Source organism: Olivibacter sitiensis DSM 17696, from assembly GCF_000427965.1.
Lineage (GTDB): Bacteria > Bacteroidota > Bacteroidia > Sphingobacteriales > Sphingobacteriaceae > Olivibacter > Olivibacter sitiensis.
The window spans coordinates 57672-105952 of the sequence record NZ_ATZA01000013.1 but is presented as its reverse complement, the minus strand read 5'-3'; the positions used below and the strand labels follow the sequence as shown (position 1 = coordinate 105952).

38 protein-coding genes and 1 tRNA gene (1 of these 39 only partly in view) are annotated in these 48281 nt (G+C 45.4%); 18 read left to right on the top strand and 21 right to left on the bottom strand.

Translation table 11 applies throughout. The features are described 5' to 3' along the window. Both A37S_RS27730 and A37S_RS0109145 read right to left on the bottom strand, forming a co-directional pair. Nucleotides 1–196: hypothetical protein (locus A37S_RS27730; protein WP_211229751.1), on the bottom strand; the 196-nt coding region annotated here is incomplete at its 3' end. A 170-nt stretch (nt 197–366) separates the two neighbouring features. After that, nucleotides 367–1395, bottom strand: a complete 1029-nt coding sequence (locus tag A37S_RS0109145) for an isoaspartyl peptidase/L-asparaginase family protein (protein ID WP_028296728.1) — start codon at nt 1393–1395, stop codon at nt 367–369. A 251-nt stretch (nt 1396–1646) separates the two neighbouring features. Between A37S_RS0109145 and A37S_RS0109140 the strand changes: the two genes are divergently transcribed. The 8 genes from A37S_RS0109140 to glmS all read left to right on the top strand — a co-directional run bounded on the left by A37S_RS0109140 (nt 1647) and on the right by glmS (nt 13761). Beyond that, nucleotides 1647–2501: an N-acetylglucosamine kinase gene (locus tag A37S_RS0109140; RefSeq protein WP_028296727.1), complete on the top strand. Its 855-nt coding sequence runs from the start codon at nt 1647–1649 to the stop codon at nt 2499–2501. Between the two features lie 118 nt (nt 2502–2619). After that, nucleotides 2620–3741: a polysaccharide pyruvyl transferase family protein gene (locus A37S_RS0109135; RefSeq protein WP_028296726.1), complete on the top strand. Its 1122-nt coding sequence runs from the start codon at nt 2620–2622 to the stop codon at nt 3739–3741. A gap of 7 nt (nt 3742–3748) precedes the next feature. Continuing rightward, a complete protein-coding gene (locus A37S_RS0109130) occupies nt 3749–5161 on the top strand; it encodes an FAD-dependent oxidoreductase (RefSeq protein ID WP_028296725.1) in 1413 nt (470 codons plus the stop codon). A 142-nt stretch (nt 5162–5303) separates the two neighbouring features. Further along, nucleotides 5304–8552, top strand: coding sequence for a SusC/RagA family TonB-linked outer membrane protein (locus A37S_RS0109125; RefSeq protein ID WP_028296724.1), 3249 nt, complete (start codon nt 5304–5306; stop codon nt 8550–8552). A 13-nt stretch (nt 8553–8565) separates the two neighbouring features. Beyond that, nucleotides 8566–10086, top strand: a complete 1521-nt coding sequence (locus tag A37S_RS0109120) for a RagB/SusD family nutrient uptake outer membrane protein (RefSeq protein ID WP_028296723.1) — start codon at nt 8566–8568, stop codon at nt 10084–10086. Nucleotides 10087–10095: 9 nt separating this feature from the next. Continuing rightward, a complete protein-coding gene (locus tag A37S_RS0109115; protein WP_036601967.1) occupies nt 10096–11349 on the top strand; it encodes a YdcF family protein in 1254 nt (417 codons plus the stop codon). A 197-nt stretch (nt 11350–11546) separates the two neighbouring features. Next, nucleotides 11547–11623, top strand: a tRNA-Pro gene (locus A37S_RS0109110). A gap of 296 nt (nt 11624–11919) precedes the next feature. Next, entirely contained in the window at nt 11920–13761 is a 1842-nt protein-coding gene (glmS, locus tag A37S_RS0109100; RefSeq protein WP_028296720.1) for a glutamine--fructose-6-phosphate transaminase (isomerizing), read from the top strand. Nucleotides 13762–13821: 60 nt separating this feature from the next. Here the strand turns inward: glmS and A37S_RS0109095 are convergent, their stop codons facing one another. The 8 genes from A37S_RS0109095 to A37S_RS0109060 form a co-directional block, all read right to left on the bottom strand. Beyond that, nucleotides 13822–15333, bottom strand: coding sequence for an SUMF1/EgtB/PvdO family nonheme iron enzyme (locus A37S_RS0109095; protein ID WP_028296719.1), 1512 nt, complete (start codon nt 15331–15333; stop codon nt 13822–13824). Between the two features lie 126 nt (nt 15334–15459). Further along, on the bottom strand, nt 15460–16011 hold the full coding sequence (locus tag A37S_RS0109090; RefSeq protein WP_028296718.1) for a hypothetical protein: 552 nt from the start codon (nt 16009–16011) through the stop codon (nt 15460–15462). An 18-nt stretch (nt 16012–16029) separates the two neighbouring features. Next, nucleotides 16030–17682: an alpha-glucan family phosphorylase gene (glgP, locus tag A37S_RS0109085; protein ID WP_028296717.1), complete on the bottom strand. Its 1653-nt coding sequence runs from the start codon at nt 17680–17682 to the stop codon at nt 16030–16032. Nucleotides 17683–17753: 71 nt separating this feature from the next. Further along, a complete protein-coding gene (locus tag A37S_RS0109080) occupies nt 17754–19040 on the bottom strand; it encodes a M20/M25/M40 family metallo-hydrolase (protein WP_036601961.1) in 1287 nt (428 codons plus the stop codon). Between the two features lie 105 nt (nt 19041–19145). Beyond that, on the bottom strand, nt 19146–19643 hold the full coding sequence (locus tag A37S_RS0109075) for a nucleoside deaminase (RefSeq protein WP_051292919.1): 498 nt from the start codon (nt 19641–19643) through the stop codon (nt 19146–19148). A gap of 71 nt (nt 19644–19714) precedes the next feature. Next, nucleotides 19715–21124 carry a sugar MFS transporter gene (locus A37S_RS0109070; protein WP_028296714.1) on the bottom strand — a complete coding sequence of 470 codons (1410 nt, stop codon included), beginning with the start codon at nt 21122–21124 and terminating at the stop codon, nt 19715–19717. Nucleotides 21125–21251: 127 nt separating this feature from the next. Further along, nucleotides 21252–23201, bottom strand: a complete 1950-nt coding sequence (locus A37S_RS0109065; protein WP_028296713.1) for a glycoside hydrolase family 97 protein — start codon at nt 23199–23201, stop codon at nt 21252–21254. Between the two features lie 16 nt (nt 23202–23217). Continuing rightward, nucleotides 23218–24393: a glycoside hydrolase family 76 protein gene (locus A37S_RS0109060; RefSeq protein WP_036601958.1), complete on the bottom strand. Its 1176-nt coding sequence runs from the start codon at nt 24391–24393 to the stop codon at nt 23218–23220. A gap of 143 nt (nt 24394–24536) precedes the next feature. Here A37S_RS0109060 and lepB point away from each other — a divergent pair, with 143 nt between their 5' ends. Then, the gene (gene lepB, locus A37S_RS24140; protein WP_084163831.1) at nt 24537–25673 is read left to right on the top strand and encodes a signal peptidase I; all 1137 of its coding nucleotides are present in this window, start codon (nt 24537–24539) and stop codon (nt 25671–25673) included. A 154-nt stretch (nt 25674–25827) separates the two neighbouring features. Here lepB and A37S_RS0109050 read toward each other — a convergent pair whose 3' ends face one another. The 9 genes from A37S_RS0109050 to A37S_RS0109005 all read right to left on the bottom strand — a co-directional run bounded on the left by A37S_RS0109050 (nt 25828) and on the right by A37S_RS0109005 (nt 35282). After that, the gene (locus A37S_RS0109050; RefSeq protein ID WP_028296711.1) at nt 25828–26070 is read right to left on the bottom strand and encodes a hypothetical protein; all 243 of its coding nucleotides are present in this window, start codon (nt 26068–26070) and stop codon (nt 25828–25830) included. Between the two features lie 299 nt (nt 26071–26369). Beyond that, nucleotides 26370–26579: a hypothetical protein gene (locus tag A37S_RS26205; protein ID WP_211229750.1), complete on the bottom strand. Its 210-nt coding sequence runs from the start codon at nt 26577–26579 to the stop codon at nt 26370–26372. Further along, complete coding sequence (locus tag A37S_RS24135; RefSeq protein WP_342663594.1) at nt 26570–28516, bottom strand: ABC transporter permease; 1947 nt, start codon at nt 28514–28516, stop codon at nt 26570–26572. Before A37S_RS24135 ends, A37S_RS26205 begins: the two co-directional genes overlap by 10 nt. A 611-nt stretch (nt 28517–29127) precedes the next feature. Continuing rightward, nucleotides 29128–29571 (bottom strand): hypothetical protein, encoded by a 444-nt coding sequence (locus A37S_RS0109035; protein WP_028296710.1) that lies wholly within the window; start codon nt 29569–29571, stop codon nt 29128–29130. Nucleotides 29572–29603: 32 nt separating this feature from the next. Next, entirely contained in the window at nt 29604–30806 is a 1203-nt protein-coding gene (locus tag A37S_RS0109030) for an ATP-binding protein (protein WP_028296709.1), read from the bottom strand. Between the two features lie 643 nt (nt 30807–31449). Then, nucleotides 31450–31674, bottom strand: a complete 225-nt coding sequence (locus A37S_RS0109020) for a hypothetical protein (RefSeq protein WP_028296707.1) — start codon at nt 31672–31674, stop codon at nt 31450–31452. A 115-nt stretch (nt 31675–31789) separates the two neighbouring features. Continuing rightward, nucleotides 31790–31969: a DUF6496 domain-containing protein gene (locus tag A37S_RS0109015; protein WP_028296706.1), complete on the bottom strand. Its 180-nt coding sequence runs from the start codon at nt 31967–31969 to the stop codon at nt 31790–31792. Nucleotides 31970–32040: 71 nt separating this feature from the next. Beyond that, complete coding sequence (locus A37S_RS0109010; protein WP_028296705.1) at nt 32041–34323, bottom strand: GH92 family glycosyl hydrolase; 2283 nt, start codon at nt 34321–34323, stop codon at nt 32041–32043. 35 nt (nt 34324–34358) lie between these two features. Then, nucleotides 34359–35282, bottom strand: a complete 924-nt coding sequence (locus tag A37S_RS0109005; protein WP_028296704.1) for an endonuclease/exonuclease/phosphatase family protein — start codon at nt 35280–35282, stop codon at nt 34359–34361. 299 nt (nt 35283–35581) lie between these two features. Between A37S_RS0109005 and A37S_RS0109000 the strand changes: the two genes are divergently transcribed. After that, nucleotides 35582–36457, top strand: coding sequence for a hypothetical protein (locus A37S_RS0109000; RefSeq protein WP_028296703.1), 876 nt, complete (start codon nt 35582–35584; stop codon nt 36455–36457). 33 nt (nt 36458–36490) lie between these two features. Here A37S_RS0109000 and A37S_RS0108995 read toward each other — a convergent pair whose 3' ends face one another. Next, a complete protein-coding gene (locus A37S_RS0108995; RefSeq protein ID WP_028296702.1) occupies nt 36491–37261 on the bottom strand; it encodes a porin family protein in 771 nt (256 codons plus the stop codon). A gap of 525 nt (nt 37262–37786) precedes the next feature. On the opposite strand from A37S_RS0108995, the gene A37S_RS0108990 reads away from it, so the two are divergent. The 8 genes from A37S_RS0108990 (at nt 37787) to A37S_RS0108955 (ending at nt 47697) form a co-directional block, all read left to right on the top strand. Next, nucleotides 37787–38629, top strand: coding sequence for an ABC transporter ATP-binding protein (locus A37S_RS0108990; protein ID WP_028296701.1), 843 nt, complete (start codon nt 37787–37789; stop codon nt 38627–38629). Then, nucleotides 38626–39408 carry a hypothetical protein gene (locus tag A37S_RS0108985; RefSeq protein WP_028296700.1) on the top strand — a complete coding sequence of 261 codons (783 nt, stop codon included), beginning with the start codon at nt 38626–38628 and terminating at the stop codon, nt 39406–39408. Before A37S_RS0108990 ends, A37S_RS0108985 begins: the two co-directional genes overlap by 4 nt. 2 nt (nt 39409–39410) lie before the next feature. After that, nucleotides 39411–39788, top strand: a complete 378-nt coding sequence (locus A37S_RS0108980; RefSeq protein WP_028296699.1) for a GntR family transcriptional regulator — start codon at nt 39411–39413, stop codon at nt 39786–39788. 2 nt (nt 39789–39790) lie between these two features. Then, complete coding sequence (locus A37S_RS0108975) at nt 39791–40555, top strand: hypothetical protein (RefSeq protein WP_028296698.1); 765 nt, start codon at nt 39791–39793, stop codon at nt 40553–40555. Between the two features lie 505 nt (nt 40556–41060). Next, complete coding sequence (locus A37S_RS0108970; protein WP_084163829.1) at nt 41061–42641, top strand: TlpA family protein disulfide reductase; 1581 nt, start codon at nt 41061–41063, stop codon at nt 42639–42641. Nucleotides 42642–42663: 22 nt separating this feature from the next. Beyond that, nucleotides 42664–43224, top strand: a complete 561-nt coding sequence (locus A37S_RS0108965; RefSeq protein WP_028296696.1) for a hypothetical protein — start codon at nt 42664–42666, stop codon at nt 43222–43224. Between the two features lie 16 nt (nt 43225–43240). Then, nucleotides 43241–45913: a carboxypeptidase-like regulatory domain-containing protein gene (locus tag A37S_RS0108960; RefSeq protein ID WP_036601949.1), complete on the top strand. Its 2673-nt coding sequence runs from the start codon at nt 43241–43243 to the stop codon at nt 45911–45913. 29 nt (nt 45914–45942) lie between these two features. Beyond that, a complete protein-coding gene (locus A37S_RS0108955; RefSeq protein WP_028296694.1) occupies nt 45943–47697 on the top strand; it encodes a TlpA family protein disulfide reductase in 1755 nt (584 codons plus the stop codon). 75 nt (nt 47698–47772) lie between these two features. Here the strand turns inward: A37S_RS0108955 and A37S_RS0108950 are convergent, their stop codons facing one another. Then, nucleotides 47773–48281: the 3' end of a GH92 family glycosyl hydrolase gene (locus tag A37S_RS0108950; protein WP_157278530.1), read on the bottom strand. Its footprint extends 1780 nt past the window's final position; only the last 509 of its 2289 coding nucleotides appear in the window; its start codon lies beyond the right edge, outside the window; its stop codon occupies nt 47773–47775.

Sequence of the window (48281 nt, the reverse complement as noted above, 5' to 3'; positions counted from 1 at the left end):
GACCTGTATCTTTCTTGGGAAATGCTTTGTAATAAATGTTCGACAAACTATCCCAGGGAAGCAGATGAGCTAACTTAACCCAACGGTTTTCTGGGTTAAGATGACGATCAAAAGGAGACTCAAATCCCTCAATAATGAGCTGATTCGGACTGCTATAAATAGGGCTAGGTGCACGCCTTTTTGATGCTTTTTTCATAAATCCTTGCACTTGACAACCTAAAAATAACTATAATTCATTGGTTAACAAAACGAATAGAGTTTTTCAGCAGACCCTATATAAAACGGTGGCTGTCTAAAAAGGTGCAATTCCTCATCTCGACTTCGCTCGAAATGACGAAAGCTGATATTTTTTAGACAGTCCTTTTTTTACTTGTATATGGCTACTTCAACCTCTCCATCTTCCGTAATGGCAGCTCTATACATCCCTGCAGTATTAAAGGGCATTGCTATTTGGCCATTTCTATCCAAAGCGACCAGTCCACCATCGCCCCCAAGCTGCCCAATTTTTTCGATCATCAGCCTAGAAGCCTCCTCTACGCCAAGCCCTTTGTACTCCATCAGGTCCGATACCGATTTGGCGACTACACTGCGAATGAAAAACTCACCCCATCCCGTGCAGGACACACCCACGGTACGATCATCGCAATAGGTTCCTGCACCGATAATGGGCGAATCGCCCACCCGTCCGTATTTCTTATTGGTCATGCCTCCTGTTGAGGTACCTGCAGCCAAATGGCCTTCCTGGTCCAGGGCCACACAACCCACAGTACCAAATTTATCATCCCGGTTCTGAAATGGAACGCGATTGCTTTGCTTCGCGTCGTGATCCAGCACCGCTTTGATAGAGTCCTGCTTTATTGCTCTTTGTAGTGCATCATAGCGCGGCTGCGTATAGAAATAACTGGGATCTACGATTTCCAGCCCTACCTCCTTGGCAAAAAGTTCTGCACCTGCCCCCACCATCATGACATGCTCGGATTTTTCCATCACGGCACGTGCCCCGCTTATGGGATGCTTTATCGTAGTGACACCCGCTACGGCACCGGCCTCCAATGTTTTGCCATACATGATGGAAGCATCAAGTTCGTTGCGACCATCATGGGTAAAGACCGCGCCTTTGCTCGCATTGAACAAGGGGTTGTCCTCCAATACCCAAATCGCCGCCTCAACAGCATCGAGGCTGCTTTTCCCTTCCTTGATCAGTTTATATCCCGCCAACAAAGCCTCCTTCATGGCTCCCGTATAAGCCTCCTCCCTTTCTGGAGTCATGTTTTGTTTCAAGATGGTGCCGGCACCACCGTGCAACACCATCACATATCGTTTTTCTTGTGCAGACAAGCTTAACGCAGTAAGAAAAATTACGGCAAGCATCGCCATCAGTTTCTTTGGATACATTTTCTTCTTTTTTGACAACAATTATACGGATAAAGCCTATACTGCACAAGTAGAACAAAACTATCATCCCATAGTCTGGACCTTTTTTTACGCAGATTGACCGATAAAAAACCCATTTCTCCAGGTTTTGGCATGAATTATTCCAATAATGGCAAAAATATATCACTTTTATCAATTGCACCCTATGCTTTAATACACTATTTTTGAAAAATAAGGAACAATAATTATTCAATTCCCGAAATTGTATATCAATGATTTTAATAGCCGACAGCGGATCGACCAAAACAGACTGGTGCTTTATTGAAGGCAATAACATTGCAGAATATTTTAAAACCGAGGGCTATAACCCATACTATGCTACGCAAGCTTATATCATAGAATCGATTCGCAAAAATATGCCGGAGGCAATAGATGTATCGAGCATCAATGAAGTTCACTTCTATGGTGCTGGATGCCATGCTGATAAGATAGAGCTGATGGAAGAAACCCTCTATAATGTTTTCCACAATTGCGAACGGATCAGGGCGGCCGGCGATCTACTGGCAGCAGCGCGAGGGCTATTGGGCCATCGGGAAGGTTTTGCAGCCATACTCGGTACCGGCACGAACACGGGGATCTATGACGGCAAAGAGATTGTTGAGCATGTGGATTCGTTAGGCTTTATCCTAGGGGATGAAGGAAGTGGGGCGGCGATTGGAAAACAGATATTAAGCGATTATATGCGCAACAGAATGCCAGAAACTACGAAGCAACTGTTTTACGACACTTACCAACTCACGCCTGGGGAAATCCTAAACAAAGTCTATACCGAACCGCTTGCAAACCGATTTTGTGCAAGCTTCACACGTTTCCTAGCGCTGCCAGATGTGGATAAAAGTTATGCTAGGGAGCTAGTAAAGGGTTCTTTTCATAGCTTCTTCAGGAATTTGGTGTCCAGTTACCCAAATTATTCCCAATACACATTCAATTGCGTAGGTTCCATAGGTTATCATTTCGGGGATTTATTGATGGAAGTAATGGCCATATACAACATGGAAGCAGGCAAAATCATACCATCCCTTATCGAAGAACTTGCCAATTATCACCTCATGAAGTCACAGAAATAAAGGCATATATGGCCTAATGGATTCGTGGCCCGGGAAAACAAGTGGCTTGATCCTTTGTTGCAATATGGGGCCTCAATAGTTAAAAGCAATTACAAAAGTCTACAAGTCAACTTACTATATGGCAGACAAAACATACAAAATAGGTATATCAGGCTCCTACGGAGGCATGAATTTGGGAGACGAAGCTATCTTGCAAAGCATCATTGCACAGATAAGAAGCAGCATCAAGGCAGAAATAACCGTTTTCTCACGTGTGGCTAGAGACACCAAAGACAGGCACGATATAGAAAAGGTAGTGGATGTGCGCAACCTCTCCATCAACGAGATTAAGCCAGAAATAGCATCCTTGGACGTATTTATTCTAGGTGGGGGCGGCTTACTCTACGATGCCGACGTAAAATTCTACCTCCGCGAGGTAAAGATAGCCCAGGAGCTAGGTATCCCTACCATGCTCTATGCCATTGGTGCCGGCCCGCTCAACAATGCTGCCTCACAAAGCCTTGTGGCCGACGTGTTGAACCATGTAGATGCCATCACGGTAAGGGACGTCGACTCGCGGCACTTGCTCGAAAGCTTAGGCGTGAAAGCTGAAATCACGGTAACGGCCGACCCTGCTTTTCTAATACGGCCAGAGCCGCTACCGGAAGGAACCCTGATAAGGGAACAACTCACCAGCGACAAGCCCATAGTGGGCATGTCCGTGCGTGAGTTGGGCGTTGCAGCACCAGACCTGGACATGCAAAAATACCATATGCTACTGGCAAATGCTGCCGATTTCATGGTAGACCGTTTCAATGCGGACATTGTTTTTGTCCCCACGGAAAGGAAAAACCAAGATATCCAACTCTCCCATGCCGTCATCTCCCAGATGCTGAAACCGCATCGGGCACATGTGCTAAAAGGTAAATACACACCCGGCCAACTGTTAAATATCATGGGCCATTTCCAATTTGCCGTCGGCATGCGTCTTCACTTCCTCATTTTTGCCGCCTTGCAGAATGTGCCTTTCGTAGCGCTGCCATACGCCTCCAAGGTGAAAGGGCTGCTAGGAGATCTAGGCTTAGACATGCCTCCCATCGAGCTGGTAAACGCAGGTAGACTAATCGCGCACCTCGATCATTCGTGGGATCTGCAAGGCCCTCTTCGCGAACAGATACAGGAAAAACTGCCCTCAATACAACAACGCTCAAAACGTAGTAATACCCTATTGTTAGATTTGCTGAAAAAGCATTCCAACTAAATTGTTTATGCCTATATTAAGGAAACCCACAAACCAAATCGAACTTACGCTAGCCCCTAGGAAGGCTAGTCTGGCAGCAGATACAGACGTATTGATCGTTGGCGGAGGTCCAGCAGGAATAGGCGCTGCCATTGGTGCTGCACAGTCTGGAGCAAAGGTGACCTTGGTGGAACGACTTGGATTCTTGGGAGGCAACGCCACCGCGGCCCTCGTCATGCCGCTGATGTCATTCCACACTCAACAATATAGACCTGCAAAGAGCGGCTATTCCAAGCATTTCCTACCAAATGACCATGGCCCAGGTACAGCCATCATTGCGGGGGCACTGTCACAACTATTATCTAAACTTGTACAAGCAGGGGCTGCCATAGCCCCATCGCTCGAAACGGGCTACGTCGTGCCATTCGATCCCGAGCTCTTCAAGATGATCAGTCTTGACTTATTGGATGAACATGGCGTAGATATCCTATTCCATGCATTTGCAAGCGGTATTTATGACGACGGCAACAAAAAGGGAGCAATATTGGAAACCAAATCGGGGCCTTTGGTCATTACGGCAAAAACCATCATAGACTGCTCGGGCGATGGCGACATCGCTGTCGCGGCGGGAGCACAATACCATGTAGGCCGCGAAACTGACGGACTTGTACAACCCATTTCCCTCATGTTTAGGATGGTAGAGTTTCAACGTACGCATTTTGGCAATTACGTCAAGCAACATCCAGACCAATGGCGAGGCGTGCACGGCCTATGGGACTTGATAGAACAGGCCACCAAGGCTGGCGAACTCGATCTACCACGCGAGGACATCCTTTTCTTTGACACCCCCCATCCGCATGAACTGAGCGTCAACTCTACACGGATCACCCAAGTGCTGGGCATTGACGTTTGGGACCTCTCCTATGCCGAATGGGAAGGGAGGCGTCAGGTAAGGCAAATTGCCGACTTTTTGAAGAAATATGTTCCTGGCTTTGAGAAATCCTACGTCGCTCAAACGGGTGTCACTGTGGGCGTGCGGGAGACGAGACGAATTGTGGGCGACTATACGCTCACGACAGAAGATGTGCTCTCGGCCCAAAAATTTGACGATGGCGTAGCTAAATGCTCCTATCCCATAGACGTGCACAACCCCGAAGGAAAGGGCACCGTCCTGAAGCGATTACCGCCAGGCGAAGCATATGACATCCCGTTACGCTGCCTATTGCCCAAGGATGTGGACGGCATCTTGGTCGCAGGAAGATGCATCTCTGGCAGCCATGAGGCGCATTCCTCCTATCGGGTGATGCCTACGGCCATGGCCATGGGACAGGCAGCTGGCGTATGTGCATCCATAGCCTCTAGGCAGGGCATATTCCCCAGAGCAGTAGACGCGGCAGATGTACAGCAGGAGCTGATTAGGCAGGGCGCCATTGTTTCTTGACCTTCTCTTTGCTCAACGCCTTGCCTCCTCCTGGCGGCCGAGTTCATTGCTCAATTCTTAATTGTTACATAAAGACAGGTTAACACCCCGGTAACATGGTTTAGCTACGTTTGCGACATTGTTTTTACATAAGTCGAAAAAAATGTATCTAAATCTTACCAAATTATTGTGGTTGCTATTACCACTAAGTGTCGGCTTCATGTCGGTGCATGCAAGTCACCCTAAAAAAGAAACAAAGGCAATTGAAGCCCTGCTCCAACAACAGCTTTCGGGACAAGTATTGGATGGCGAAGGAAATGCGATTGCAGGGGCCACTGTCACCAATACAAGTACCCAACAAAGCGTGCAAACAGGTAATGAAGGTCGTTTTTCCTTGGCTGGAAAAACAGGAGACGTCCTGTCCGTGAGATACGTTGGCTATGCAACGATCGAGCATCGTGTCACCGCTTTACAGGGAATTTCGATCCAATTGAATGGCGAAGACCAACAATTGGAAGAAGTATTGGTGTCGATTGGCTATCAGCGTGTCCGAAAATCCGATTTGACGGGAGCTATCTCAAATGTAAAAGCCGATGAGTTGAACTTGACAAGTCCAAAACTGTCGCAAGCCCTTGTAGGGAAAGTAGCTGGTGTTCAAGTCTCTCAGACAAGCGGAGCTCCGTATGATGGCACAAAAATTCGCGTACGGGGAATCGGCTCTGTCAATGCAGGATCCGATCCTTTATATGTTATTGATGGCTATCCTGCAGGCAATAACCTGAACATAAATCCAAATGATATCGAAACGATCGATATCTTGAAAGATGCTGCATCGGCAGCCATCTATGGCTCACGTGCCGCCGGAGGGGTCGTACTCATCACAACAAAACGTGGTAGAGAAGGGCGTAGCAATATCGACTATGAAGTATTGGGGGGCTTTGGTCAGCTATCTAAGAAAGTAGACTTGCTCAACGCAGATGAATTTATTGATCTGCTTATTGACGGTCGGAACAACATGTATAGGGATCTGGTGGTCAGTAGGGGCATAACCTGGACCGACAACATGCGCTTGGATGACAATGCTACTCGCGTGGCTCGCGTAGGAAATGCGGGATCAATCTCGATACCCGAGGAATATTATGACTTTTCCACAGGATTGGCAAGGCCTTCGATGTATAATACCGACTGGCAAGACGCACTTTATAGAAATGCTCCTTTCCAAAGGCACAACCTTTCTGCATATGGAGGAAATGAAAAAACGCGCTATTTTTTAAGTAGCTCATACCAAAATCAAGAAGGTATCATGCTTGGCACGGACCAACAGGTATTCAACTTCAGGAGCAATATAGACACGGAGCTAAGCAAGCGACTTAAGGTAGGTGCCAATGTATCCTTTACCTATAACGACAACAACGAGGTAACTACCGGTCGCTACGACCAGAGTCCGTCTATGGCAGCCTTGATCTACTTGCCTACCCTTCCCGTATATAATGAAGATGGCACCTATGCCAAGTATCTTATGGCAGACCTGTCTGCAAACAATTTTGGAATTCAGAACCCAGAAAATCCCTTGGCATATGTTACCGAGATTAAAAACCAGCGAAAAGGCAAAAGGGGGCTTTATAACGCCTTTGCAGATTTTGCCATTATCGAAGGCTTAAATTTCAAAATAAACGGCGGCCTGTCTACATATGATGAAAAGTACGATTACTATCGTCCTACAAGTATATCCAGCGGCAACAACCCACCGTTTTCAGATGCAGCAAAAACCGCTGCGTACGCCGATGCCAACACAAGGGGCGAAATCGATAAATTGTTGGAAGCAACTTTGAATTATTCAAAATCATTTCAAGAAAAACATCACCTTCAGGCCCTATTGGGCTATTCAGCCCAACGAACGGATATCGACTACATCGCCGTCCGGGCAAATGGTTTCCAAAATGATGCCATTGGAGAGATCACCGACAAAGGCGCGGATCCGTCCAATTTTCAGTTGCGCGATGCTTTCAAGCGGGTAACCACACTCCAGTCTTATTTTAGCCGTGTCAACTATAGCTACGATTCAAAATACTTCCTGTCTGCATCGTTCCGTACAGATGCATCATCTCGCTTTGGTTCTGAAAGCAAATGGGGTACCTTTCCTTCATTGTCGGCCGGATGGACGGTCTCCAATGAAGAATTCTACAACAGCTGGCTCGGAACGGGTTCTACCATGAAACTTAGAGCAAGTTGGGGATTGAGCGGCAACAACAATATCGGTGACTACCGCGCTGTGACAACATTCAACTCTCCTGGTGGGGTAATCATCGGTGACCGTGTAGAAACCGCCTATTGGCCCGGAGATCTGCGCGATGCCAACTTAGGTTGGGAAACCACCTCACAGTACAACGCGGGCTTGGATTTGGGCTTGTGGAACGGCAGGTTGAACATATTATCCAACTTCTACTTGAGTAGGTCATATAACCTCCTCTTCGATCAGCCGATAACGGCCATTTCTGGCGCTACTACCATCCTGACAAACCTTCCTGACAGCAAAGTACAAAACAAAGGCTTTGATGTGCAGGTAGATGCGACACTTGTGAGAAACAATGGTTTTGAATTGGGGTTGAGTGGTAACATAAATGTAAACAGAAATAAAGTGCTGGATTTGGGAGGAGCTTCGACCATCATTACGAATGGAGCGGAGCGATCGTACATGACACATATCACCCAAGAAGGAAGCCCTATCGGTATGTTTTACGGATTTAAGGTCTTGGGAGTGGCTACGGAAGAAAACTATACAACCGTAGCTCCTTCGGCAGCATCGACCAACCCACTTCAACCGGGAGACCTCTATTTTGAAGATGTAGATGGAAATGGCATCGTCAATGACGAGGATAAACGTATCATCGGAAATCCGCACCCCGATTTCACCTATGGGTTTGCGTTGAATGCAAGCTACAAAAGCTTTGACCTTAGGGCCTCTTTCAATGGTTCGCATGGCAATCAGGTATTGGATGGATATGACTACTATCTTTACAATATGGAAGGTTCCGGCAATCAATATGCCGATGTGGCTCAGCGATGGAGATCTTCTGCTGATCCAGGCAATGGTCAAGTATATAGAGCCTCTAGAGGTGGCACACAAAGCAACAGCACTCGCTTATCTTCCTTTTATCTACAAGACGGATCCTTCTTGCGAATGACCAACATCATTCTGGGATATAGCTTGCCGCAAGACATAGCGAGAAAATTGACCCTAGCCGGCGTAAGGATATACGCCAGCGTCGACAATCCCTTTACCATTACAAAATACAAAGGGTATAACCCTGAACCGGATTACAATCAACGCGGCAACCTCACACCGGGTGTAGACTACGGTTTGTATCCGTTGGTAAGAGGTTACAACTTAGGTTTGAAAGTGACATTTTAAAATCATGAAAAAAATGAAAAAAAGATATCTATTGCCTATTGCCCTGCTGGCATTGGCATCATGCAGCGACGACTTTTTAAATCAACAAGATCCTAATGCCGTTTCCGTAGAAGCTTACTTCAAAACGGAAAACGACGTGCTGTTGGCTGTAAATGGCGTATACCAGATCTTGCGCTCGGGCAGTACCGTAGGCGAATCCAGTGCTTTATACAGCGAAGAACGCTCTGACAATGCGGGTCGGGATGACAACCAGTCAAATGCAGGTGAACCGTTTCAATTCAACGATTTTTCCTTGCTGCCAAGTAACTCGTATTTAAGGACTCATTGGGCCACTATGTATGATGGCATAGCACGTTGTAATACTCTCCTAGCCAGAATAGACCAGGTTGCGTTCACGGAGGAAGCATTGAAACAGCGCTATATGGCAGAGGTAAAATTCGTTCGCGCTTTGCTCTACTTCCACTTGGTACGAAAGTTTGGCGATGTGCCTCTGTCTACAGAAGAGATATTGACAAAGGATCAGGCCGATGCCCTGGCCTTTAGGCAAAAAGAAGAGGTGGTGTACCAGCAGATCGTTCAGGACCTGACAGACGCATTGGCTAGCGATCTACCCAACACACAAGCAGAATATGCCGTCGGCAGAACTTCAAAGGCTGCGGTCAATGCCCTCTTGGGACAGGTGTACCTTACAATGGCAACAACCCTGTCCGCCTCTTCGAATGAAAACCTCCAAAAAGCGGAGCAGTATCTGACAGCGGCTTATAACTTGAGAACCTTCGGCAAATTGAATGAAATACCCTATGAAGAAGTCTTTGACGTAGATCATAAGAATTCCTGCAAAGAACTTATCTTTCAGGTGCAATACCTTCAGGGCGATCAAAACTACAGTTCAAGCATAGCCCGCAATAACCAGGCGCGTGGAGAGACCATCAATTCCAGATTTGTATCAACAGGTGTAGGTGGAAATGTGAAGATGGACTTGGTAAAAGATTATGAGAACAATGACTTGCGAAAGGATTTCTCCATTAAATTTGCAACGAGCCCGCAAGTAAACGACTGGTTTATCACCAAATTTCGAGATAACAGTGATGCTGCAGGCACCCAAGGCTGGGGAGGCAATGACTGGATTCTAATTCGATACGCAGATGTGATGTTGCTTTTGGCCGAGGCCAAACTTCATTTGAACAAGAATGCGGAAGCTATACAACTACTGGACGAGATACGTGAACGGGCTAACTTGCCTTCCTACGCCACTTCCATGAATGACGCCACCTATCGGGCCAAATACCCGACGTTGAAAGAGGCCATTTTACACGAGCGCCGCGTGGAATTAGCATTTGAAAACCACCGGTGGTTTGATCTTATCCGCAACTACGATGCCCAAGGACTAGTAAACTACTTCATGGCAAAAGACCAAGCAGATTATGGAAATGCCAAGATATCCAATATTTCGTTAAAAGACAGGTATTATCCTATTCCCTTTGATGAATACAAATTGAATCCGGAAAAAATGTATCAAAATCCTGGCTATTAACAGAAACTGATGATCTTAATAAAGTATTTTAAAATCACAATAACACTGGCAACCCTCGGCATATGCACCTTGCATATGTCTTGGGCCCAGGATTATTCAGCGTACAAAAGTCCTCAGGACTGGATTATTGCCAAAAACTACTACCTGACTTTTCTCTTAGCGCAGAAGGACGCCCCCATGGAGCGAATACTGTCCAATGCGAAAATAGATGCAATCCTACAACAACGAAACCTTCGGTATAAAAACAGCATCAAGTGCGCTGATCTTACCTGCTTTCTAGATGCCTTTAAATGGAAGCAGGAGGAAATAGACCCGCTTACGGAGCTTTTGGCGGATGCAGCAATTCAAGACACGCTTCTGACTGACTTAATCCATCAGCAACTTATCCCTTCGATGGCCTATGGCGCAAAGATAGACGAAACCCCACGGGAATACTTTGCCAAGGCGATCCGTCAGGACATGATGGCTATGAATTATGTCATTGATGTATATGGCGGTGGGGAAAAACCTAACTACCCTAAAATCGATTCGATATCTTTTGATGTGACAAATGGTGCTTATCTCATGCTGCTCCAAGATGTAAGACAAGACGTCACCAAAGATATTCAAAAACCTACAGATGCCTTTTATGCATCATTGTTGACTGCCGTTCGCTTATTGGAAGTGAACGAGCGTTGGGATGCGGCACAGCTGGAGCCTCTGATAGCAATGGAGAACCGGAAGGCGTACGAAAAAATCCAGCAGACTGACTTTGACGCATATCCTTATAGCCTACTGCTCACTTTAGGTGCGGGGCCCACTGTCTACGGCCAACCGATCAGTCCGGGAGGCATGCTGCGCTCACGCATGGCAGCAAGGAGCTACTTCGATGGTCTGGCGCCTTTTATCGTGGTTTCTGGCGGACGGGTACACCCATATAAAACTCCGTATATTGAGGCAGTTGAGATGAAAAAGTACCTGACGGAAGTCTTGGGAGTCCCCGATGATGCCATACTGATAGATCCTCATGCACGCCATACGACAACCAATATGCGCAATACAGCCAGGATCATGCTCAATTATGGTTTCCCAAAAGACAAGTATGCGATTGTAAACAGCAGCGTGCCACATATAGATGCGGTTGAAAAGATGGCCGACCGTTGTATTCGTGAGCTGGGTTACGTTCCTTACGAATTGGGGAAACGTATAAGTGATGTTATCATCGAGTTTAAACCGAAGAAGGAAGCACTTACCATCGATCCAGATGAACCTTTGGATCCGTGATCTCCACACAATTTGACTCAATAACCTTGGATCAAGACGAAATGTATTCGAAGTCGACGGGTTAATGTTTTTTGAAAACACCCTTGCTCCCTCGACAAGTAAGCAACATCCCAAAAATGCCGTGAAAAAGTTTGACACCATGAGTAAAATGTATTTATTTTTGCATAAGGCATATCAGATTTCCACTCACCATTATTCGGGATGTAGCGCAGCCCGGTAGCGCGCGTCGTTCGGGACGACGAGGTCGCAGGTTCGAATCCTGTCATCCCGACCAGCTAAATTGAGGCTCTCCGTCAATGACGGAGGGATTTTTTGTTTTTGTCGTGTGCCAAACTTGTTTGGATAAGCCGCAAAAACAAAAAAGAAATTGGCACTTAGTGCCTAGCTTCAATTTAGCTGAGACCCTCCCCTCAAGGATGGCTGCGGCCAAGCATGCGGGGCTGCGGGGTGTAGCCAATCCTGTCATCCCGACACGCAAAAAACTTGCGAAAGCAAGAGCTTTTGCTGCCGCTTATTGCTAAGACCTTTCGTTTTTACTACCTTTACCCAACCTTAGAAAAATATAAGACCATGTGCGGAATTGTAGGCTATTTAGGCAATCGTGATGCCTTCCCCATTTTGATAAAAGGGCTTAAGAGACTTGAATACAGAGGCTATGACAGTGCAGGCATTGGCCTCATTGCTCCAAGTGGCTCGCTCAATATCTATAAAAAAACAGGCAAGGTAAATCAATTGGAGGCCTATGTGGCAAATCAGAACACAGCTGCCCACATTGGCATAGGACATAGTCGATGGGCCACCCATGGAATTCCTTCTGACAGTAACGCGCATCCGCACACCAGCGAAAGTGGCAGACTTGCTATGGTGCACAACGGCATTATCGAGAATTACGCTGCCTTAAAAAGTGAACTATTGGCCCGAGGCCATCACTTTGCGAGCGAAACGGACAGTGAGGTGTTGATCCACCTTATTGAGGAAATCCAACAAAACGAGGGATGTTCGCTGGCCGAGGCCGTGCGCCTTTCCCTTAGTCAAATCATCGGTGCCTATGCCATCGTGCTTATCAATAAGGCGAACCCGACCGAAATGGTGGCCGCCCGCAAAGGAAGTCCCTTGGTTATCGGTGTTGGCGAAAACGAGTTTTTCATCGGGTCGGATGCTTCTCCCTTGATAGAGTACACCAAAAACGTCATTTACCTGAACGATCTGGAAGTTGCCCATATAACTCAAGGACAACTAAATATCAAGAGCATAGACAATAACGTACGGACTCCAAAAATACAGGAGCTGGAGCTGAAGCTGGAAGCCATTGAAAAAGGAGGGTACGACTATTTTATGTCCAAGGAGATTCACGAACAGCCGAGATCTATCAAGGACTGCATGCGTGGCAGAATATATCCCGAGCAAGGACTTGTTACCCTAGGAGGTCTAAAAGAATACAGCGAAAAGCTGAAGCAAGCCGAGCGCCTTGTCTTCGTAGCCTGCGGCACGTCGTGGCACGCGGCATTGGTAGGCGAATACCTCATCGAAGACTTTGCCAGGACCTCTGTTGAGGTGGAGTACGCTTCCGAATTTAGATACCGAAACCCGATTATAGGCGAAAAAGACATTGTAATAGCAATCTCCCAGTCAGGCGAGACCGCCGACACATTGGCGGCAATGACCCTGGCCAAAGAAAGGGGAGCCACCGTTTTGGGCATCTGCAACGTGGTGGGATCTTCTATACCGAGACTGTCAGATGCGGGCATTTATACTCATGCCGGGCCAGAAATAGGCGTGGCTTCTACCAAGGCATTTACCGCTCAAGTGACCGTGCTCACCTTGTTTGCCCTGTACCTGTCTCAACTTAAAGGGACATTAAAACAAGGCAAGTTGATCGAGCTGCTGACCGAACTGGACCATATTCCGGAATTGGTAGAACGTTGTCTCCAACTGGATGCGGGCACCAGGTTCATAGCCGAAGAAATCAAAAATAGCAGAAACTGTATTTTCTTGGGCCGGGGTACCGGATTTCCCATTGCCTTGGAGGGCGCATTGAAGCTGAAGGAAATCAGCTATATCCACGCCGAGGGCTATCCCGCAGCCGAGATGAAGCACGGCCCCATTGCCTTGATAGATGAGGATATGCCTGTAGTAGTTATTGCCACGAAAAACAGTTCTTATGACAAGGTGATCAGCAACATACAAGAGGTGAAAGCACGCAAGGGAAAAGTGATAGCTATTGTGACGGAAGGCGATGAGGAGGTAAGAAAGTTGGCAGATTTCGTGTTGGAGATACCGAATGCAGACGATACGTTTCTACCGCTCCTTGCCAGCATCCCGTTGCAGCTTCTATCATATCATACCGCCTTGCTGAGAGGTTGCAATGTAGACCAACCTCGCAATTTGGCAAAATCGGTTACGGTGGAATAGGTAGAGGAGGCATAAGGAGGGAAGGTGTAGGGAGGGAAGGCAAATACCTTATACCTTACTTTACTTTAGCTTCGGCTGTCCTTTTTTATTGATTTGGGGGTCTCCTGTCAATGTCATGGCACATCGGAAACCAACGGTGGCGGAGGACTGGTCTTGCTGCATATACCTGCGTGTTGCAGGATTCAGCCAATAGGCCCTATCGTTCCATGAACCACCTTTGTATACACGCGACTTATTGTTCACCAAAGAAGTAATTCCATATAAAGCCTCCTGCTCATCATCGTTATAGCCACGAAGGTCATTGGTATATTGTGTCGTATCTCCTGTACGTTGCCCTTGTAACTCTTCCCACGTTTGTTTCCGCTCGGTAGTCGCGGCCACCTTAATAGGTTTCCCGTGTTTGTCCTGCGCATAAATCCCCCGCTCGGCATCACTCACCTGTTTGTTCTCGTAAACATTGCCCCTAAAGGGATTGAAATCATCAAAATCTTCGAAGGAAAGTTTCCTGTAGACATCTTGTACCCATTCATTCACATTTCCCGCCATATTATAAAGGCCGAAGTCATTGGGTTTGTATTTCCTGACAGGAGCAGTGATGTCTGCTCCGTCATTTAGATATCCGGCCGTACCCATATTGTTGCCTCTTCCCAACTTAAAATTCGCCATCACCATGCCCTGCGTCCTTCTTCTTTCAGAACGTACGCCCATGCCATTCCACGGGTACACCCTGCCACTTTGGACATTCCCTCTCACCGTATTTCCTATCAAACCAAGAGCAGCGTATTCCCACTCCGCTTCCGTGGGCAATCTATAGGGCTGTTTGAGCAAGCCGTCTTCCAAACGGACGGGACGCGTCGCCCCTTCCGCAGCCCCTACTTTCATATCCTTGGGCATCCGCTCGCCGTCTATGCCTTCTCCAATATATTGTCCATTGAGGTAAATATCTGTATTGAAAGGTTGCTTTCCTTCACCAACGCTGCGGCTTTTATAATCGGCCAGAACACCTTTGGACCGCAATATTTCCTCGTTCACCCTATCCGTCCGCCATGCACAGTAGTCCTGTGCTTGCTCCCAGGTGACCCCCACCACTGGATAGTCCTGATACGCAGGGTGCCTCAGGTAGTTATCTACATAGGGTTCATTATAGGAGAGGGGATTACGCCAAACCAGCGTATCTGGAAGCGCACGATAATAAAGCTCCCTATCTCCAGGATAGTTTGTTTGCAGCCAATAAAGATATTCCAGCCAGTCCACGTTTGCGACTTCCGTCTCGTCCATATAAAATGAAGCTACGGTGACCCTACGTTTGGTTACATCATTCTCATAAGCCAAATCTTCATCCAGACTCCCGCCCATCAGAAAAGTGCCTCCCTCTATCATCACCAGTCCAGGTCCAGGACCGCTCTTCACCTTCCGGTTCACCTGAAAACCGCCATTATCCGGATCGTTGTACTTCATTCCGGTTTTGGAAGAGCGCGCTCCCAGCGTTCCCGCCTTTTTGGAACAGCCAGCTAGAACAAACGAAACAATAAAAGACGAGAATAAAATAAATTGAAAATATCTATTACGCATCACCACTATTTTCCACAAAAAACATTTCCTAAAACAGAATGACCGTATAAAAATCAATCCCTTATGCAATGTTTAAGGGGCAAAGTTAATCATTTTTATCTAAGAACAACTTCTGTAAACGGATTGCTATTTTCCTCTTCCTTTCCATTTCTTCCACCAGTCGAGAAGTTCCATATCATCCAGTTTTTCCTTTTCCGAAAGATCGATGTCCTTGTTGATCATATAAAGTTCATTGGCCCTTAAAGTATCCACGTCGGGAAATGGTGATTGATAAGCCTTGGACACGAGCAACGTGCCAGACAAAAGGTCCAAGGACTGTCCTGGCTCTTTCTTAAAGGCATCAATTTTAACTGCAAGCGGCAATTCCAAGACCTCTATCTGCATTAATGAAGTTTGTATATATATCGGCAACTTTTCCTTTTGCAATTCCAACAATACCAACCCGTCGACATGGATCAAAGTGCTATCTTTCTCGTTTTTTCTATCAACCCGACTGACATTGTCCCAATAGTAAACCACATTCAGGCTATCCTCATCATAGGCCTCAACTTTAACCGGATCAAGGGTACGGTTACTCCTATCAGGCACATTCGAGTCAACACCTTTTGGCACCTGATTACAAGCCGATTGCCCTATGAGCAATGCTAAGGAGAAAACAGACAACAGATTCTTCGTCATGAATAGATTTCGATCTTGTTATTTATAAAGCCTCTCATAATATTCCCGGGCCATGCGGTCGCTTCCGAAGGTGTAACGTACGTCGTCCATGCTTTGCTTTACGATAGACAGCCATTTGGCATGATCATCATAATACATCGGCAGAATGGTATTTTCCAGCAAGTCGTAGAGGTGATTGAAGTCATGTTCATCCTGCTCCTCTATACTCGTGTGCTCGTAGTCGGCCGTGGGTATGACAAAGCCGTTCACCTCGTGTTTGATGAATTCCGGTATCCAACCGTCATTGGTAGATAGGTTGAGTGCGCCGTTCATGGCAGCGGTCATCCCGCTCGTTCCCGATGCTTCTCTAGGTACGCGCGGATTGTTGAGCCAAATGTCGGCGCATTGCTTCAATTGGCGGCTCAAAGCCAGTTCATAGCCTGTGAGCACGCTGATGTTTGGGTACACTTTGGACATATGTACTAGGTAATTGAATAAATTGACGGCTCCCATATCCGTGGGATACGGTTTTCCGGCCCAGATAATCTGAATAGGGTATTTCGTGTTTTTCACCAATTGCTCAAAACGTTCCCTATGCCTTAGCAAAAGGTCTGCACGCTTATAGGCCGCAAAGCGTCGTGCCCATACCACCGTGAGCACATCGGGCCTGTAGATCTCCCCAGCCTGATCGGCCACCGTAAGGAAAGCGTGGCGCTTTATTTTTTGCTTGCGCAGTCGCATTCCTTCGTCGTCTCCATGCTCCCGCAGTTCATACAGTTTCTTATCTGCCCAATACGCCCAATTTTGCGCATTGGTAATGCCTTCAATGGGGCAAGTATTCCCATATTTTTCCCACATGAGCCGCGCCACCTTTGCATGCAATTGCGATACCCCATTTGCTTTCTTCGCTAGGCGAAGAGCTGCCAAGGAAAGGTTGAAAGAATCATCATGCATCTGCGTAATCTGTTGTATTTCATTGGCGCTGAAATCATAAAAATAGCTCATCACCTCACACAGTTGCACATTGTGCTTTTCATTGCCGGCTTCCTCCGGCGTATGCGTCGTAAATACTAGATGTTCCCGCAGTGCCTCCGGACTTCCAAACTTGCGCAACAAATAGAATGCGGCGGGTAAGGCATGTGCCTCATTGAGGTGATATACCTCGCAGTTGTAATGCAAGATATCGAGTAGTTTGGCACCACCAATGCCCAATAAAATATATTGTGCCAGTTTCGTCGCCTCGTTGGGGTCATACAGGCGATGGGAAATGGTCTTGGAAACATAATCGTTCTCCTCTGTATCAGTGGTAAGCAGATACAATGGTGCACTTTGAAAAGTATTCGGATGGAGGTAATATACTTTCACCCAAACATCGGCGCCATGAACCTTGACGGTAAACTTGATGCCCGTATCTTCCAGGAAACTGTATATCTTCTCTTGCCAATCGACCCGCAGTGTTTGATCTTCGTTCCTGCCCTGATCGTAATAACCGTATTTCCAAAGGATACCGATACCTACCATATGCTGCCTGAGCGAGTAGGCACTTCTAAGGTGCGAACCGGCCAGAAAGCCAAGGCCACCGCTATAGATTTTCAGCGCCTGATCTATGGCAAATTCCATTGAAAAATAGGCTACGCGCTTGCTGTATTCCTCATTGCAAGGGTAAGGGTGGGTATATTCCGTTGATTCCATCAATGCTTGTTTGTTTGGTAACGAATTAAGTCAATTCTGAGGACATAAACAAATAGGTATTCAAGCAATAATTAGTTATTTGTCAATCTATGAAATAAAATAGCCGTACGTTTCACTATCGCTTCTACGGAGTGAAGATCTACAAACTCTCCTGGTGCATGGGCACCGCCGCCCTGAACCCCCAGACCATCCAATACATCTACATAAGTCGCTATAAAGGAAACGTCTCCGGCTCCCCTTTTTCCCGGATCGAAGGCTTTTACCTCCCCGAGCTTCATGTCAAGGCTCACCTTGTTCAGTACAGCGAGCAGCGCGAGGTTACCTTCGGTAGGTGGCATGGGGGCATATCCGTCCCTAAAGGAAATCTCCGCGTGGGCATGTGGCAAATGATCCGCCACAATGGCTTTCATCTTAGTTCTCGCTCTTTCTAATTGCGCTGTGGTGAGCGATCGGAGATCACCTTGCACTACCGCCCTATTGGCTATCAGGTTGGTCTTGCCCGATACCTCGGCTTTAATGCCCGAAGAGTCCATGAGCACCTGTGTCCCCCCGGCGATGAGCCCGGGGTTGAACGTGAGGTTTTCTTCCTGCAATTCCTCATAGAAGCGGTTCAATATGCGTGAGGCTTCATAGATAGCTCCAGCACCGGAGTTTTCCGAAAAAATCCCTGACGAATGGGCCTGCTTTGCCTGCACTTCCAATGTCCAGCTGCTACTGCCCCTACGTGCCACGGTAGCGTATTCAAAGCCGGTGCCGTTCTCAAAGGCCAGCGCCGCATCGCTACGCTTGGCCAATGCTACGATATCCTTTCTGCTTATAGCTATAGGCCGGCCGGGGCTCTCCTCATCGCCATGTAGTATTACCACGATCTGGCGATCTTTTAGTTCACCAGCCTCGTGCAGCACCTTGAGGGCATAGAGCAGCACCATATTGCCCCCTTTCATGTCGCTGGTTCCAGGTCCAATGGCAATGGAATCTTTCCTTTCCCATTTTTGAAAGGGGCTATCTTCTTCAAAAACGGTATCCATGTGGCCTATCAGCAGGAGCCTTTTCCCTTTGTTGCCTTTAAGCTCTGCTATCAAATGGCCACCGCGATTCATCTCTGTCGGCATATCGATCCAAGACGTGGCAAAGCCCAAATCTTCCAAAAATTTACTGTATAACTGACCCACGCGCCTTACACCTTCGGGATTTTGCGAACCGCTGTTGATGTTGACGGTCTCCTCCAAGAAGCGAATGGATGCTTCGTGGTTAGCCTCCACCCGACGGATTATTTTTTTTTCACTGACCGAAAGATCCTGCGCAAAGCTGTACGAGCAGGCAGATACCAGCAGTATAAGCGTATATTTTTTGATCATAACAAGAGCATTAATGCCCCCAATGTCTTATAAGGTATTTTTGGTTTGCTTGGTCAGTAAAGCAAGCAAATAATTGGCTAAAATGCAAACTTGAACGGCATTTCTCTAGTATAATTTCTTGTTGGCCTGTTTCGCCCAATCATTAAAGACAGCCGCTGCCTCATCACCGAGCAATCGTTCCATGCTCAAACTACGATCCCTTATCGGCCTGTCCAATTCCTCATAGATAAATTGATCGTCAAAACCTATGGCCGCGGCATCCGCTTTTGTATTGCCATAGTACACGGTTTTGATGCGCGACCAATAGACGGCTCCCAAGCACATGGGGCATGGCTCACAGCTGGTATATAGCTCGCAATCCTCCAAGTGAAAGTGTCCCAAAAAGGCCGAAGCTTTCCTAATGGCATCCACCTCCGCATGGCAAGTAGGGTCATTGGTTTCCAACACCCGGTTATAACCTCTGGCGATTATCTCGCCATTTCTCACCACTACTGCCCCAAAAGGCCCACCCGCTCCTTTATTCATCCCTTCATGCGACAAGGCTATGGCCTCACGCATGAAGGAGTTGCGCGTTGTGAGTTCTGTGTTGTGAGCATCTTTCATATTATCAAGAGACTAAAGCTGGAAAACACTACACCATAGTACGGGCGTAAAATTTTACGTCCCAAACCAATTTAATGTCCTCCCCTTACCTGTACATGCTCTATATTGGTAAAGCGCTTGGCGCAATAAAGACCGAAAACAAGTATATACAAATAACATACTACTGGCAGAATCATCGAATATTGAACGCCTATCTGATCTGCCAAAGCACCTTGAATGACAGGAACGATAGCCCCTCCAAGTATGGACATGACCAGTAGGGAAGATCCTTGACTGGTATATTTGCCGAGACCCGCAATAGAAAGGGTATAGATATTGGAAAACATAATGGAATTGAAAATACCGATACCCAATATGGTGTACATCGCAAAAGCGCCAGAATTGAAGATGCTCAGCAATAGCAGCACGACGTTAATTCCTGCAAAGATGGCCAATGTACGGGCAGGTGCGCCCTTTCCGATGAGGAAGCCCAATAGATTGAGCACAATGAACGCAATGAAGAAGCTGACCTGATTGAAACTGAGATCTACCAAGCTAAAGATAAGCAAAAATACCAGTACCGACACTGCTAGCATGTATATCCACTTCTTAGCGGCCGCCAGGGTATGGTTGAGGTAAATAGCTCCCAAGAAACGGCCTATCATCGCTCCGCCCCAATACAGCGACAAGTAGTTTTTACTGATTGATTCCGGCAGTCCCATGATATCTTCATGCTCCAAAAAGCTGATGATAAAGCTACCAATAGCCACTTCGGCACCTACATAGCAAAAGATGCCCAATACACCCAAGCGCAGATGAAGAAACTTCAAGGCACCAAGTCCTTTCTCTTCTTCTTCCGTGGCTTCAAAAGAAGGCAGTTTTACGGCATATATGATCAAGGCGACCAATAGCAATATAACGGCAAATATCAAGTAAGGAATCCGCGTAGCCTGCGGACTGATCACCCCATTGTCTGCAAAAAACTCAAATATAAGATGGCCTCCCAGCACCGGGGCGATGGTAGTCCCCAATGAATTGAATGCCTGGGTCATATTGAGCCTGCTGGAGGCCCCATCCTCTGGCCCTAGCAGGGAAACATAGGCATTGGCCGTAATCTGCAAAATGGTAAACCCAAGCCCTAGCACAAACAATGCGGCCAAGAACAAGCCGTAAACAGAAGTACTCGCCGCCGGCCAAAACAGCACGCATCCCAATGCCGACAATACGATACCGGCCAGCATAGCTTTCTTGTAACCTACTTTATTAATGGGGTCTCCATAATGGTAAGAGATAAGGAAATAGGTCAATGAACCGATAAAATAGGCACCAAAAAAGCAGAACTGCACCAACATGGATTCAAAAAATGTCAGGCTAAATAGCTGCTTTAGGTACGGAATGAGGATATCGTTCATACAAGTGATGAAGCCCCACATGAAAAACAACATGGTGAGGGTCGCCAATGGGACTATATAATTATTCCCTTTTTGTGTAGTAGATGTCATTTTGGTTCGTCAGTTAGCATTAAAAATCATGATAAACACGGCCTCGAAAAGCCTTCGCAAATTTAGTGTAATAATCGGCATATTATAATTATTACTTCCATTGGTCTGCGGTTATTCTAAATATAAATTATTGATCAAGCACAGCGGCCCACCCCCCATTTCGCACCATTTTCACTTGAAATTTGTCGCCATGCTTCACTTGACTATGGTTTCTCCTATAGTCCATAGCCTGTCTGTCCGCATTAATGCCATCTTCAAAAGAGGTCACGGAATAGGTCTTGCCTTGATCCAGAAAGTCGAACGATAGCTCGATAGTTCGTTCTTTTACATTGGTCATTCCGCCGATAAACCATCTATTTCCTTTCCGCTTGGCCACCACAACAACTTCGCCCGCCTCAGCTACCAAAGCTTTGGTTTCGTCCCATGTGGTGGGCACCTGCGTGATGAACTGCGTGCAGTCTTCATTTCGATAATAGAGCGTAGGATTATCGGCCAACATCTGGATACCGCTCTCGAAAATGACGAACAAGGCCAACTGATAAGCCCTGGTACCGATACTGGCCGCATTAGGCCTTTTTGCGGCATAGGCTTCTGGTTGCATACTGATCATTGCTCCCGGCGTGTAATCCATCGGTCCCACGGCGTTCCTCATGAAAGGGAAAAAAATGCTATTGTCCGGGTAGCACCCGCCCATTTGTTCCATGCCCCGCACACCCTCATAGGAGAGCACATTGGGGTATTTATATTCTAAGCCGGCTGGCTTGAAGGAGCCATGGAAATCCACGAACAACTCGTGGGCCGCGGCCTCCCTGGCAACACGCTCGTAATAGTTGACCATCCATTGATCACTGCGATCCATAAAATCGATCTTGACCCCTTTTATGCCCCAATCCTTGAAGGTTTTGAACAGCTCAAAATGATTTTCGACAGCAAGCCATGTCAGCCAAAGGACAATACCGACATTTTTTTCCTTCCCGTACCTAATCAGTTCATGTACATCCACTTTTGGATTTGGGGTAAAGGGATCTAAGGTACTTTTTGCCCAGCCCTCATCCATTAGGATATAGGGAATGCCAAACTTCGCTGCAAAATCGATATAGTATTTGTAAGTATCCAGGTTGTATCCCGAAACGAAATCAACATCGGGGCCATATGGTGCCGCATCGTTCCACCACTCCCAGCTTACCTGTCCAGGCTTAATCCAAGAAGGATCCTTAATTTGGCTCGGAGCGGCCAGTTTCAATGTCATGGTATTTTCAATAAGCACCGCATCATTTTTGGCAATGACAAAATAACGCCAAGGGAAAGCCCTGCTTCCCGCTGTTTTGGCGATGTAATCTGCTTCCTCCAGAATCTTCAAGCTGCGATCGCAGTCCGGTCCAAATGACAATGGCGCTTTTGGAAATAGGGCACATGTACCATTGCCCCCAGTTCCTTGCACAAACATACATGGATAGTCAGTCAAGTCTGCCTCGCTCACCAATATCTTGTGCTTGTTTTTGGTATCGATAAGCACGGGCAAGGTGGAAAATTTGTCATTATCCTTCCACTCACCGCTTAGCAGATGGCTATATGGTTCCTCATAGGCAGTCTTGAAGCCGTTTGGCTGCTGCAGGTGCAATAGGTATTCTTGAGGGAAATTGATGTCCATGTCTTCCGAATAGACTTCAATGCTATCTTTTAGATTGGTTATAAAGCGATAAGCCAACCCATCGTCAAACACCCTGAACTCCACCGCATAATTACCCTTAAAACTCAATAATAGGCGATTATACTCATTTTTCACCGTTGAGAACTTCAGCGGTACAACGGGATGGATGTTTTCCGAAACTTTATCGACCTTTTTCTTGAGCAACTTCGGAGACTTGCCCAGTTGGGCATCCTTCAAGTGGAGGGCAACGGCATTGTTTTCCATCAATACCGCATTGTCCGAGCTCACTGTGTAGTAAATGCCATCGGACAAGGATACGGACAGCTTAATGTTATTATCCGGAGAGGATAATTCTACCTGCTGTGCATGAGCTCCCCAGATTGTGGATAGGAATAGCCCTATACCTATGATATTTAGTTTTCCCATAAATGAAAGTATTAAGTCAATCTGCAATGGCGGCTAGCCTGGCATACATCTCCACCATGGCCGCTTGCGTAATCAGCATTTTTTTCCCTTGCTTGTTTTTGCCGCTCCAATCTTTGCCGAAAAGCCCATTCTCATCACGCATATGCTGCCATGCATGATCCAAATTGGCCGCAAAGGCATCGACATAGGTACTGTCGCTATCCGCATGGTATAGGGCGACAAATCCCCTCATCATCACGGCAATGAACCAAACATCCGAATTTTTCAGCAGCGCAAACTGCTTTCCATTTTCATCGGTAAACGTTTCAAAAAAGTAAGCATAACTAGCTCGCGCTATTTGCTGGGCCTGTTGTAGGTATTCCCTTTCACCGGTCAGCTCATAGAGCAAAACAGCGGCTTCTAACATCTGCCCGCTATTATAGGGGTACTTAGCCTTGTCCACTCGGCCATTGAGGTTTATATTGTCGAAATAAAGATAGTCTGTCGTATCCTGCAAGTTGTCCTGGGTCCAGTGGTAGATGTCTTTACCCAGGGCCAGGTAGCTATTATCATTGGTTGCCTTAAACAATTTGAGGGCAAGCACCGCTGCAGGTGCATTGGAACAAGTGTTCTTGGAATGTTTCTTCTGCTCGCACCAATAGATGCCCCCACCCAATTTAGCGTCATGGCCGCTCATAATAAATTTCCATATGAGCTCGGCCTTGCGTAGGTATTGTTCCTCTTTGGTTTGCATATAGAGGTCCGTAAAATCGATGCCTAGCCAGATATTATCGTCATAGAAACGATCTGACGCCGGCGCAGAGTTGATGTAAGAGGCATAGCCACTGGGGCTACGTTTGTCATCCAAATAGCTTTCCAAGCCTACCAATACCGCAGTGTCCAACAAAGCTTTATAAGCAGCTTGCTCTTGATAGAAATACAGCGCATTGACGGCAGAAAAGGTACTGGAATAAGGCCATAGATAAGCATAGGGATTAGGACGGTCGGCATTCCCATCGGCCAAGTAGGTTGCTTTGTAATCGGCATCAAAAGGATGGGTTTCGCGAAGCAACTTGGTGCCTGGCACGTCAAAATGCGCATACAAGGAATCTAGCGCCACCACTGCTTTTTGGGAAAATGATTGTCCAAAAATAGGGTTAAAGCAAAAAATCAGAGAAAAAACTGCTAGCCAGCCAAACGAATACTTTATCATAATCTGGTCACTAAATCATTTTAGCAAAACTATAAAAATATCTCGCCCAAACAATGGGATTATCAATTTATTAACAATTGACGCAGAAAGAGGCTCCTGTAACAATTGGAACATGGTATGGTCTAAGAAGAAAACATTGGGTCATGGTAGTTTATATTTTCATCGCGTTGATAGCCGTATTGATTTTGTACGGATTGGGCAAACTGTTTAACAGAAACGGAAAAAAGAAAAGCAAAACCCGCGAATGGGCAGATGCAATGGTCTTCGCCGTAATCGCAGCCACCTTTGTGCGCACCTTCTTTATTGAGGCCTATGCCATCCCCACTGGTTCGATGGAAAAAAGCCTTCTTGTGGGGGACTACCTTTTTGTCAGCAAGATGCATTACGGCGCAAGGTTGCCCATCACCCCCATTGCTTTCCCTTTTGCGCACAATACCATGCCCCTTGTGGGGAGTAAGAGCTATTGGGATGGGTTGAAACTTCCCTATAAGCGGCTTCCCGGATTGCAGCCTATCCGGAGGAACGAGCCCGTGGTATTTAACCTACCGTCTGATGGCGGTGCGCCTAACTACCATCCCGTAGACCGAAAGGAGAATTACATCAAGCGCGCCGTGGGCATCCCCGGCGACACGCTGGTCATTACTAAAGCAACCGTTTTTGTCAATGGTCAGGCCAGTCCTATTCCAGCCACTGGCCAATACCTATACAGCGTATATACGGACGGTAATAGCCTCAATCCCCAACGCCTGCACGATCTGCGCATCGACGTTGCCTACAGCAGTCCCGAATACCTCGAGATGTTCCTCACCCCTACCCTGGCCGGCACCATTAGCAATTGGTCTGGGGTCACAAGAGTAGAAATGATAAGAAAGCCCAAAGGCAATGGTGAATGGAACATTTTTCCAGACAGCAGCCTACATTGGAACCAAGATGAGTACGGCTCCTTTATCGTCCCGAAAAAAGGCTGGACCACTCCGCTCGACGCAAAGACGGTGACCTTATACAAAAAAGCCATTAGCGAATATGAAGGACATCGCCTCGAAAAGCGAGCAGACGGTTATTATATTGATGACAGGAAGGCAACACATTATACCTTCGCCATGGACTACTACTGGATGATGGGCGACAACAGGCACAACTCGCTCGACTCCCGCTATTGGGGATTCGTACCCGAGGACCATATAGTTGGCAAACCACTCTTTGTTTGGCTAAGCCTGGACGAAGCTGGCTCCTTGTTTGAAAAGATACGATGGGAACGTTTTTTTATGCCTATTAAGTAATATTTATTGATTGGGGCTGGATTTTACAATCCAAAATTTCAGGTAAAATCGTAAAAGATGCGCAATTTCCCTCTCAATAGAAAACGCGGTTAAGGTACTGGTTTTCGTATCGGGGTGGATACACGGCAAGTATCTGGTCGCTTATTCATCCCCATCAATTTAACATACTTGAAGATTCCGGATTTGTGTCCCTGTAATTTGACTCTTCAGCAACCGTTAAAATCTCCTGTTCAGCATGAACATCTGATTTTTCAATCAGCGCATAATACACAGGTTGTCGGTCAAACACATACACATTAGACGCCACTACACTGCCTGCACCTTCCAGGCAAGCGGCATTTACATCCAATTCAAATTCTTCCCTATCTGTTCTTTCCAATACCAAATACCTCTTCATAACTGCGTCCTTTACAGGGCAACAGTTGTATCATCGCATTTGTTTACCAACACCCAGGCAACCTAGCGAAAGTCATAACCGAAACAGCAAATCGTAAATTCAATGCGGTTAACCTCTGCAGATGACAAAGGAAAAATTAAGAGGTTCAACTACAGGCCAAATAAAACATAAAAGCAGGTTAATACTGCATTTTTACGGTACTGAACAAAGAAACGGTTTCTTAAAAATCATTTGGTGTATTCTTTAAGGTTATATTCATTTTTGGTTAGGTTTTTACGGCAAGTATTGACATGCTATTCCTACTGATCTTTTAAACTTTTAACCGGATTAGCCAAAGCAGATTTAATTGCCTGATGGCTGATCGTTAAAAACGCGATCATGATAGAGATCAAGCCTGCTAAAACAAAAACCCAGAGATTGAGATCGGTGCAATAAGCGAAGGACCGCAACCATTCGTTCATACCCAACCAAGCGATGGGGATAGCGATCGCAATGGCAATCAATACCAAACGCAAGAAATCAAAGCCATCAGTCTCACAATCCCCCACGTGCTGGATCCCAGCACCTTTCTGATGCCGATTTCTTTTGTACGGGACTGCGCCGTAAATACCGTTAAGCCTAAAAGCCCTAAGCAGGAAATAAAAATAGCAATACCCGAAAAATAATTGAACAATGCAACTTCATGTAGTTCGCTTTCGTACAGGCATTTATAGATATCATCTTGGAAAGCATAATTAAAGGGGTATTCTCCATTATATTTTTTGAACTGGTTTTCAACTGCGGATATGGCCTGACTGGCCTGCTGAGAAGTGGTGCGAATATGCATCACATTCGCTTTGTTTGGCGCATAATAAAAGACAGCTGGATGAATTTTTTCTTTCATCGAAGCAAAATGAAAATCCTTTACTACACCTATTATCGTCCCTTCTATATCCCATAGTTTATAGCGTTTCCCGATCGGATCTTGCATACCAGACTCACGGACTGCCGCCTCATTCAGTATAAAATGAGTGCTATCATTAGGCATACCCGTGAAGTCTTCTCCTTGTATCAATTTCATTTTGTAAAAGGAGAGAAAGTTCTGATCTACTGCAACCGGATAGGTAATAAAAGTAGCATTTGGTTCTTTTCCGTCCCAATCATTACTGCCTGTGATATTTCCTAGCCACATGATATTGCCCATTGACCGCGTTACATTTTCTATTCCAGGTTGTTTCAACAACTCCGCTTTAACCGCTTCATAATGCACTTTCATATCCCGCATACCCATACCAAATACCTGTTCCTTATCATATCCTAAATCTTTGTTTTGCATGTAGCGGAGTTGTCTGGCAACAAATATCGTACTGGCAATCAACACAACGGAAAAAACAAACTGTACAACAACCAATATCTTACGAAACAAAACGTCTCCAATTGAATTGGAGATTTTACCTTTTAAAGCTTTCAAAGGCTCAAAGCCCGATAACAATAGTGCGGGATAGACGCTCGCAGCCAATAGCGTTCCGCTAATAGCCGTAAAAAAAACCATTAAAAAACTTTTGTCTGCTACGTTTAAAATCATTTGCTTTCCCGACAGCTGGTTGAATACAGGCGTTAAAAGCACCATCAGAAATACGGCTATCAGCGTAGCAATTACAAAAAGTATGATTGTTTCTACGAAGAATTGGAAAAATAGCTGGATTCTGGCCGCACCTATGATTTTACGCATGCTCACTTCTTTGGCCCTCAACATCGCACGCGCAGTAGAAAGATTTACGTAATTGATACAAGCGATGACAAAAATAAGGATAGCGATCGCAAAAAACATCTTGACCGTTTTCATCCCGCGATCTGTTCCATCGGCATTGTAAAGATGACTTTTCGAAAGCGGTTGTATTAAATATTCTACATCGGTATCCTCCGCCTTATGTGCCAGGTGAATAGCATCAAGTTTTTTACTTAGCGCTGGCAGCGAAGTCCCGGGCTTGAGCAGCAAAAAGGTTTGATAATTGAAATTGGTAAAATCATTCATGATGTCATGCCCATGGGCGGAAAGCTCACGAGTAGTAAAATCGTTCATGGATGCCATGATAGAAAAGTTAAAACTGGAGTTATGTGGAAAATCAGCTACAACAGCCGTCACGGTAAGTGGAACACTATCGTTCGCCATTAACACCTTTCCCACTGCGCTGGTCTCACCGAAATACTTCTGTGCCGTTTTCTTCGTAAGTACCACCGCATTAGCAACTGAAAAGGGATGTGCTGCTTTTCCCTCTAATACAGCTAAATCAAATACGGAAAAGAAAGAGGGGGCTACATACACGGCATTTTCATCGCCAAAAACCTTGTCTTCGTACCGAAAAAGGGTGAAATCATTTGCCGAAGTGATGCGCACCTGATCTACCACTTCTGGAAGCTCCTCTTTCGCCAAAGGACCAATAGGCGCTACATCAACCGTCCAAATCTGTTTGCTAGATCCGGTTCCTCCAAAAAGCTGTAATGAATATATATATCCGCCGATTTTTTGTAAAAATTATCAAACCGCCATTCATCTTGTACCCACATTAAAATAAGCGTACCTATTGCTAAGCCTGCTATATTGACGATAGAAAAGAACCGACTTTTCCACATATTACGCCAAGCGGTTTTCAAATAATTTCTTAACATAAGTACGTTCGTAAATTTCCAAACAAATCGCAAAAGAAGTGGAACAACTATATTGCCACTTGCGAAATAACTGACTGAAATGGCTTTGAGCATATGGTGCAATAAAAAAGTGTTCGAAAATGAACGGTTAGATGACCGAAAATGAACAGTATTTCTACAACTTCCGAAATACTAAAAACGGACCATTGCAAGCATTTCGTGTAATGAATACTTTTCATTATCTTTGATTTAGTTAAACATGCATATATGTCCGCTGTTTCCAAACATATCGTAAAGAGTTATTCCAGCCTATTTGATGGTTTAGATGCTATTACCAAGTTAGAGCTCATAGAAAGCCTCACTAAATCTATAAAAAAAAATAAAGACGCTAAAGAAACGGCTTTTTACATTAGCTTCTAATAAGTAAGATTACTCCTGCACTGCATCTTGTAATGCCTTTAAAATAGCCCGGTAATCCCTCTCGTTTTTCGATATCCCCTTTTCTTCGTAGTAATAGGATCTACTTTGCACCTCGCCGCCAAAAAGGTAGTCTTCCACGTAAATATTCAGCGATACCGTCGTTTTATCATCCAGCGGCCTTAAGATAAAATTATAAGTTTTTCTTTCACCCCTTTTAGCCGATATCATCTTTCTATTTTTCTCAAACACTTTCGCTTGGATAAACCCAGCCTGTTTATCCATAGCCAAAATAAACATATCACTGGCCTGTATGTAGTTTGCCGTTTTATCAAAAGCCGTATCTATACCGGCATTAAGCGTGATATTTTTAAATGATTGTTCTTTTTGGTCTGTCTGTGCATAACTTGCTCTGAAGCAGAAAACCATCGACAAGCATAATATAATATTCTTCATAAGCATCGGTATCATTAGAAGTATCACAAAACTCAATACAGAAAGCCAAAAAGCCATAAGGGAATTTTGTTGTGAGCCCCCACTTCCATATCATCCGCCACGACAAAACCCTTATCAACATCTTTTATTTGTGTTGTTTTTTTGCCTTTTCCTCCTATCTCAAAGGTATACTGCTCTTCTACAAAAAAATCACCTTTGGGTGCCAATGAAACAAGGTAACCTGCATTACGCAATTGGTTCAGGAAAAAGGATTCCCGCTGCGCTCCTATATTGGGTTGCCCGTTTGCTAAAGCATAATGCAAATTAGGATTTTCCAGATAGATTTTTTCCGGCTTTTGCAGTATGCTCACACTGTGGCCCAGCATTTCTAGTAGGCTGATGAGTTTGGCCTTAGAAAGGTAGTGCAAATATTGTAAAAGCGTATTCCTGCTTAACCCAATTTTCTCACTCAATTTGCTGATATTAGGTTTAAAAGGCACCTGCTCTGCCATTATCGCCAGTAAAGACATAATTTTAGACGTATTGCCCACATCAAAGCCGTCCACATAGCGCAGTTCTGTTTCGACAATTAAACGGGCCACCTGTTCCAACCGAATGAGATACGTATTGGTATTTTCCAGAAAAAACGGATAATACCCTGCGCCTAGATATGCTTCAAAATATTGCAAAGGCAGAAACGACTTCGTAAAGTGCAGCGCAATCTTCATATGGTTATCTAATAATTCATCTAGGCTATACCTAGGCAGTTTCTCCGCTACGCCAATAAATTGGAGGTACTCCCGAAATGACAAACCCTGTAACTCATAAAAAATTGCCCTTCTACTCAGGTCCGCCTCTTGCTTGTGGATATCAATGATGGAAGATCCCGTAAATATCAACTGTAGATCTTTATATGTGTCGTAGATGTTCTTAATTTCACGCGACCAATGCAAATATTTATGCACTTCATCAATAAACAAGATTTTCCCGCCTTTTTGTCTAAACATCTCGGCAAAGTCAACTAGGGTATGTGTGGAAAAATAAATGTCATCCATAGATATATATATCGCCTTTTCGTAACTACCGTCATAATCCATCTTTAGTCGCTGCAACAACAAGGTTGTCTTTCCTGTTCCGCGAGCACCTAAAATACCAATCAAACGATCTTTCCAATCAATCTGACCATATAATCCACGCACATGTTCGGTTGTAATATCTTCCACTAAAAAAGCAGATTTAGCAAACAGTCTTTCCATTTTGATATATATATTCAACAAAAATAATACATTTTTGTTGAATCAACTTAACAATATAGATAAGTTATTGAAATTACAGCTTAATAAAATACAGAAAAAAGGCTTTTTATATTAGCGGGGTGATCCTGATTTTTAGATAAATGTATTAAAAAAAACACATCTTGATGGCTGTTTACGGTCTCTTGTAGGTTTACATAAGCCCACCACTTCTGTTGGCTTTTGGCATAAGGTCGCCCACCTTGATATTCGATTGTCTAGACTACAGCTACAATTCCTGCTGGAGTGAATGGGGCGCACGACAGATTTCCCACTTGTCGTTGTCGTTCATTGCGAACGGAAGGGGATGGATAGTGCCGGGAGTGAAGCAATCTCATTTGCAGTGATGATCCTCCTGTGCGAGACTGCTTCGTTCCTCGCAGTGACGTCCGTGCAGGCGTCATTGCGAGGAGGCACGACGAAGCCTGCCTGACAGGCAGGCAATCTGACAAACAAAAAACGTAGATTGCCGCATCACTTCGCTCCTCGCAATGACGCGTTTTTTGAAGGGATTTTTGTCGTGCACCCGAGTGAATGGTGTAACAACGGACCTTCCTTAGTTAACTAAAAGGCCTTTATAAAGATAAGGTTCATCGCCTTGGCACTATTATTTCTGATCTTTTATAATCAGCTTGTCAACTTGCAACTCATGGATATGCAGTTTACCAATTTTTCCTTTGCCTATGCGGAGAGCACCGATTGCAAGTGCCCCTACAGCTACCGCGCCAATAGCCAAGGCTCCGAGAGCCATCGCTCCGAGGGCAATTCTACCGCCTGCGGCCTGTCCAACAACGGCATTTCCGATTTTACTGATATTACTTGGATTTTTCATGATGCTCTTTTTTACTTTCTGTAATTCCCCCTACAGCCTCTAGAATCCAATCCCGCAAACGCGGTGCAGATTCTTTTGTATCCCTACCCCACAATTCAAGATGCCTATAAGTAAGCTAATCGCCTTTCTTCTTCGGCACTTTGGCTCCTTCTTTTCTGGCCTCCGATAAGCCGATAGCGATCGCTTGCTTCTTGGAGGTCACTTTTTGACCACTCCCACTCTTGAGTTCGCCTTCCTTCATCTCCTTGATATTTTCGGCCACTTTCTCTTGTGCTTTTTTTGAATACTTTGCCATTTCTCCTCCTATACTAATATATAAGTGGAACAAACGATGAGGCGCTATGTTCTTCCTTAAGCTTAAAATTGTCAATGAACGCTTGACGAAAGAGAAAAAGGAAAATCCATGCGATCGGTACCTCGTTTCGTGTTGGTGCTATCGCGCATGTCAAATTCCAGAACGGCGCCTTTTAACAACTCTGAATGGCTTAGCCAATTTTTGCCATAGGCTTTACCATTCCATTTCAGCTCATGGATATAGCTGTTCTTCTCGCTATTGTTCGGAGCCTCTATCACGATCTGATTCCCGTTCTCCAGGCTAAGCACGGCTTTTTTGAATAAAGGAGCGCCCAGCACGTACTGGTCTGTTCCTGGTGTCACTGGATAGAAACCAAGCGCCGAAAAGACATACCAAGCAGAAGTCTGTCCATTATCCTCGTCGCCGCAATAACCATCGGGCTGGGCGTTGTAGAGGCGGTTCATGCTTTCCCTCACCCAATACTGGGTTTTCCAAGGCGCACCCGCATGGTTATAAAGGTAAATCATGTGCTGTATGGGCTGATTGCCATGTGCATATTGCCCCATGCCGGCCACCTGCATTTCCGTCATTTCGTGTATCGGCCCTTTTCTAGGCCCCCACCCTACCTTAGGAGGCAATATGAAAATGCTGTCCAGCTTGTCCACAAAAGCCTTGTCGCCGCCCATGAGCTCTTTCAGGCCGGCAATGTCGTGGAAGACCGCCCAAGACCAGTGCCAGCTATTTCCCTCCGTGAAAGAATAATTCCAGTCATAGGGATCAAAAGGGCGAAAAAATTCACCATTGGCATAGCGGCTATTCATCAAGCCGTATTCTGAGTCAAATAATTTTTTGTAATTGAAAGATCTATTCTTATAAAGATCTATTTCCTCTTGAGGCCTGCCGAGCGCCATGGCCAACTGATAAACGGCAAAATCGGCATAGGCATATTCCAGGCTTCTGGCCACATTGCCTTTGATATGGGCATCTTGTGGAATATACCCCAGGTCGTTATAATAGTCCACGCCAAATCTGCCCACGGAACTGACGGGACCAGATTGCCTGGTGTTTTTCACCATGGCTTCATATAGCAAAGCAGGGTCAAAACCTTCGATACCCTTTACGTAGGCATCTGCGACAATGGAGGCCGAATTGGATCCGATCATGCTCTCGCGATGGCCCGGACTCGCCCATTCCGGGAGCCAGCCACTTTCCTTATACGTATTTTCCAAGCCCTGCATGATTTGGCCGTTCAGCGTGGGGTACATCAGGTTGAGGAAAGGGAAGAGTGCCCGGAACGTATCCCAAAAACCCGTATCTGTAAACATATAGCCCGGCAGCACCTGTCCGTTATACGGACTATAATGCACAATATTGCCTTGTGCATCCACTTCGTAAAACTTCCGGGGGAACAATAGGCTACGATAGAGGCAGGAATAAAAGGTTTTTAACTGCTCTTCCGTACCACCACCCACTTTAATCCGTCCCAGTTCCTTATTCCATGCTGCTTTGGCATATTGAGCTACCTCTTCCAAGCTCTTATGCTCAATTTCTTTCATATTGAGGCTGGCTTGCTCATGGCTGATGAAAGAGGAAGCCACCCTGGCATTCACTACCGTTTCGGCAGATTTCTTGAAATAGACGGCCGCCATCACATGCTTGCCTTTCAGTTCCTCGATATCCGAAACAACCTTCCCATCGTTCCAAAAAACAACCCTATCGATTTCCTTATCAAAGGAAAGCTCAAAATAATTTTTGAAATTGTCGGGCACGCCACCGCTGTTTTTGGTGCTATAGCCTATCAGCTTATGTTCAGAAGGCAAGACCTTGAGGTACGATTCTTTGTCAAAGGCATCAACAAGCACATAGCTGCTGTCATAATCGGGGAAGTGAAAACGAAATGCGGCAGCGCGGTCGGTAGGTGCCAATTCCACCTTGGTGTCGCAGTCGGCCAGGTATACTTCATAATGATAGGGACGGGCATGCTCTGTTTTGTGCGAAAACCAGCTGGCTCTTTCTTCCTGATCAAATTGGGGTTCACCAATGCCGGGCATCAGGGAAAACTGCCCATAGTCGTTGATCCAAGGACTAGGTTGGTGCGTCTGCTTGAAGCCCCTGATCTTATCGGCACCATAGGTGTACATCCAGCCATCGCCCATCTTTCCTGTCTGCGGACTCCAAAAGTTCATGCCCCACGGCACGGCTATGGCGGGATAGGTATTGCCGTTGGAAAGACTAAACTTGGAATCTGTTCCGACCAAGGGATTGACATATTCTTCCGGATGCGCAACCAAGTCTTGAGCCTTCGCTCCAAGGGCCATAAACAGAAGCGAGAAACAAACAACTATATATTTCATTCCATTAGATCATTTACGGGTTAGCCAAATAAACATTAGGGCATGGTCAGTTTTACCATGACGGGGAAATGATCGGACAGTGTCCTGGCCCTGTAATCCTTTAGAGAAACCTCCCTGGGAAAATTGCCCGATTGGTATGCTTCTTCCTTATCATGAAGCTTGGACCGATAGGTATCGGTGAGGACGCCATAATACCGTACTTTGAAATCAGGTGTTAGAAAGACATGGTCTATCCGGCTTTCGGTCTTGCTATTGGGATTGAAATTGTTAAAAGTACCATTGGTGGCATATTTGAATGCAGCCACCTCAAAGGCATCCTTTAAGATGGGGGTACTGGTCAGCACGGCGTAGCTGGGGCTCTGCTGATCGACATTGAAATCGCCTGTCAGTATTGCCGTTTGATTATGGGCAAGCTCCTGCACCTTTTGCAAAATCAATTTGGCACTTTCGCTCCGCGCCACTACGCCCACATGGTCGAAGTGTACATTGAAGAAATAAAGCGCTTTGCCATTTTCCTTGAGTTTCAATTTGGCCCAACTACAGATTCTCGGCAATACGGCGTCCCAACCTTTGTTCGGTCTATCCGTCTGCTGGGAAAGCCAAAAATCGCCGTGATCTTCCAACAGGAATTTTTCGGTGTTATAAAATATGGCCGAGTATTCGCCAGCCTGCTTGCCGTCATCACGCCCAAGACCAGTATAATCGTAGCCCGGCAAGTCGCGCTTCAAGTCTTCCAACTGATGATGAAGTCCTTCCTGGGTACCAAACACATCAAATTCGTGGAAACGTATCATCTGGGCAATGATGGGATAGCGGTCTTTCCAACCATCGCCATTGGCCGCATCCGTCTTATTGTTGTCGTTCCTTAGGTTAAACGTGGCTACATTGAGGTCTTGCGCGTGGATGTGGCCACATATGCACAAGAAAAGAATAATACTTGCTCTAATAACTGTTTTCATAGTTCTATTGTTCAGAATTGGTATCTATAGGGGCTAAGATATAAATTAAAACGTTTTAGCCAATTTGCTTCACGTTCTTTAACGCTTTATTAACAAGATTCTTTTAACATATGGCATTAAGGGCAATTTTATAGGAAACACTTACTATAAATCCAATTTATATCCAAGGTATCTCCAAGGTAAGTCCAAGTTGTATCTAAGTATTACTTGGATTTTAAATAGAGATATATTAAATTTGATTTTCACTTACTTAGAATGTCGGTTATATCAATCCGACACATAGATAGACGAGAGAAAGTATGGCAATAGTAGATTCGCAGGGCTTCGTGCGGGGTAAACTGAACGACGAGGTCATATACAGGAAACTGAACGGCAAGAATGTATTACAGTATAAGCCAGCCGAAGTAAAACGTAGCTTCAAGGCAAAACTGGCTGCCCACGAATTTGGCATAGCGAGCAACGTGGGGAAAGCCATCCGCATGCTGGCGGCAAAGCCAAAGGAGTTGCGGGACGCCAATATGCATGCGCGATTGAATACCCTCTTGACCAAAAGCCTTAGACGAGTGAACCGAGACATCGGCGAGCGCGATATCCGCGACATAGACCCTGCCGACCTTATCGGGTTCCAGTTCAATATGGATGCCCCCTTCGAAAAAACGCTCAATTTTCCCTTGCGGTGCCATGTTTCCGAAGAGGGCATTATCCATTTTACTTTGCCTCGGCTAGCTGATGACGCACGTATAGCCTTCCTCAAAACCAGGGATGGCAAGAATGCCAAGGCCAGCTTTGACCTCATGGTAGCCCGTATGGATCTTCAGCATTCACGCTTCCAATTGTTGGAACGCGTGGATATAGAACCTTCCTCGCAGGAAGGTATCGAATGGGAATACTGCCGTCGATGGGAAAAAGACAACCTGATACTATTGTTCGTCTCACTCTCCTATTACATGGAAGACTGGGCGCAAAGGAAGATCCCCCTTAGCAACAAGGCATACAATTCCTCGGGCATCCTTGCTTCGTTCTTTGTAAACGACGAGCTATTTTCGCTCAATCAGGCTCTTCCCGGTATAGAGGAAAAAGAAGCGATAAGTGCTATTTTCACCTTTGACAATAAAGCTCTTTCCAAGCGAAGTGATATTAAGCAGGAGATTAAAAGGCAAAACACCAAGGCTTGATCCGCCATACTATCTTGTCAATTAATCCTATCGCTACAACCGCAACCTGAATCCAGCAGACAAGTCTATGCGCGAGAGATTCTCACGCTGGTCCTCTTCGAGTTCCAGGGTAGTCTCCTGACCGCCGCTGCTCACCTTCAGTTTACGCAGGTTGCCCCCCAGCAACGATGCGCCCAGCGAGAGCGACAACTTATTGCCCAGGGGTATGTCCACCCCGCCCTCCACCGCAGACCCGAAGGTGGAACCCGACAGTTTTAGCGACTGGCCCACCACCAGCGAATTGTCCACATACGATAGGTAACCCAGCGACACATTCACGTAGAAGTTCGACCTGCCCGTACCAAATGGGCGTCGGACGAAAAATGTCGGGGCAAAGAACTGGATGGCAATATCGTCGCTCATGCTGCCGTAGCTCACCTCACCCGTGTCATAAGTCAGGGTGACATTGTCCACCTGCCCCTTGCTGGCATAGCGCGAATAGCTTGCACCAGCGCCCATGTCCTGCCGCCAGAAATAGCCTAGCGAGCCCCCCAAATGCCAGCCAGATTTCAGCTTCTTGACGTAGTCGGTAAAGTCTCCCATTTGGCTACTTACCTTTGCTATACGGTAGCTCCAGCCCCCGTGGAAGGATAGCTGCCACTTGCCGATTTCATTTCCCTCGTAGCCCAGCGTATCAAGCGCTGATTCCCAATGGCTTTCGGTTTCGGCTTTCATGGTTGCATATACCGCGCCCCAGCATGCTGGCAAGCACATGGCCGTACCACATAGCAATAGCCCCAAAAGGCCTCTTTTCAGTTGTTCCATCTGATGTTGTTGATTTAAGTTGTTTGAGATTGTGTTGTCTTGTTTGTTATTGCGCTACCACCTACTACTACAATTAATTATACGACCATGTGATTGCTTGTATCGATATCAAGCCATCATCTACGTCCATCGGCTGATGCCAAAACCATTCAAATCCGGTCGAATCGCCTGCCTGTCCATCCTCTTGTTTGTGTCTGAAAAGAATTTTCCTACCCAGATGAAACACGTTTATGGAAACAGAACAGCTATTTTCTACCTGACCGACAGGCTGATCTCCGCAGAGGTCAATTTAATTTCTTTTTCACAGATTAGCAATACCCATTTTCGGGTAATTTCATCAACCTAAAACGCTGACTTGATGACCATAAGGCTTATACAAAACAGCATGTATCCATGCGCTATTTTGGACTATGTTTTCCTTCGACTGCCGCATTCTTTGGCAGTTCAAAAAAATTATTTCAAAAACATTTGCTTTTATATCCAAGATATCTACATTTGTAGTGTACTATTTAACTAATACACTATATGATATCGCTCTCTCATCTTAGCTTCGGTTACAAGAAGAAAAAACTTCTTTTTGAAGACCTCAATCTACAGCTTTCGCCCGGCCACATTTACGGCCTGCTCGGAAAGAACGGTGCCGGAAAGACTAGCCTGTTAAAGAACATTGCAGGACTATCGTATCCCAAGGCAGGGACATGTTCGATCAATACCATGACCCCCAAACGCCGGCAACCTGCTTTCCTGCAACAGCTTTATTATTTGGCTGAAGAAATCTATGTACCGGATACCAAAGCGAAAGACTTTGTAAAAGGTACCGCTCCTTTTTACCCTAACTTTGACCATGAACAGCTCAATGCCTACCTCACAGATTTTGAGGTACCGCAAGACAGCAAGCTCACCCATTTATCTCTTGGCCAGCAGAAAAAGTTCATGATAGCCTTTGCCTTGGCCTGCAATACGCAGGTATTGATTATGGACGAACCGACGAACGGGCTGGATATACCTTCCAAGGCAAAATTCCGGAAGGTGATAGCCAATGCTTTCAGCGACGACCGATGCATACTTATTTCCACGCACCAAGTGCGCGATCTGGACAACCTGATAGACAGTGTACTCATTTTGCACGATCGGCGAATTGTACTGAACAAAAGCTATGAAGACCTCGGAAAGCAGTTGTATTTTGGTCTATTTGATCAAGAAATTGGCGGAAAGTCGCTCTATGCTGAAGAAACATATAGGGGGACATTGGGCATAGCCACCAATGACAATAACTGGAACAGCAAGCCAGACCTCGAACTGCTTTTCAACGCTGTTATATCCGATAACCAATCTTTAATCCATCACTTAAACCAACAGCCATCATGAACGATATCTTTGACATAGCACGTTTTGGCTATTTGCTCCGCAAACATTTCAACGAAAATGCCAAAACCTACATCATCAGTCTCATTGTGTTTATTGCGATATTAGGCGTTGTCTTTGCCTTTATGACCTACTCTGGCGGTAGAAAAACGGTTGACATCAACGAACAAGCCGTCACTTACTTCGTTTCGCTCTATCTCGGAGGTTTTATCTTTGCCGGTAGTACCTTTAAGGAATACCACCTGCCGCGCTCTGGCATATCCATGCTGATGCTCCCCGCCTCTACGCTAGAAAAATATTGCTTACACTGGCTGGTTACCTGTGTTGGCTTTGCCCTTTGTCATTTTGCCGTATTTCACGCCACGCAATTCCTCGTGTTCAAATCGGTTTCCTATTATCTGGGGATAGAAAACACCTATTTCAACATCTTTACCAATCCAGGTTCCGTCCCCGTAAATTGGCTGTTCCTACTATATGTATTGATCCACAGTGCCGCGTTTCTGGGTTCCATCAGTATACCTAAAAGATCGGTCATTTTCTCAGCGCTTATCGTCTTTGCCTCGGTAGGCGCATATATCTATACCAATCATCGGATTACACTTGCCATTTTTGGCAGCAATTCCACGCCCTTTCCTTTGTTCCCCTTAAATACCATGAGTGAGCAGGGTTGGGCAAGCGTCAGCTTCGACAATGTCGAGATGCTTGGACAAAGTGCCTTGCTTGTCCTTGCATTGCTCCTATGGGCAACGGCATTTTTCAAATTAAAGGAAAAGGAGGTCTAAGCATGGAATTTAGAAACAACGAAGCCATATATGTTCAAATTGCCAATTATATGAGCGAACAGATCCTATTGGGAAAATGGGAGATAAACGAAAAGATCCCTTCTGTACGAGAAACGGCGACCGAGCTAGAGGTAAACCCCAATACGGTCATGCGCAGCTACGAACAATTGCAGCAGGCTGATATTATATTCAACAAACGCGGCATTGGCTTCTTTGTAAGTCCGAACTCGCACCAATTGATCAAGAAGCAGCAGCGCGAACAGTTTATGCAGGAAGAATTACCAATCTTTTTTCGCAAAATATACCTTCTAGGGATTCCATTGGAAGAGATTCGAGAAAAGTACAATAGCTATATAACCGCCACGTATAAAAACAAATAGACATGAAAACCAGCAATATATTACTGATAGCGACTGGAGTGCTCTTGCTATCGGCCATTTTCATCAATGCTTTTGCCCTGAAGTACAAAATCGATCATGGAGACTATACCATTCGGAACGACATTTACGCAGCGGACTTGGGCAAGAAAGAAATGCAAAGAACAGATCTCGCTCCCGGTATTTCAAAGGTAGCGCTAAAAGGTCCTTTATCGGAACTAGACATCCTCATCAAATATGACACCGTGGCCCATGCCGATATCACCAAAGGCCTCCCTATCGTGGTAAAGCAGGAAGGAGAAACATTATCCATAAGCTATGCAAAAAACATTCCCGACAATCTGGATTCGCTTTGGCATCTTGCCAACCAAAGGGGAAACATAAGCATCTATCTCAACAGTCTAAAAGACGTATCGAACGAAGGCATTGCCTTTACCGTTACCCATGGCAAGGGGAATAATACAAGCTCCGAGACCGTCTATTTTGGTTGCAAAATAACGCTCGATGGCTTTCGAGAAGATAGCCTACACATCGAAATGCGAAAGGCGGGACGGATACATTTCAATGATTTAGCTATTAAATCCATAGCGCTTGATATGGATGGCCAAGCGGTAGCTACTATAGACAGTACTAGTCAGTTGGGACAACTTTCCCTTACGGGCAGAGATTGGGCAAAGTTTGAATTGAACAAAGCGGCTATCAAAACCCTAAACACGGATCTGCAAAACGAAGCAGAGATTAAATTGAAGGGGACGAGAGTTCAGCAGTAAAACCACTATGTCCAGAAAAGCAAGAGGCTGTCCGAAAAGTCTGTCTATGCGTCATTTCGAGCGAAACAAGGTGTAGTCGAGAAATCTAAAAACATGAAATTCAAACATATAGATTCCGCTACGCGCCAATCGGAATGACGATGCGTGTTACTTTTCGGACAACTCCTTGTTAAAAAGCTACTTTTTCCCGCTCATATAAAACACCAATTCGCCGCCCTGGAGCAAATCGGATAACACTCAAAGAACACGAAATACCAATTACGAATTCAATACGTTGAGATAAGATGAACTAAAACCCGTCCACGGGGTTAAGTCGGACAAATGCTGTATAAAGACACCAACCAATGATGATTTCTTTAAACACTCGTACATAGAGACGACTCAACCGTAAAACGTTAACAGAAAGTTAACAGTCATACTATCATTATTTTAATACAGTACATTAGTAATGAGAAACGAATCCTTTAGGAAGTGAGTATTTTAGTGAAACATTGTTCCCACAACCATGAAAACAACTTATAATCGACCGCTACTGTCAAAAACCCCTTGCTCGATAAACTTCCTATCCATCTTACTGTCGATCATTATCCTTGTGTTTTCATGCTTGCCAACTATCGCTCAAAACGAGTCAGCTGCAAGCTTGGATTCGCTGCTGCAGGATTTTGGAACGCCTGGTCAGTTCGTCATCAAAGGTCAGGCAAAACAATTCAAACGTGATTTCTTTGAATTTGTCATCACGGGTTTTGGTGACAATGAACGAATGGCGGTACCAGTTGACAAAGACGGCCACTTTGAAAAAAGTTTCCCTGTTATACTAGAACAAGATATATACTTATACCTTAACGGTGACGCCATTACCTTTAGCGTAGGCGAGAGCGACACCTTGGAAATCCAATGGGATGAAGCAGACTTCCAGAATACCTTTTCCGCCCATAGCAACAACACGCATCGCAACCCCATTCTTAGTGTGCAATGGGATTTGTACCAACGATTTAGAAAACCGAACCTAACTTTACAAAGCACACTATGGGAAAACAGGCAGATATGGACAGAACAAGAGAAATTTGACAAAATCAATGATCTGTTCAACCAAGAAGTTCAACTTATATTAGACCATTCGGACGAAGGTAAAAAACCTTTTGCAGGTCTTCTCGTTGGACGATATTTCGAATATTGCCAATTGCTCAACGATGCTGGGCTGCTCGGGAAAAAAGACTTAACCATTGACACTACATATAATAAAGTTAATCATGCGATGGTCATGGCTTATCCCATACTATCGTTAGGCCCCCAATATAGGATTCAAAGCGAAGCATGGTTTTGTCACGTTCCGGCATACCGCGATTTTATCTATACTTATGTAAGGATGAGCCGGCCGTTCAATATCGTTGTCAACGACTACAGTTATCCATCCAGCTACCAACTCACTAGCTCACTATATCAAAGTATTTATAGGGTGTGGGGCAGCACCAGTTCGATTTTGATGCGTGACTGGTTCGTTGCCAACATCGTCAGCCGTTCCTTCCGTTATGACAGCTTTGCCTTAGCAGAAAATGCCTTTGAAAAATTTTCACCAGATATTCATACCGCATATTTCAGGTCCTTGTTAAGCAACTCGTACCAAGCAGCCAAAGCACTAAAACCAGGCCTTCAGGCGCCACCTCTCGCTTTAATGGATACAAATGGCAAGATGGTGAATCTGAGCGATTTCAGGGGAAAAGTAGTATACATCGACTTTTGGGGTGTTTACTGTGGCCCTTGCATACAAGACATTCAACAAGCGGTTCCCAAGCTACATGAGGCTTATAAGGACAAAGATGTGGTGTTTATGAACATCTGTGTCGATGTGGACGAGGCGCGATGGAAGGCGGCACTGGAAAAGTACAAGTTGGACGGGATCAACCTCATTGCCCCCGGCTGGTCTAGGAATCCCGCCATAGAAGCCTATCGAATAAAGGCCATTCCACACTACTTGATCATCAATAGGGATGGCACTATCGCAAATAATAACGCACCAAGGGCCATAGAACTGCTAAATATGCCGAAAAACGAAAATGAACTGGAGAAAGCTTTAGCAAAGCCATAAACTTATTAATCGACAAAGAAAGATGACTACGCATCTAAAATCTTGTATTACACTAATAGCGCTATTTGTCCTCCTATCGGCACAGCCCCAGCTATGGGCACAAAAGGGTGGTTCTATCCTACCCACCGTGCAGAAGCATAAACAAATCTATGCCATGTCCTGTATCCCCTCGTCTGTGGAAATGGTTTTAAAGTTCAACCGAAAAGTAGGTACTGGCTTCTATGACTTTCAACAACAATGGAAAAACAAAACGGATGGCTCTTTTGCCAATTTTGATGGAAAAACCATCCATGGTCTCACCTTTACCCACCGCTTCAAAGATCGTCGGTCACCCGACTTCCCCATCAATAGATTATTTGCCACCATTGATAAAGAGCTGTCCGAAGGCAGAAAAGTCATCGTATCGCTCGTATCTGGCCCATCGATGTGGCATATCTACGTGATAGACCGTCAGACCGCCCAGGGCGATTACGTATGCTACAGCAGGGCCTACGAAGACGATCAAGTGCTGGAGCTCACGAACACAAAGGAAATCATCCGACAGATGCGGGGAACAGATATACTCACCTATACATCCAATTGACACAATACCTTTTGCCATGCGATCAACCCTTGTCCTACTACTCTTGCTACTTTCGTCTTGCTACCTGCGTGCCCAAAACAAAGGATCTATCACGGGCCTTGCCCACCGCGCAAATAACGAACCCATAGAAAAGGCTACGGTATCCGTTATCAACGCGAGCGACTCCACGGTATTGTCCTACACGCTCACGGACAACAAGGGCCAATTTAAAATGTACCGTCTCCCGATAAACCAAAAGCTTCTTTTGGTCATCAGTCACGTAGGCCTCAACGCGCATCGGCAAACTTTCGTTCTACCAAATGAAAGCAGCAAAGATTTCGAGAATTTGCTGCTGGAAGAGCAACTGTTGGACGAGGTAGTGATCGATGTGGGGCAGCCACCTATACGCATGAATCAAGATACGCTGGAGTATAATACGGACTACTTCAAAACACGCCCGGGTGCCAATGTGGAGGCGTTGCTGCAGCAACTCCCTGGCCTACAAGTCAACCTAGATGGCACCATCTATTATGAGGGCAAGGAAGTCAGCTCCGTGAAGGTGAACGGAAAGGAATTTTTCGCCCAGGATTTACGCATCGCCACCAGAAACCTCGACGCAGATATGGTGCAGACGGTGCAGGTGTATAGGGACAAGGGCGATTCCAAAAGGCCTGTAGACAACGAGAATGACCTGCCCATTAGCATCAACCTGAAATTCAAACGTGCACTTGTGCGCACGGATTTTGGAAAAGCCTACGCCAGTGGTGGCTCGCGTGACCGGTACGAAGCCGGTGCGCTCTTGAACACGTTTAGGGATACCCTACAGATCAGCCTTATTGGCTTTGGGAACAACATCAACCGGCAGTCCTTTGACTACAGCGAGCTTTCGCAACATGCAGGCCTAGGTAGATCGGAGAACTTCGGATTTGGAAACTTCGGGGGCGCCAACTACTTTGGCGTGGGGAATGATATTTCAGGGGGAACCAACGTGAATTACGATTGGGGCAAGGTCACCAAATTGAACCTCATGTACCTCTATGCCTACAAAAACAGTGTACAGAACACACTGTCGGAGTCGGAAACCGACTATGGTAGCACCACCCAATTCAGCAAGAACAATTCAAATAACGAAAGGCGGGAACATCGGCATACGCTGAATGGCAAATTTCAACATAAATTTGACACCACATTCTTCCTGCGTTTCGAACCAAAACTAGGCCTTAACCGGAATACATCTGCCAACGCGAACATCAATGACCTAGCAGATCCCACAAGCGCACTCAACACCAACCGCAACAATTCAAAAAGCGCTGGCAACAGCATAGACTATAGCCACAACTTCTATGTAGAGAAAAGCTATTACAAAAAGGCGGTCCTATCCCTTAACTATTCGCAGTCCATCATGGACAGTAGAAACAACTCCGAAACACAGCAATACACGGCAATATTTGGCGAAAGTGGTTCTGAAACGAATCAACTGATCACCAACTGGTCTCCTAACGACAACCGCAACAGCAACGTGCGGCTGAACACATTAATTCCACTAAGCGAAAAGTTCCGCACAGATATTTTTGGTCAACTGATCTATAACAGGACTAACAGGAAGGAACATATCCACGCTATAAATGACACAGAGTCTTCCCTACAAAACGACCTCCTCTTCCACTCTACGGAATATATTACCGGTGGCCTATTAACTTGGCTCATTACTAAACGGATATCCTTAAATGGAGGCATTTCTACGCTATGGCGCGGCAATGACTTTGATTACCTCGGTGTATTGCCAAGCCGCAAAGTCGACAAGCAATATTGGCTTCCCGAAGCCCAACTGCGCTACAACAGCTTCACCCTAAAATATGAACAGCGAGTTCAGGGCCCCAGCCTTTACAGCATACAGACCGTAGACAACCGCATCAATAACCTGTACTATACGCTAGCTTCCACCGATTTTGACAACATCAAGACAGAACAATTCAACGTCAACTATTCCAAGTACGGCATGAAAGGTGGATTTTATGTTTATGGCAATTATATGATGCAAGATAAATCCGTTGGGTATTCGACAAATAGGGATTTGACCAATGGCCGTAGCGTATCTCGGCAATATCAAGCCCCGGGAACAGACCGGATGTACATGGGAACTAATGTCAGCCGAAGGATAAACCTGGGAAAATCGTGGCATCTCAACGCATCCTCCAATCTAAACGCCAATTTGAACCAACAATATACCACCATCAATGACATTGAAAACAAGTCTAGCAACTTGAACTTCACGTGGCGCCAAGAGTTCACGCTGTCTTGGCAACAATGGCTAGGAATCTCCCCGTCCTACCAGTTTGGATGGAACTCAAACAAAAATTCGGTCCAGAACGATAATTTCAGGGACATCAACTACGCAACTCACCAAATAGGTATAGGTGCTACTGCCAACAAAATAAAGGGGCTAACACTGGAATGCAGCTATAACCTGCGCAATCAGGCAGGTGGCATATCCAACAACCAATCCTATCATCTACTGAACACATCGCTGTATTACAACTTCAAGAACGATAGTCAAATCAAGCTTAGCGCCTTTGATATGCTGAACCAAAACAACAATGTCTACAGAGGAGGCTCGGCCAACTCCATTTATTACTATGAAAGCAATGTATTAAGGCAATATTTTTTACTGGGATACGTCTACCAATTTAGACAGGCAAAGACGAAATAAAGACAAGAAGCAATTTAATTTGAACAATAATGAAATGCAAAATCATCCTCCTATCTCTTTATTTGACCTATTGTCATGCTTTATATGGCCAATGGGAAAAAATACCGGACTCGGTTTCATTATGGATAGATGCCCAACTGGAAATTGATGCAGGGGAGACAACCAAGCTCGTGGGATATATCCAAGACTACCCAAATAACGTTCATTTAAAAACCGGTACGGCAGATCTCTATGACCCCGTTGCCAGCGAAGAACAAATCGCTTTAATCTCATTTGATAAAGATGGACGCTTCGAGGCCAGCTTATCGTTGAAATATCCGAAATACCTACAATTGTACTTTGATGATATAGCTACTTATGTTTATATCGAACCTGGAGCAAACTTGGCCATCCTTCTGAACTGGAACGAGATATATACCAAAGCATCAAAAGGGTATAGTCTGTTGAGAAATGTCCATTATAAAGGCAAAAATGCCAGCGTCAACGCGGAACTCGTCAAATTTCATCTAGCCTTGAATGACCAGGAGATTTTCCTTGACTTTGCCGACAAATTAGCTCCTGACGCCTTCAAGAAATGGCAAATTACACGTTGGGATTCTACGTTGCATAAGTTTTACAAAGAGGCAGATTGGGCGAATAGCTTACCATTAACCAAACACATCGTCCAAAACGAGGTAAACAGCCATTACGCATCCCAATTGCTTAAATATGCAAACAACAGGGAAAAACGGGATGATTTTCCGGACAACTATTACGATTTCCTAAACCGGATTAACTTCAATGACAGCAGTTTAATTGCATGCCCTTCTTTTCTTCAGTTTATCAATTCTTTTGAAAATAGTCCCCCTTTTATCATTCCTATCCCGGTAAACGTTGCGCCTAAAAAAAGTGTGCTCGACTTTATGCGAGAAGAACTCGACATGGAAGCTACGGAAGCCTATCGCGAATTTAAAAGCCTTACGGAAATTGCCAACGAGACAGATAGTGGTAAATCCGACTCCGCCCTACGAGAAATCGCCACATGGCTGGCCAACAATCCAACTATATTGCAGAAGTATCGCACCTACAATTCGCCAATACAAAACCGTAGTTTAAAAGCTAGCAGCCTGCTGCTGCATTGGGCAGCGAAAGATTCCGTATTAACAAATAACTTTAAATTGGAAAAAAACCTGTTATACAATATTATGAAGATAAGAGCCCTCAAATCACATTTTCAATTAATGGACCGAGTGGAAGGTAAGGCGTTCATCCATTCATTCAAACAAGGGATAGACTTTCCGTGGTTAGTTTCGGAATGTGACCGACTTTATGAACAAGCCTATCAAAAGGGGCCAGTAGATGGCTACCCTTTACCAGAAACAAAAGGTGGAGCGCTTTTCAAAAAAATCATTGCTCCCTATAATGGAAAATTCCTGCTTGTCGACTTCTGGGCGATTTACTGTCCTCCCTGCATCTCCAACATCCAAGACAAACAACAAACTAGAGCAAAATTTCGTAAAAATGATGCCGAACTCGACTTTCTGTTTATCACATCAGAAATTGGATCGCCTCAAAAAAAATACGATGATTTCGTGCGTGAACAGGGGCTGTTCAACTCCATCCGCCTTTCAAAAGACGATTACTATCTCTTGCAAGATCTCTTCAATTTTAATGGAATTCCGAGGTATGTCTTAGTCAACAGAATAGGTAATATTATGAATGATGATTTTCCGTTTTACCGATTTGAAGGCGAGATGCGATTACTTGCAGAACAATATGGCCTTACAAAAATTACGTTCCCGTAAATTGAGACAATCACTTGTCTAGTGGGGCGATCGGATCGCCCCACTAGACAAGTGATTTTATCCTGCAGATTTAATTTATCTTTTCCCGCTCATATAAAACACCAATTCGCCGCCCTGGAGCAAATCGGCATGGTGCAGTTTGTAGCCTTTTACTTCCTTGCCATTCAGCGTCACCTTCTTGACATATACATTCTTGTCCGATTGATTGATGGCGCGTATCTGTATGTTTTTGCCATTTTCCAGACGGATGGATGCACTACTTACCGCAGGACTGCCCAGCCAATATTCGTCTGAAGCCGGAGCCACTGGATAAAATCCTAAGGAACTGAAGATATACCAAGCACTCATTTGACCGCAATCATCATTGCCGCCCAAGCCGTCAGATCCATTGTGGTATTGATTCTTAAGGATCATCCTGATCTTTTCCTGCGTCTTATAAGGTTCGCCAGTAATGTTGTACAGATAGGCCACGTGGTGCGATGGCTCATTGCCATGCACATAGTTGCCAATAATCCCCTCACGAGTGATATCCTCCGTATTGGCAAAGAACTCGTCCGGCAAGTGCATGGTAAAGAGCGAATCCA

What these genes read in the sequence shown, in the direction of transcription:
- A37S_RS0109145 (WP_028296728.1), bottom strand. Translation starts at nt 1,395, where the DNA reads ATGTATCCAAAGAAACTGATGGCGATGCTTGCCGTAATTTTTCTTACT.
- A37S_RS0109140 (WP_028296727.1), top strand. Translation starts at nt 1,647, where the DNA reads ATGATTTTAATAGCCGACAGCGGATCGACCAAAACAGACTGGTGCTTT.
- A37S_RS0109135 (WP_028296726.1), top strand. Translation starts at nt 2,620, where the DNA reads ATGGCAGACAAAACATACAAAATAGGTATATCAGGCTCCTACGGAGGC.
- A37S_RS0109130 (WP_028296725.1), top strand. Translation starts at nt 3,749, where the DNA reads ATGCCTATATTAAGGAAACCCACAAACCAAATCGAACTTACGCTAGCC.
- A37S_RS0109125 (WP_028296724.1), top strand. Translation starts at nt 5,304, where the DNA reads ATGTATCTAAATCTTACCAAATTATTGTGGTTGCTATTACCACTAAGT.
- A37S_RS0109120 (WP_028296723.1), top strand. Translation starts at nt 8,566, where the DNA reads ATGAAAAAAAGATATCTATTGCCTATTGCCCTGCTGGCATTGGCATCA.
- A37S_RS0109115 (WP_036601967.1), top strand. Translation starts at nt 10,096, where the DNA reads ATGATCTTAATAAAGTATTTTAAAATCACAATAACACTGGCAACCCTC.
- glmS (WP_028296720.1), top strand. Translation starts at nt 11,920, where the DNA reads ATGTGCGGAATTGTAGGCTATTTAGGCAATCGTGATGCCTTCCCCATT.
- A37S_RS0109095 (WP_028296719.1), bottom strand. Translation starts at nt 15,333, where the DNA reads ATGCGTAATAGATATTTTCAATTTATTTTATTCTCGTCTTTTATTGTT.
- A37S_RS0109090 (WP_028296718.1), bottom strand. Translation starts at nt 16,011, where the DNA reads ATGACGAAGAATCTGTTGTCTGTTTTCTCCTTAGCATTGCTCATAGGG.
- glgP (WP_028296717.1), bottom strand. Translation starts at nt 17,682, where the DNA reads ATGGAATCAACGGAATATACCCACCCTTACCCTTGCAATGAGGAATAC.
- A37S_RS0109080 (WP_036601961.1), bottom strand. Translation starts at nt 19,040, where the DNA reads ATGATCAAAAAATATACGCTTATACTGCTGGTATCTGCCTGCTCGTAC.
- A37S_RS0109075 (WP_051292919.1), bottom strand. Translation starts at nt 19,643, where the DNA reads ATGAAAGATGCTCACAACACAGAACTCACAACGCGCAACTCCTTCATG.
- A37S_RS0109070 (WP_028296714.1), bottom strand. Translation starts at nt 21,124, where the DNA reads ATGACATCTACTACACAAAAAGGGAATAATTATATAGTCCCATTGGCG.
- A37S_RS0109065 (WP_028296713.1), bottom strand. Translation starts at nt 23,201, where the DNA reads ATGGGAAAACTAAATATCATAGGTATAGGGCTATTCCTATCCACAATC.
- A37S_RS0109060 (WP_036601958.1), bottom strand. Translation starts at nt 24,393, where the DNA reads ATGATAAAGTATTCGTTTGGCTGGCTAGCAGTTTTTTCTCTGATTTTT.
- lepB (WP_084163831.1), top strand. Translation starts at nt 24,537, where the DNA reads ATGGTAGTTTATATTTTCATCGCGTTGATAGCCGTATTGATTTTGTAC.
- A37S_RS0109050 (WP_028296711.1), bottom strand. Translation starts at nt 26,070, where the DNA reads ATGAAGAGGTATTTGGTATTGGAAAGAACAGATAGGGAAGAATTTGAA.
- A37S_RS0109035 (WP_028296710.1), bottom strand. Translation starts at nt 29,571, where the DNA reads ATGAAGAATATTATATTATGCTTGTCGATGGTTTTCTGCTTCAGAGCA.
- A37S_RS0109030 (WP_028296709.1), bottom strand. Translation starts at nt 30,806, where the DNA reads ATGGAAAGACTGTTTGCTAAATCTGCTTTTTTAGTGGAAGATATTACA.
- A37S_RS0109020 (WP_028296707.1), bottom strand. Translation starts at nt 31,674, where the DNA reads ATGAAAAATCCAAGTAATATCAGTAAAATCGGAAATGCCGTTGTTGGA.
- A37S_RS0109015 (WP_028296706.1), bottom strand. Translation starts at nt 31,969, where the DNA reads ATGGCAAAGTATTCAAAAAAAGCACAAGAGAAAGTGGCCGAAAATATC.
- A37S_RS0109010 (WP_028296705.1), bottom strand. Translation starts at nt 34,323, where the DNA reads ATGAAATATATAGTTGTTTGTTTCTCGCTTCTGTTTATGGCCCTTGGA.
- A37S_RS0109005 (WP_028296704.1), bottom strand. Translation starts at nt 35,282, where the DNA reads ATGAAAACAGTTATTAGAGCAAGTATTATTCTTTTCTTGTGCATATGT.
- A37S_RS0109000 (WP_028296703.1), top strand. Translation starts at nt 35,582, where the DNA reads ATGGCAATAGTAGATTCGCAGGGCTTCGTGCGGGGTAAACTGAACGAC.
- A37S_RS0108995 (WP_028296702.1), bottom strand. Translation starts at nt 37,261, where the DNA reads ATGGAACAACTGAAAAGAGGCCTTTTGGGGCTATTGCTATGTGGTACG.
- A37S_RS0108990 (WP_028296701.1), top strand. Translation starts at nt 37,787, where the DNA reads ATGATATCGCTCTCTCATCTTAGCTTCGGTTACAAGAAGAAAAAACTT.
- A37S_RS0108985 (WP_028296700.1), top strand. Translation starts at nt 38,626, where the DNA reads ATGAACGATATCTTTGACATAGCACGTTTTGGCTATTTGCTCCGCAAA.
- A37S_RS0108980 (WP_028296699.1), top strand. Translation starts at nt 39,411, where the DNA reads ATGGAATTTAGAAACAACGAAGCCATATATGTTCAAATTGCCAATTAT.
- A37S_RS0108975 (WP_028296698.1), top strand. Translation starts at nt 39,791, where the DNA reads ATGAAAACCAGCAATATATTACTGATAGCGACTGGAGTGCTCTTGCTA.
- A37S_RS0108970 (WP_084163829.1), top strand. Translation starts at nt 41,061, where the DNA reads ATGAAAACAACTTATAATCGACCGCTACTGTCAAAAACCCCTTGCTCG.
- A37S_RS0108965 (WP_028296696.1), top strand. Translation starts at nt 42,664, where the DNA reads ATGACTACGCATCTAAAATCTTGTATTACACTAATAGCGCTATTTGTC.
- A37S_RS0108960 (WP_036601949.1), top strand. Translation starts at nt 43,241, where the DNA reads ATGCGATCAACCCTTGTCCTACTACTCTTGCTACTTTCGTCTTGCTAC.
- A37S_RS0108955 (WP_028296694.1), top strand. Translation starts at nt 45,943, where the DNA reads ATGAAATGCAAAATCATCCTCCTATCTCTTTATTTGACCTATTGTCAT.